Annotated in this window: 43 protein-coding genes and 3 pseudogenes (2 of these 46 cut by a window edge); 30 read left to right on the forward strand and 16 right to left on the reverse strand. The window is 58.0% G+C overall.

The genetic code is table 11. The annotated features are described in order from the left end of the window. From BWR19_07080 to BWR19_07105, 6 genes are all read right to left on the reverse strand, one after another. Positions 1-426, reverse strand: the 5' portion of a protein-coding gene (locus tag BWR19_07080) for a hypothetical protein (GenBank protein ID APX94934.1). The gene continues 33 nt to the left of window position 1, outside the view; 426 of the gene's 459 nt are visible here — the first part of the coding sequence; the start codon lies at positions 424-426; its stop codon lies beyond the left edge, outside the window. Positions 427-705: 279 nt separating this feature from the next. Further along, positions 706-2,052: a sodium:proton antiporter gene (locus BWR19_07085; GenBank protein ID APX92712.1), complete on the reverse strand. Its 1,347-nt coding sequence runs from the start codon at positions 2,050-2,052 to the stop codon at positions 706-708. A 76-nt stretch (positions 2,053-2,128) separates the two neighbouring features. Beyond that, entirely contained in the window at positions 2,129-3,676 is a 1,548-nt protein-coding gene (locus BWR19_07090; protein APX92713.1) for a histidine ammonia-lyase, read from the reverse strand. A 220-nt stretch (positions 3,677-3,896) separates the two neighbouring features. Continuing rightward, on the reverse strand, positions 3,897-5,585 hold the full coding sequence (locus tag BWR19_07095; GenBank protein ID APX92714.1) for a urocanate hydratase: 1,689 nt from the start codon (positions 5,583-5,585) through the stop codon (positions 3,897-3,899). A 17-nt stretch (positions 5,586-5,602) separates the two neighbouring features. Next, positions 5,603-6,547, reverse strand: a complete 945-nt coding sequence (locus BWR19_07100; protein ID APX92715.1) for a formimidoylglutamase — start codon at positions 6,545-6,547, stop codon at positions 5,603-5,605. Continuing rightward, positions 6,540-7,760 carry an imidazolonepropionase gene (locus BWR19_07105; protein ID APX92716.1) on the reverse strand — a complete coding sequence of 407 codons (1,221 nt, stop codon included), beginning with the start codon at positions 7,758-7,760 and terminating at the stop codon, positions 6,540-6,542. The genes BWR19_07100 and BWR19_07105 overlap by 8 nt, the downstream gene beginning before the upstream one ends. A 318-nt stretch (positions 7,761-8,078) precedes the next feature. Between BWR19_07105 and BWR19_07110 the strand changes: the two are divergent. Further along, a pseudogene (locus BWR19_07110) lies at positions 8,079-9,418 on the forward strand (histidine transporter). A gap of 60 nt (positions 9,419-9,478) precedes the next feature. Here the strand turns inward: BWR19_07110 and BWR19_07115 are convergent. Continuing rightward, a complete protein-coding gene (locus tag BWR19_07115; GenBank protein APX92717.1) occupies positions 9,479-10,195 on the reverse strand; it encodes a histidine utilization repressor in 717 nt (238 codons plus the stop codon). Positions 10,196-10,491: 296 nt separating this feature from the next. On the opposite strand from BWR19_07115, the gene BWR19_07120 reads away from it, so the two are divergent. From BWR19_07120 to BWR19_07150, 7 genes are all read left to right on the forward strand, one after another. After that, positions 10,492-11,028 carry a DUF1269 domain-containing protein gene (locus BWR19_07120; protein APX92718.1) on the forward strand — a complete coding sequence of 179 codons (537 nt, stop codon included), beginning with the start codon at positions 10,492-10,494 and terminating at the stop codon, positions 11,026-11,028. A gap of 157 nt (positions 11,029-11,185) precedes the next feature. Beyond that, positions 11,186-12,589: a cytochrome-c oxidase gene (locus tag BWR19_07125; protein ID APX92719.1), complete on the forward strand. Its 1,404-nt coding sequence runs from the start codon at positions 11,186-11,188 to the stop codon at positions 12,587-12,589. Between the two features lie 3 nt (positions 12,590-12,592). Beyond that, the gene (locus tag BWR19_07130; GenBank protein ID APX92720.1) at positions 12,593-14,380 is read left to right on the forward strand and encodes a cytochrome c oxidase subunit I; all 1,788 of its coding nucleotides are present in this window, start codon (positions 12,593-12,595) and stop codon (positions 14,378-14,380) included. A gap of 2 nt (positions 14,381-14,382) precedes the next feature. After that, a complete protein-coding gene (locus BWR19_07135; GenBank protein ID APX94935.1) occupies positions 14,383-15,066 on the forward strand; it encodes a cytochrome oxidase subunit III in 684 nt (227 codons plus the stop codon). Further along, on the forward strand, positions 15,063-15,776 hold the full coding sequence (locus tag BWR19_07140) for a bb3-type cytochrome oxidase subunit IV (GenBank protein APX92721.1): 714 nt from the start codon (positions 15,063-15,065) through the stop codon (positions 15,774-15,776). Before BWR19_07135 ends, BWR19_07140 begins: the two co-directional genes overlap by 4 nt. A 9-nt stretch (positions 15,777-15,785) precedes the next feature. After that, complete coding sequence (locus BWR19_07145) at positions 15,786-16,106, forward strand: cytochrome C oxidase subunit IV (protein APX92722.1); 321 nt, start codon at positions 15,786-15,788, stop codon at positions 16,104-16,106. Between the two features lie 67 nt (positions 16,107-16,173). Then, positions 16,174-16,773 carry a phosphohydrolase gene (locus tag BWR19_07150; GenBank protein ID APX92723.1) on the forward strand — a complete coding sequence of 200 codons (600 nt, stop codon included), beginning with the start codon at positions 16,174-16,176 and terminating at the stop codon, positions 16,771-16,773. A 17-nt stretch (positions 16,774-16,790) separates the two neighbouring features. On the opposite strand, the gene BWR19_07155 is transcribed toward BWR19_07150, so the two are convergent. The 6 genes from BWR19_07155 to BWR19_07180 all read right to left on the reverse strand — a co-directional run bounded on the left by BWR19_07155 (position 16,791) and on the right by BWR19_07180 (position 23,859). Next, positions 16,791-18,050, reverse strand: coding sequence for a C4-dicarboxylate ABC transporter permease (locus BWR19_07155; protein ID APX92724.1), 1,260 nt, complete (start codon positions 18,048-18,050; stop codon positions 16,791-16,793). Further along, positions 18,047-18,586 (reverse strand): C4-dicarboxylate ABC transporter permease, encoded by a 540-nt coding sequence (locus BWR19_07160; protein ID APX92725.1) that lies wholly within the window; start codon positions 18,584-18,586, stop codon positions 18,047-18,049. Before BWR19_07160 ends, BWR19_07155 begins: the two co-directional genes overlap by 4 nt. Next, positions 18,587-19,582 carry a C4-dicarboxylate ABC transporter substrate-binding protein gene (locus BWR19_07165; GenBank protein ID APX92726.1) on the reverse strand — a complete coding sequence of 332 codons (996 nt, stop codon included), beginning with the start codon at positions 19,580-19,582 and terminating at the stop codon, positions 18,587-18,589. A gap of 63 nt (positions 19,583-19,645) precedes the next feature. After that, positions 19,646-20,704 carry a DNA polymerase III subunit delta gene (locus tag BWR19_07170; protein APX92727.1) on the reverse strand — a complete coding sequence of 353 codons (1,059 nt, stop codon included), beginning with the start codon at positions 20,702-20,704 and terminating at the stop codon, positions 19,646-19,648. Between the two features lie 25 nt (positions 20,705-20,729). Beyond that, positions 20,730-21,230: a hypothetical protein gene (locus BWR19_07175; GenBank protein ID APX92728.1), complete on the reverse strand. Its 501-nt coding sequence runs from the start codon at positions 21,228-21,230 to the stop codon at positions 20,730-20,732. Between the two features lie 34 nt (positions 21,231-21,264). Then, the gene (locus BWR19_07180) at positions 21,265-23,859 is read right to left on the reverse strand and encodes a leucine--tRNA ligase (protein APX92729.1); all 2,595 of its coding nucleotides are present in this window, start codon (positions 23,857-23,859) and stop codon (positions 21,265-21,267) included. A gap of 774 nt (positions 23,860-24,633) precedes the next feature. On the opposite strand from BWR19_07180, the gene BWR19_07185 reads away from it, so the two are divergent. The 22 genes and pseudogenes from BWR19_07185 to BWR19_07290 all read left to right on the forward strand — a co-directional run bounded on the left by BWR19_07185 (position 24,634) and on the right by BWR19_07290 (position 55,111). Continuing rightward, a complete protein-coding gene (locus tag BWR19_07185; protein APX92730.1) occupies positions 24,634-26,706 on the forward strand; it encodes a nucleoside-diphosphate sugar epimerase in 2,073 nt (690 codons plus the stop codon). Positions 26,707-27,128: 422 nt separating this feature from the next. Beyond that, complete coding sequence (locus BWR19_07190) at positions 27,129-28,247, forward strand: polysaccharide export protein Wza (protein ID APX92731.1); 1,119 nt, start codon at positions 27,129-27,131, stop codon at positions 28,245-28,247. Between the two features lie 2 nt (positions 28,248-28,249). Then, the gene (locus BWR19_07195) at positions 28,250-28,687 is read left to right on the forward strand and encodes a phosphotyrosine protein phosphatase (protein ID APX92732.1); all 438 of its coding nucleotides are present in this window, start codon (positions 28,250-28,252) and stop codon (positions 28,685-28,687) included. 47 nt (positions 28,688-28,734) lie between these two features. Further along, complete coding sequence (locus BWR19_07200) at positions 28,735-30,933, forward strand: tyrosine-protein kinase (protein ID APX92733.1); 2,199 nt, start codon at positions 28,735-28,737, stop codon at positions 30,931-30,933. A gap of 22 nt (positions 30,934-30,955) precedes the next feature. Further along, complete coding sequence (locus BWR19_07205) at positions 30,956-31,978, forward strand: capsular biosynthesis protein CpsI (GenBank protein APX92734.1); 1,023 nt, start codon at positions 30,956-30,958, stop codon at positions 31,976-31,978. Positions 31,979-32,039: 61 nt separating this feature from the next. Further along, complete coding sequence (locus BWR19_07210; protein ID APX92735.1) at positions 32,040-33,311, forward strand: UDP-glucose 6-dehydrogenase; 1,272 nt, start codon at positions 32,040-32,042, stop codon at positions 33,309-33,311. Between the two features lie 299 nt (positions 33,312-33,610). Then, a pseudogene (locus tag BWR19_07215) lies at positions 33,611-34,132 on the forward strand (hypothetical protein). A gap of 22 nt (positions 34,133-34,154) precedes the next feature. Beyond that, positions 34,155-35,951 (forward strand): multidrug ABC transporter ATP-binding protein, encoded by a 1,797-nt coding sequence (locus BWR19_07220; GenBank protein APX92736.1) that lies wholly within the window; start codon positions 34,155-34,157, stop codon positions 35,949-35,951. Positions 35,952-39,693: 3,742 nt separating this feature from the next. Then, positions 39,694-39,933, forward strand: coding sequence for a hypothetical protein (locus BWR19_07225; GenBank protein APX92737.1), 240 nt, complete (start codon positions 39,694-39,696; stop codon positions 39,931-39,933). A 705-nt stretch (positions 39,934-40,638) separates the two neighbouring features. Further along, complete coding sequence (locus tag BWR19_07230) at positions 40,639-41,577, forward strand: hypothetical protein (protein APX92738.1); 939 nt, start codon at positions 40,639-40,641, stop codon at positions 41,575-41,577. Positions 41,578-41,912: 335 nt separating this feature from the next. Then, entirely contained in the window at positions 41,913-42,992 is a 1,080-nt protein-coding gene (locus BWR19_07235) for a hypothetical protein (protein APX92739.1), read from the forward strand. 48 nt (positions 42,993-43,040) lie between these two features. Next, on the forward strand, positions 43,041-43,352 hold the full coding sequence (locus BWR19_07240) for a transposase (protein ID APX92740.1): 312 nt from the start codon (positions 43,041-43,043) through the stop codon (positions 43,350-43,352). Continuing rightward, positions 43,349-44,167, forward strand: a complete 819-nt coding sequence (locus BWR19_07245; GenBank protein ID APX92741.1) for a transposase — start codon at positions 43,349-43,351, stop codon at positions 44,165-44,167. Before BWR19_07240 ends, BWR19_07245 begins: the two co-directional genes overlap by 4 nt. Positions 44,168-44,715: 548 nt before the next feature. Beyond that, positions 44,716-45,750, forward strand: a complete 1,035-nt coding sequence (locus tag BWR19_07250; protein APX92742.1) for a hypothetical protein — start codon at positions 44,716-44,718, stop codon at positions 45,748-45,750. A 1,176-nt stretch (positions 45,751-46,926) separates the two neighbouring features. Further along, a pseudogene (locus tag BWR19_07255) lies at positions 46,927-48,132 on the forward strand (glycosyltransferase family 1 protein). Beyond that, complete coding sequence (locus tag BWR19_07260) at positions 48,129-48,797, forward strand: sugar transferase (GenBank protein APX92743.1); 669 nt, start codon at positions 48,129-48,131, stop codon at positions 48,795-48,797. Before BWR19_07255 ends, BWR19_07260 begins: the two are co-directional and overlap by 4 nt. Beyond that, positions 48,794-49,627, forward strand: coding sequence for a hypothetical protein (locus BWR19_07265; GenBank protein ID APX92744.1), 834 nt, complete (start codon positions 48,794-48,796; stop codon positions 49,625-49,627). Before BWR19_07260 ends, BWR19_07265 begins: the two co-directional genes overlap by 4 nt. Further along, complete coding sequence (locus BWR19_07270) at positions 49,627-50,604, forward strand: hydroxyacid dehydrogenase (protein ID APX92745.1); 978 nt, start codon at positions 49,627-49,629, stop codon at positions 50,602-50,604. Before BWR19_07265 ends, BWR19_07270 begins: the two co-directional genes overlap by 1 nt. Beyond that, a complete protein-coding gene (locus BWR19_07275) occupies positions 50,591-51,664 on the forward strand; it encodes a UDP-glucose 4-epimerase GalE (protein APX92746.1) in 1,074 nt (357 codons plus the stop codon). Before BWR19_07270 ends, BWR19_07275 begins: the two co-directional genes overlap by 14 nt. Next, positions 51,661-52,935 (forward strand): Vi polysaccharide biosynthesis protein VipA/TviB, encoded by a 1,275-nt coding sequence (locus BWR19_07280; protein APX94936.1) that lies wholly within the window; start codon positions 51,661-51,663, stop codon positions 52,933-52,935. Before BWR19_07275 ends, BWR19_07280 begins: the two co-directional genes overlap by 4 nt. Positions 52,936-52,994: 59 nt before the next feature. Next, on the forward strand, positions 52,995-54,056 hold the full coding sequence (locus BWR19_07285; protein APX92747.1) for a hypothetical protein: 1,062 nt from the start codon (positions 52,995-52,997) through the stop codon (positions 54,054-54,056). Then, positions 54,056-55,111, forward strand: a complete 1,056-nt coding sequence (locus BWR19_07290; protein ID APX92748.1) for a hypothetical protein — start codon at positions 54,056-54,058, stop codon at positions 55,109-55,111. Before BWR19_07285 ends, BWR19_07290 begins: the two co-directional genes overlap by 1 nt. Positions 55,112-55,784: 673 nt before the next feature. Here BWR19_07290 and BWR19_07295 read toward each other — a convergent pair. The 3 genes from BWR19_07295 to BWR19_07305 form a co-directional block, all read right to left on the reverse strand. Beyond that, positions 55,785-56,276, reverse strand: a complete 492-nt coding sequence (locus BWR19_07295) for a hypothetical protein (protein ID APX94937.1) — start codon at positions 56,274-56,276, stop codon at positions 55,785-55,787. Positions 56,277-56,310: 34 nt separating this feature from the next. After that, positions 56,311-56,550: a hypothetical protein gene (locus BWR19_07300; protein APX92749.1), complete on the reverse strand. Its 240-nt coding sequence runs from the start codon at positions 56,548-56,550 to the stop codon at positions 56,311-56,313. A gap of 416 nt (positions 56,551-56,966) precedes the next feature. Continuing rightward, positions 56,967-57,671 carry the 3' portion of a hypothetical protein gene (locus BWR19_07305; GenBank protein APX92750.1) on the reverse strand. Its footprint extends 1,233 nt past the window's final position, so only the last 705 of its 1,938 coding nucleotides appear in the window; its start codon lies off the right edge, out of view; its stop codon occupies positions 56,967-56,969.

Genomic DNA, 57,671 nt, shown 5'->3' on the forward strand with positions numbered 1-57,671 from the left:
GGCGATGCGACGCTCCAGCACTGCCAGGTCGCGGACCGTCGTCGGCGTCAGGTGCAGCACATGCACCACCAGCCTATCGGCTGCCAGGCGGACTGTCAGGGTGCCCGGAATCAGGTTGATCAGGCTGGCCATGAACAGCCGCCCCGGCCCCTCGGGCAGGCACGACCAGCGGTGGTCGATCACGACGCTGTGGAGGGTCAGGCGGGGGCGACAGGCCAGCAGGGCAACCTGCACCCCGCCGCGCAGTGCCAGCCCGAGCGCCACTGGGCAGAGCGCCAGGCAGGCGCGCAGGTGCAGCCGCGACAGGCCGCTGATGGGCATGGCCAGGGCGGTGATCAGAATCACCGGGACGCCCCAGGCCCAGGCGCTGCCCTCGGTGAGCACCCACCACAGCAGGGCTAGCCCCGCTAGGCGCCGCAGAGACAGCCGGGCCGCGGCCCATGCGACGACGATTGACAGGTCTCCCGTCGTATTTCGTTGCAGTGTTTGCGTGTCTGAGCCGCTGCGACGGGGCGGTGGTGGCTGAGGGCTAGCGGGCGATGGTGGGGTCATCCCAATACTCCACGGGTGAGATGACCCCTAGGTGTAGCACAGTCCCTGCAGAGATGCCGTGACCTGGCTCAATCCTGGACGGTTGCGATGGCTGCGAAACGCAAGACGACAGATCGAGGCCTGCCGTAGGCGCCGGGATAACCGACGACCGCGTCAAAGGATCATGGCGGCGACCCAGCCGAAGGCGATCAGCGGGATATTGTAGTGCAGGAAGGTCGGCACCACGGTGTCCCAGATATGGTCGTGCTGGCCGTCGGCGTTGAGGCCGGCGGTGGGGCCCAGGGTCGAGTCCGAGGCCGGCGAGCCGGCATCACCCAGCGCCGCGGCGGTGCCGACCAGGGCGATGGTGGCCATCGGCGAGAAGCCGAAGCCCAGCGCCAAGGGAACGTAGAGCGAGGCGATGATGGGGATGGTCGAGAACGACGAGCCGATGCCCATGGTGATGAACAGCCCCACCAGCAGCATGACCAGTGCGGCCAGGCCCTTGTTGTCGCCGATCAGCTCGGCTGAGCCGGCGACCAGGCCCTCCACTTCGCCGCTGGCCTGCATCACGCTGGCAAAGCCCGCCGCCGAGATCATGATGAACCCCACCAGCGCCATCATGCGCATGCCTTCGGTGAAGATGCCGTCCTGCTCGTGCCAGCGGAACACGCCGCTCACCGACAGCAGCGCGAAGCCGAAGATCCCGCCCAGCACCATCGAGCCGGTCACCAACTGCACCGCCACCGTGCCCACCAGCGAGGCCGCCAGCACGGCTTTCTGCCAGGGCGCCAGATGGCGTGCCGCCTCGGCGGGCGTCTCGTCGCCGTGGGCCAGGTCACGGTCCTCGTAGCGGCGCCCCTTGCGATAGCTGAACAGCACCGCCACGGCCAGGCCCAGCGCCATGCCGCCGATCGGAATCAGCATCGCCACGGGCACCATGCCGCGGGTCACCTCGAGGCCCAGCGCGGCACCGCTCTCGTTGAGGTTGGCGAGCAGGATATCGTTGAGGAAGATCGCCCCGAAGCCCACCGGCAGCAGCATATAGGGGGCGGTAATACCGAAGGTGATCACGCAGGCCGCCACCCGGCGGTCGAGGTTGAGGTGATTCATCAGCTTGAGCAGCGGCGGCACCAGCACCGGAATGAAGGCGATATGCACCGGGATCAGGTTCTGGGAGCTGACCGCGGCGGCCAGCAGCGCGGCGAGCAGGGTGTAGGCCACCAGGCGCCGATTGCCGCCGTCGCTGTCGAGGTTGAGACCGGCGATGGCGCGGTTGGCCAGCAGCTCGGTGATGCCCGAGCGCGACAGCGCCACGGCGAAGGCACCCAGCACGGCGTAGGAGAGCGCGATGGTGGCGCCGTTGCCGAGCCCGTCGTTGAAGGCGTCGAGGATCTCGCCCAGCGGCATGCCGGCGACCAGGCCGCCGACCAGGGTGGCGACGATCAGCGCGAAGACCACGGAAACCCGGGCAAGACTCAGGGAGACCATCACCAGGATGGCCAGCACGATGGCATTCATGAAGCACTCTTGTGGTTGGATTGAGCAGGGATGACGAGCCCCGCGGCCAGGCGCCCCGGGGGTGAATCACGGCGGCTCAGCGAGCGCTGGGCAGCATACCGGCGGGCACTAGCGTGCTCAAGGTGCGCCCTGCCAGCAGCTCGCTGGCGGCTTCGATATCGGGGCCGAAGAAGCGGTCCTTGGCGTAGTAGCTGACGCGCTCGCGCAGTGCGCTGCGGGCCTGCTCCAGCGCCGCAGTGCTGGTCAGCCGCTCGCCGTCCTGAACCCGGAAGTCGAGGCCCTGGCAGGCCGCCAGCCACTCGATGGCGAGTATCCCGCGCACGTTGTCGGCCATCTCCCACAGCCGTTTGCCGGCGGCCGGCGCCATGGAGACGTGGTCCTCCTGGTTGGCCGAGGTGGGCAGGCTGTCAACGCTGTGCGGGTGCGCCAGCGCCTTGTTCTCGCTGGCCAGGGCCGCCGCTGTCACCTGGGCGATCATGAAGCCGGAGTTGACCCCGCCGTTCTCGACCAGGAAGGGCGGCAGCTGGGACATGTGCTTGTCCATCATCAGCGAGACGCGCCGCTCGGTGAGCGAGCCTATCTCGGCGATGGCCAGCGCCAGGTTGTCGGCGGCCATGGCCACCGGCTCGGCGTGGAAGTTGCCGCCGGAGATGATGTCACCCTGCTCGGCGAACACCAGCGGGTTGTCGGAGACCGCGTTTACCTCCACCGCCAGCACCTCGGCGGCCTGGCGCAGCTGGGTCAGGCAGGCACCCATCACCTGGGGCTGGCAGCGCAGCGAGTAGGGGTCCTGGACCTTGCCGCAGTCGACGTGGGAGTCGCTCAGTGCGCTGCGCTCGCCGAGCAGGTGGCGGTAGGCCGCGGCGGCGTCGATCTGGCCCTGCTGGCCGCGCACCTCGTGGATGCGCGGGTCGAAGGGCGAGCGTGAGCTGAGCGTGGCCTCGACGGTCAGCGCGCCGCAGACCGTGGCGGCGGCGTAGAGGTCTTCGGCGTCGAATAGTCCCTTAAGCGCATAGGCGCTGGAGACCTGGGTGCCGTTGAGCAGCGCCAGGCCCTCCTTGGGGGCCAGGGCGATGGGCTGCAGGCCGGCGATCTCCAGCGCCTGGCGGGCGGGCAGCCATTCGCCACGGTAGCGGGCCTTGCCTTCGCCGAGCAGTACCACGCTCATATGGGCGAGCGGCGCCAGGTCGCCGGAGGCGCCAACCGAGCCCTTGAGCGGGATATGCGGGTAGACCTCGGCGTTGACCAGGGCGATCAGCGCGTCGAGCACGTCGCGGCGAATGCCGGAGTAGCCCCGCGCCAGGCTGTTGACCTTGAGCACCATGATCAGCCGCACCAGGGCGTCGTCGATGGCCGGGCCGACGCCGGTGGCATGCGACAGCACCAGCGAGCGCTGCAGGTCTTCGAGGTGCTCGTGTTCGATGCGGGTCTGGGCCAGCAGGCCGAAGCCGGTGTTGATGCCGTAGACGGTGCGGTCTTCGGCGACGACCTGGTTGACGCAGTCGACGCCTTGCTGGATGGCGGCATTGGCGCTGTCGGGCAGGCTTACCTGGATGGGCGCCTCGAAGACCTGGCGAGCCTGGGCCAGGGTCATCTTGCCGGGGTGGATCTCGAGATGTGGCATGCGGTGAATCTCTCTTAAAGGTGCGTTCTTTGCTGACTGGTTAGGAGCTGTTCCGGCGCTCAGCGCGCTTGAAAGCTCATCGGCATAGGAGCTGTTCCGGCGGCAGGCCTGCGAGGAGGCGCTGTGACCCCATCCCTGGGCGCTACTTTTGCCATCCATGGCAAAAAACCCTCGCTTCGCCTTGTCCCCGGCGCTCATCGCGCCGCACGTCGAGGCGCGCTTACTTATCCAGCATCGGCAGGTCGAGGCCGTTGTCGCGGGCGGACTGCTTGGCGATATCGTAGCCGGCGTCGGCGTGGCGCATCACCCCGGTGCCCGGGTCGTTGCGCAGCACCCGGCCGAGGCGGGCGTGGGCGTCATCGCTGCCGTCGGCGACGATCACCACCCCGGCGTGCTGTGAATAGCCCATGCCGACGCCGCCGCCGTGGTGCAGCGAGACCCAGGTGGCGCCGCCGGCGGTGTTGAGCAGGGCGTTGAGCAGCGGCCAGTCGGAAACGGCGTCGCTACCGTCCATCATCGCCTCGGTCTCGCGGTTGGGGCTGGCCACCGAGCCGGAGTCGAGGTGGTCGCGGCCGATCACGATGGGCGCCTTGAGCTCGCCATTGGCGACCATCTCGTTGAAGGCCTGGCCCAGGCGGGCGCGATCCTTGAGGCCGACCCAGCAGATCCGCGCCGGCAGACCCTGGAAGGAGATTCTCTCACGGGCCATATCCAGCCAGTTGTGCAGGTGCGGGTCGTCGGGGATCAGCTCCTTGACCTTCTGGTCGGTCTTGTAGATGTCTTCCGGGTCGCCGGACAGCGCCACCCAGCGGAACGGTCCGATGCCCTGGCAGAACAGCGGGCGGATATAGGCCGGCACGAAGCCGGGGAAGTCGAAGGCGTTCTCCACACCCTCTTCCTGAGCCATCTGGCGGATATTGTTGCCGTAGTCGAAGGTCGGCACGCCCATCTGCTGGAAGTCGAGCATGGCCTGCACGTGCACCGCCATGGACTGCTTGGCAGCCTTGACCACGGCGGCGGGCTCGCGCTTGCCGCGGGCCACATACTCGTCCCAGCTCCAGCCGGCGGGCAGGTAGCCGTGCAGCGGGTCGTGGGCGCTGGTCTGGTCGGTGACCATATCGGGCTTCACGCCGCGCTTGACCAGCTCGGGCAGCACCTCGGCGGCGTTGGCGCACAGGCCGATGGAGACCGCCTTGCCCTCGGCGGTGTAGCGCTCGATGCGCGCCAGGGCGTCGTCGAGGTCGTCGGCCTGCTCGTCCAGGTAGCGGGTGCGCAGGCGGAAGTCGATGCTGGTCTGCTGGCACTCGATGTTCAGCGAACAAGCACCGGCCAGGGTCGCCGCCAGCGGCTGGGCGCCGCCCATGCCGCCGAGGCCGGCGGTGAGGATCCAGCGCCCGCTGAGCTTGCCGTCGTAGTGCTGGCGTCCGGCTTCGACAAAGGTCTCGTAGGTGCCCTGGACGATGCCCTGGGAGCCGATGTAGATCCACGAGCCGGCGGTCATCTGGCCATACATCATCAGGCCCTGCTTATCCAGCTCGTTGAAGTGCTCCCAGTTGGCCCAGGCCGGCACCAGGTTGGAGTTGGCGATGAGTACCCGCGGGGCGTCCCTGTGGGTCTCGAACACGCCCACCGGCTTGCCCGACTGGATCAGCAGCGACTGGTTGTCCTCGAGGCGCTTGAGGGTCTCGACGATGGTATCGAAGCACTGCCAGTCGCGGGCGGCGCGACCGATGCCGCCGTAGACCACCAGGTCCTCGGGGCGCTCGGCGACGTCCGGGTGAAGGTTGTTCATCAGCATGCGCATGGGGGCTTCGGTGAGCCAGCTCTTGCAGCTGAGTTCGCTGCCGGTGGGGGCGGCGATCCGGCGGCTGGCGTCGTGGCGCGGGTCAAAGGTCTGGTGGCTGTTCATGGCGGTCTCCTGTGAGGTCAATCCAGGGTCAGTTGATGGATCAGGCGCGCCGCCGAACGGGCGGTGCGCTGGTCGATGTCGTGGTCGGGGTTGAGCTCGGCGAGGTCGGCGAGGCGCAGCTTGCCGCTGTCGCGCACCGCCTCGATAAGCGGTTCGAGCTGCGCCAGCGTCACGCCGCGGGCCGCTGGCGCACTGACCCCGGGGGCCTCGGCGGCGGGCAGCACGTCGAGGTCGATGGTCAGGTAGAGGTGGTCGCAGCGCGCCATGAAGCGCTCCAGGTCGCGCTGGATGGCGTCGAGCCGGGGCGGCTGGAAGTCGCGATCCTCGCGCACCAGCACGCCCAGTTCCCGGGCGCGGTTGAACAGCGCCCGGGTATTGGCGGCACGGCTCACCCCCAGGCAGGCGTAGCGAAACGGCCAGCCGCGGGCCTCGCAGGCCTCGGCGATCTGCGCGAAGGGCGTGCCGGAGGAGCGCACATGCGCCGGGTCGCGCAGGTCGAGGTGGGCATCGAGATTGATGATGCCGACCCGCGGCTTGTCTGCGCCGCTGGCGTCGAGGTGGCGGGCCAGCCCGGACCAGCTGGCGAAGGCGATCTCATGGCCGCCGCCGAGGGCGATGGGGCGCTGGCCCGACGCGAGCAGGGCAGCCAGCCGCTCGGCGAGGCGCGCCTGGGCGGCTTCCATGTCGGTATCGCCGTGGCAGCTCACGTCGCCGGCGTCATAGGCCGGCGCCTGGCGGTGCCAGGCCAGCGGCGCCAGGGCGCGACGTAGCGCACGAGGCCCCTTGGCGGCGCCGATACGTCCCTTGTTGCGTGCCACGCCGGCATCGCAGGCGAACCCCAGCAGGGCAACGCCAGGTGGGCTGTCCGGCATCAGCGGCTGGATCGCTTGATGCCAGCGCAGGCTGTCGGCCTCGGGGTCCTCGCGGCCGGCCCAGGCCGACATGTCGATTGAGTTAGCCATGGGCCACCTCGCCGTTAAAGATTCGCTGGCGCAACCGGCCGGGCTGCACGGCATAGGCCAGCGCCGCCGGGGTGTCGGCGCTCCACAGGCAGAGGTCCGCCGGGGCGCCGGCTCGGATGCGGCCGAGGCCTTGTTCGGCGAGTCCGAGCGCCAATGCGCCGTGGGCGGTCATGCCGGCCAGGGCTTCCTGAGGCGTAAGTCGGAACAGGGTGCAGGCGAAGTTGAGCATCAGCGTCGGGTCGAAGATCGGTGAGCTGCCGGGGTTGGCGTCGGTGGCCACGGCCATCGGCACGCCTGCGCGGTGCAGGGCGTCGATGGGCGGCAGCTGGGTCTCGCGCAGGGTGTGGAAGGCACCGGGCAGCAGCACGGCGACGCTGCCTGCGTCGCGTAGGGCGGCTACGCCGGCCTCGTCGAGGTATTCGATATGGTCGGCGGAGAGGGCGCCGAAGCGCGCCGCGGCGGCGCTGCCGCCGAGGTTGGAGAGTTGCTCGGCGTGGGCCTTGATGGGCAGGCCTTGGGCCTTGGCGGCGGCGAAGACCCGCTCGCACTGGGCCACCGAGAAGGCGATCTTCTCGCAGAATACGTCGACGGCGTCGGCCAGGCCCTCGGCAATGGCGGCGGGGATCATCTCTTCGCAGACCAGGCGGATATAGCCGTCGCTATCGTTCTTGAACGCCGGCGGCAGGGCGTGGGCGCCGAGCAGGGTGGTGACCACTCGCACCGGCAGCGCCTCGCCCAGGCGACGCGCCACGCGCAGCATCTTGAGCTCGTCGCTGACCGTCAGGCCGTAGCCGGACTTGATCTCCACCGTGGTCACGCCCTCGGCCATCAGTGCTTCGAGGCGCGGCCGGGCGGCGGCGAAGAGTTCGTCCTCGCTGGCCGCGCGGGTGGCGTTGACGGTGCTGAGGATGCCGCCGCCGCGGCGGGCGATCTCCTCGTAGCCGACGCCTTCGAGGCGCTGCTCGAATTCATCGGCCCGCGAGCCGCCAAACACCAGATGGGTATGGCAGTCCACCAGGCCGGGGGTCATCACGCCGCCGCGGGCCATTTCGCGGCACGCGGCAAGCCGTGCATCGTCCGCCTGGGCCATTGGCATCACCTGGTCGATACGCTTGCCCTCGACGATCACCGCCATCGGCTCGGGGTGGCTGCGATGGCCGTCGAAGAGCGTGACGTCGCGCCATAGCATGGCGGTTGGCTGGGTGCCTGGCATGGGGCCTCCTGCTTGAGTGGCGTATTTGTATATACATTTAGACATACCCGCTGGCGACGTCAAGTGCGGTGTCGGCATGTCGTTGACGCGGCTTGCGCACATAATGGGCGATAAGGGATTATTATATTGATAATAAAGGATTTTATTTCTTTTCATTGCAATCCGGAAAGATGCTTTCGGGACTTGATAAGACCAAAGTATAGTCGCTGATGAGGCGTCGGGATTGGCGGCGGTGGTCGTCATATTGTATATACATATGGTCGGTATCCTTGCGATTCCCGCTACTGCCAATCAGACAACCAGAGGGAGGCACTCCCCATGTCAGACCATCACTCCGCGGCCGATGGGGGCCGTCCCAGGGCAACCGCCCGGCCCGCCACCGTGCTCAAGCTGTTTCTGCCTAGCGCGCTGGGCATCCTGATCTTCTTCGTGCCGGTCACTATCGCCGGCAATACCACCATCCTGCTCGACCATATGGTCACCGGGGGGCGTAACCTGCTAGGCGACCTGAGCGGTTTCTACGCCCTGGGCTGATCGTGGCCGGTGCCGCCTATCCGCTGGTCAAGGGCTACTGGAATCGCAGTCTTACCGAGCGCATTTTCAGCGTGTTGAAGATTGCCGGGGTAGCCGCGGCGCTGATGGCTATGACCGGCTGGGGCCCAGGCTTCCTGCACGAACCCGATATGCTGCCGTTCCTGTTCGAACGGCTGGTGATCCCGGTCGGGCTGATCGTGCCGATCGGCGCGGTGTTTCTGGCGCTGCTGATCAGCTACGGGCTGCTGGAGCTGATCGGCGTATTGCTGCAGCCGATCATGCGACCCATCTGGCGCACGCCTGGGCGCAGCGCCATCGATGCGGTGGCGTCCTTCGTCGGCAGCTATTCAATCGGGCTATTGATCACCAATCGGGTCTATCAGGCGGGTCAGTATTCGGCACGCGAGGCGGCGATCATCGCCACCGGCTTCTCCACGGTGTCGGCGACCTTCATGATCATCGTCGCCCGCACCCTCGACTTGATGAGCGTATGGAACCTCTACTTCTGGCTGACCCTGGCCATCACCTTCATCGTCACCGCGGTGACCGTGCGCCTGCCGCCACTGTCGCGGATGGACGATGGCAAGCCGGACGGCGAGCCCGAGGCGCTGCCCGGCAAGCGACTCTCCACCGCCTGGCACACCGGGCTAGGGGTTGCCGAGCAGGCGCCGGGCCTACACCGCAGCGTGGCGCTCAACGTACGTGAAGGACTGGTGATGGCGATCAGCATCCTGCCGTCGATCATGTCGGTGGGGCTGCTAGGCCTGCTGCTGGCCAAGTACACGCCGCTGTTCGAGTGGCTGGGCTGGCTGTTCTACCCGTTCGTGGCGATCTGGGGGCTCGATGACGGTGCGGCCCTGGCGCAGGCCTCGGCGGCGGGGCTCGCCGAGATGTTCCTGCCGGCCCTGTTGATGGCGGAGGCCGAGTTCGTGGCGCGCTTTGCCGCCGGGGTGGTGTCGGTATCCGGGGTGCTGTTCTTCTCGGCGTCGATCCCCTGCATCCTCTCCACCAGCATTCCACTGTCGGTGGCGCGCATCGTGGTGGTGTGGTTCATGCGCGTGGCGCTGAGCCTGCTGCTGGCGGTGCCGGCGGGGTATCTGGCCCTGGCGCTCTCCGGGGGGTGAGACGTCCCGCCCTTGTCGCCTCACTGCGGCCGGACCTGAGTTCGGTTGCAGTGCGGAGGATCAGCTGCCGTTGCGGTGCACCGAGGAGCGCAGCTTGTAGCGCTCGCCGGGGTGTATCAGCCGGGCATAGCTGATCAGATGCTCGCCGGACCAGGTGCGGCGGATCATGCTCAGGCAGGGGCGGCTGGTCTCGGTGTCGAGATGGCCGGCGGTGGTGGCATCCACCAGCACCGCTTCGACCACGTGCTCGATATCGCTGATCGGGCAGGCCGCCACCAGCACCTCGTTGGGGGTGTGACGCGAGAAGTCGGTGGCCAGGTAGTCGGGCACCCAGCGCGGGTTGACGTAGCGATCCTCGAGCTGGATCGGTATCGTGTTCTCGCAGTGCACGATCAGGGTGTGGAAGACCTGGGTGCCGAGGCGCACGCCGAGGCGCAGGGCCACCTCGTCGTCGGCGGCGATGGCTTCGCTGGCGAGTACCTGATTACTGTAGGCGTGGCCGCGGCTGCGCACCTCCTCGGCGATGTTATGCACGTCGACCAGCGATGACTCCGCCTTGCGGTCGGTGACGAAGGTGCCGAGCCCCGGTTGGCGGGTCAGGTAACCCTGCTGCACCAGGTCGCGTATCGCCTTGTTGGCGGTCATGCGACTGACGCCGAAGTCGCGGGCCAGCTGCTCCTCGGGGGGGATCTGATGGTGCGTCGGCCAGACGCCGCTGTGAATCTTCTCCAGCAGGTGTTGCTGAATCTGCAGGTAGAGCGGGGGAGAGCTGCCCATGGTCGGCGCGGGATCCTATGTCAGTGATCGGTCATCAGGCTGGGATAGTCTACCCGCCAGCGGCGGCGGTGGCACCCCGGGACATGAGCGATATGTATCCCGTTAGGCTTAATTGACATAAAAGAAACTTGCTCGAACGCCATATATAGACAACCTTGATAAAGACAAACCCCACTAAGCGGGTCGTATATGACGCCGTGATAGTTTAGGGACGAATTATCAAGTAAGCGACTGCACTAGTTCACGGTGCATCCTGTCGCGTTGCGTCGCCCGCACCCGATTGAGGAGGGCATGTCATGCAGCGCCTCTACTTCCTTACCCCCGACCTGGATACCACGGTCAATATCGCCCATGAGTTGGAGGATCTGGGTTTGTCCCAGAGTGAAGTGCACGTCACCGGGCGCGACTGGGTGCACCTCAAGGAGCGCGGCGTCAACAATGCTACCCTGCGTCAGACCTCCGACGTGGGGCATGCCGCCGTGCGCGGTTTGTTGTTCGGCATCCCGCTGGGCTGCGCCCTCGGCGTGCTGGTCTACTTCGTGCTGGGCGAGGGCCTAGGCGACGTTGGCATCAGTATGGTGATCGCCGGGATGGGCATTTTCGGCGGGCTGTTCGGCGTCTGGACCAGCACCATGATCGGCGTCTCGGTCCACGACGTGAAAGTCGACAAGTACGAAGACGAGATCGAACGCGGTGCCTTCCTGATGATGGTCGACGTCGCCAAGGAACAGGAATCGAAAGTCTATTCGGCGATTCACCGCCATCACCCTGAAGTGATCATCGATAAAGTAACAGCGGAAGAGCGACGTCATCACTGTGGCACTGGTGTTTAAGCCTCATATCGCCATTATTACTTTCCGCGAGTTGCTAGTAGCGAATTGGTATATTGTCCGGATGGATGTGCTTAAAAGGTAACTAATAGCCAGCTGTTACATAAATAAGTCTGATGGCTGGCTGACAATATAGTCAGGCGTAGGCAAGGGGGCGACGGTGGCAATTGCGATTGCGGTCATCGTGTTGGCGGTGGGCTCGGTGCTGTTCTTCTTTTTCAGCCCCTGGTACCTCACCCCACTGGCGTCCAATTGGGGGGCGATCGACGACACCATCCAGATCACCCTGTGGGTGACCGGGGCGGTGTTCCTGGCAGTGAACCTGTTCCTGGCCTACGTGGTCGTTCGCTACCGTTTCAATCAGCGCCGGCGCTCCCAGTACGACCCGGAGAACAAGTCGCTGGAGATATGGTTGACCGGTCTCACCACGCTGGGCATTGCCGGCCTGCTGGCACCGGGCCTGGTGGTCTGGGCGTCCTTCGTGTCGCCACCGGAGGATGCGCATCAGGTTGAGGTCGTGGGCCAGCAGTGGCACTGGAGTTTCCGCTTCCCGGGGGAAGATGGCCGTTTCGGCTCGGCCCACAATCGTTTCATCGATGAGCACAACCCCTTCGGTCTGATCGATGATCCGGCGGGTCAGGACGATATCCTGATTACCGCGCCACACCTGCTGCTGCCGGTGGATCGACCGGTGAAGATGGTGCTGCGATCCAAGGACGTGCTGCACAACGTCAAAGTGGCCAACTTCCGCGCCAAGATGGACATGGTGCCGGGGCAGACCTCCTACTTCTGGTTCACGCCCACCGTGCTTGGCGAGTACGAGATCGTCTGTGCCCAACTTTGCGGCATCGCCCATTTTGCCATGCGCGGGCGCATCGAGGTGGTCGAGCAGCAGGTCTTCGACGCCTGGCTCGCCGAGCAGCCCACCTATGCCGAACTCGCCGCTCGCCAGCCTGGCGACCCGCAAGCGGGGGAGTCCCGCTATACCAGCTGTGCCGCCTGCCATGGCGCCGAAGGGCAGGGCAATCAGGACCTCAACGCACCCAAGCTGGCGGGGCTCGACGCCTGGTACCTGGAGCGTCAGCTCGAGCTGTTCCGCAGCGGGGCGCGTGGTACTCACGAAGACGACATCTACGGCATCCAGATGCGTCCCTTCGCCAGCATGCTGCCCGACCGCCAGGCGATAGCCGACGTGGCGGCCTATATCGAAACCCTACCCGAGCGGCCGCTTCAGGCCAGCCTGGACGCCGGCGACCCCGAGCGCGGCGCGCGCCGCTATCGCACATGCGCCAACTGCCATGGCCAGCAGGGGCAGGGCATCCGCGCCACCAACGGCCCGCGGCTGGCGGGCATGCCGGACTGGTACCTGGAGCGCCAGCTGCAGAATTTCCGGCAAGGGATTCGCGGGCGGCATCGCGAGGATCCCTACGGCAACCAGATGATCGAGATGGCCCAGGTGCTGGTCGACGAGCAGGCGGTCAGCGACGTGGTGGCCTACATCATGACCCTGCCGCAGCCCGGTGGCGAGATGGCGGCGGTGACGTCAGCGGCCAGGGAGGAGTGAGCGATGGCAGACCACGGACAGCACAGCGTGCCCCACGCCCCGGCGGGCGAGTTCGACGACATGGAGCTGGTGCATCCCAAGACGTTCCTCGGCAAGTACGTGTGGAGCCAGGATGCCAAGGTGATCGCCATTCAGTACGGCGTGACCGCCATCGCCATCGGGCTGGTGGCGCTGGTGCTATCGATCCTGATGCGACTGCAGCTGGGGTTTCCCAACACCTTCTCGTTGATCGACCCGGCCAGCTACCTGCAGTACGTCACCATGCACGGCATGATCATGGTGGTCTATCTGCTTACCGCACTGTTCCTCGGCGCCTTCGGCAACTACCTGATTCCGCTGATGTGTGGCGCCAGGGACATGGCCTTTCCCTACCTCAACATGCTCAGCTACTGGTTCTACCTGGCCGCGGTGCTGATCCTGATGGCCAGCTTCTTCGTGCCGGGGGGCGCCACCGGTGCCGGCTGGACGCTCTATCCGCCCCAGGCGATCAGCCCCGGGACGCCGGGCATCGACGGCGGCATCCTGCTGATGTTCGCGTCGCTGTCGGTGTTCATTGCCGGCTTCACCATGGGCGGCCTCAACTACGTGGTCACGGTGCTCCAGGCGCGCACCCGGGGCATGACGCTGATGCGCCTGCCGCTGACCATCTGGGGGATCTTCATGGCCACGGTGATGGCGCTGCTGGCCTTTCCGGCGCTGCTGGTGGCGATCCTGATGATGCTCTGCGACATGCTGCTGGGCACCAGCTTCTTCATGCCCGAGATGCTCAACCTCGGCGAGCAGTCCGGCCATGAGGGCGGCAGTCCCTTGCTCTACCAGCATCTGTTCTGGTTCTTCGGCCATCCCGAGGTGTATATCGTCGCGCTGCCGGCGTTCGGCATCGTCTCCGACATTCTCGCCACCCATGCGCGCAAGAACATCTTCGGCTACCGCATGATGGTGTGGGCGATCATCATCATCGGCGTGCTCAGCTTCGTGGTCTGGGCTCACCACATGTTCGTCAGCGGCATGAATCCCTACTTCGGCTTCCTGTTCGCCACCACCACCCTGATCATCGCCGTGCCCACCGCGATCAAGGTCTACAATTGGGTGCTGACGCTGTGGCGCGGCAACATCCGCATGACGGTGCCGATGCTGTTTGCCATCGGCTTCATCTTCACCTTCGTCAACGGTGGGCTCAGCGGGCTGTTCCTGGGCAACGTCACCGTCGACGTGCCACTGGCAGATACCTACTTCGTGGTCGGCCACTTCCATATGGTGATGGCGGTGGCACCGGTGCTGGTGGTGTTCGGTGCGATCTACCACTGGTACCCCAAGATCACCGGTCGGATGATGGATGACACCCTGGGCAAGGTGCACTTCTGGGTCACCTTCCTGGGCACCTACGCGATCTTCTACCCAATGCACTTCATGGGCTTCGCCGGCGTGCCGCGCCGCTACTACGGCTACGGCGAGACCGCCTATATCCCCGATTCGATCCAGACCCTCAACGCCTTCATGAGCGTGGCGGCGATCATCGTCGCGCTGGTGCAGCTGGTGTTCTTCTACAACCTGGTGCGTAGCTACTTCCACGGCCGCCAGGCGGGGCCCAATCCCTGGCAGGCCACCACCCTGGAGTGGCAGACCGAACACACCCCGCCGCGCCACGGCAACTTCGGCGCCGAGCTGCCGGTGGTCTACCGCTGGGCCTACGACTACAGCGTGCCCGGCGCCAAGCAGGATTTCCTGCCCCAGAACATGCCACCCGAGGCGGTCGAGGCCGATGACGCGGCGCCAAGGAGGTCGTCATGAGCATGACCGTCTCGCTGGTGTTCCTGGCGGTGCTGATGGCCGTGTTCGGTGGCTGGCTGTTCAGCTATTCGTTCAGGGTACGCCCCTGGGAGGCCCAGGCCGCGGGGAGCCGCCAGGTCCAGGGGCTGGGCGGCGGCCAGGTGCCGCCTGCTGCGACCGCACCGCGGGTGGGATTGGCGGTATTTCTGGCGGTGGTCACCTCGCTGTTCGCGCTGACCATCAGCGCCTACCTGATGCGCCAGGAGATGGCCCATGACTGGCATCCACTGGCGGTGCCGGGCCTGCTGTGGTGGAACACGGCCTGTCTGGTGCTGGGCAGCGTGGCGCTGCAGCTGGCCTGGCGGGCCGCCCGGCACGAGCAGCCGGCATGGCTGCTGCGCGGGCTGCTGGCCGGAGGTGGCTTGACCATCGCCTTCATTCTCGGCCAGGCGCTGGCCTGGTGGCAGCTGCAGGCCGCTGGCCACTACTTGGCGGCCAATCCGGCCAATGCGTTCTTCTTCCTGCTCACGGCGCTGCACGCTGCGCACCTGCTCGGCGGTCTGTTCGTCTGGTCGCGCTGCCTGTTCCGCCTGCAGCAGGGCGCCACACCCGGCGCCATGCGCCAGAGCGTCGAGCTGTGCGCGCTGTACTGGCACTTCCTGCTGCTGGTGTGGGCCATTCTGTTCGTTCTGCTGCTGAGGACATGAGCATGGCGAATCCCGATTCCAACGCCTCGCCGCCTTCCCAGGGCTCGTCCGGCCTGATCCGCGACTGGTCGGCGGAGCGGCGCGTGTTCGACGTGCCGTGGGGCAAGGCGATGATGTGGCTGTTCATCCTCAGCGACGTGTTCATCTTCGCCTGCTTCCTGGTCGGCTACATGGTGCTGCGCATGTCCACCGTGGAGCCCTGGCCGGATGCCAGCGAGGTGTTCGCGCTGACCGTCGCCGGGCAGTCGATCCCGCTGCTGCTGATCGCCATCATGACCTTCATCCTGATCTCGAGCAGCGGCACCATGGCCCTGGCGGTGAAGTATGGCTATGCCAACGACCGTCGCAAGACGGCCGCGCTGCTGCTGGTCACGGCGCTGCTGGGGGCCAGCTTCGTTGGCATGCAGGCCTTCGAGTGGGCGATCTTGATCGGCGAGGGCGTACGCCCTTGGGAGAACCCCTGGGGAGCGGCTCAGTTCGGCGCGGTGTTCTTCCTGATCACCGGTTTTCACGGCACCCATGTCACCATCGGCGTGATCTTCATCGTGATCATGGCGGTCAAGGTGATGCGCGGTTCGCTGGACGGCGGGCGGCCGGGGTTTCTGACCGGGCGCCGGGGCAACTACGGCATGGTCGAGAGCCTGGGACTCTACTGGCACTTCGTCGATCTGGTGTGGGTGTTTATCTTCGCATTCTTCTATTTATGGTAGGAGGCCGTCATGGCGCATGACAGCGATCAACACCAGCCCGAGCTACGCGTCTATCTGCGCGTATGGATCTGGCTGTTCGTGCTCAGCGTACTCTCTTACCTGGTGGATATCTCGGGGCTCGAAGGGTATCCCAAGTGGGGCCTGATCACCCTGTTCATGCTGCTCAAGGCCGGCCTGATCGTGGCGTTCTTCATGCACATGGCGTGGGAGCGCCTGTCGCTCATCTACACCGTGCTGCTGCCGCCGGCGGTGCTGCTGTTCCTGGTCGCGCTGATGGCCATGGAAGCCAACTATACGCTGCTCTCGCGGCTCGCCAATCTGGCCGGTTGACAGCAACACGACGCCGTCATCGCGGCGTGCGACACTGGCCATCGGTCAACCATCCAGAGAGATAGCGATGATCCGCTCCATCGAGGAACTGCGTGCGCTCTACCCGCCTGCCAAGCCGCGCGCCCTGCAGAAGCAGCTCAGCCACCTGGATCAGCACTGCCGACGCTTCATCGCGCTGTCGCCGTTCGTGGTCCTGGCCAGCGGCGATGGCGCCCAGCAGGATGCCTCGCCACGTGGTGGCGCGCCCGGCTTCGTCAAGGTAGTCGATGACACCACGTTGTTGATTCCCGATTCACCGGGCAACAACCGCCTCGACTCGCTGAGCAATATCATCGCCAGCGGGCGTCTCGGGCTGCTGTTTCTGATCCCCGGCGTCGATGAGAGCCTGCGCATCAACGGCGCGGCCGAGGTGTCGGTGGACGAGGCGCTGCTGGCACAGCTGACAGACGAGCGCCGCACGCCTCGGGTGGTGATTCGGGTAACGGTAGAGGAGGCCTACCTGCACTGCGCCAAGGCACTGATGCGCTCGCGGCTGTGGGCCGACGACAGTCGCCGCGAACGTGCGGTGCTGCCGAGCATGGGCAAGATGATCCAGGACCAGACCGGCGGCAGCGGCGAACCCGAGAGCCAGGCGGCGATGCTGGCGCGCTATCGGGACGAGCTATGAGGTAGTGCGGCGGACACTCATCCCGACCAGCCCAGCATGATGGGTACGTAGACCACCAGCAGCAGCACGCAGATCAAGCCCAGCAGGTAGGGCAGGATGGCGCGGGTGATGCGCTCCAACGGCAGCTGGGTGACCGAGGAGGCGACATAGAGGTTGATCGCCACCGGCGGGGTGATCATGCCGATCGCCAGCCCCATGACGATGATGATGCCGAAGTGGATCGGATCGATGCCGAGCTGGGTGACCAGCGGCAGCAGCACCGGGGTGAGAATGATCAGCGCGCTGGCGGTCTCGATGAATACCCCGGTGAGCAGGATGATCGCCACGATCAGCAGCATGATCACATAGGGATCGGTGGACAGCGACAGCACCGCCTGGGCGATGGCGCCGGGCACCTGCCAGCTGGACAGCGTCCAGCTCAGCACCGCGGAGGTGGCGATCACCAGCATGATTACCGAGGTGGTGATCGCAGAGCGGATCAGGATGCGGTAGACGTCGGCCAGGCGCAGGTCGCGGTACACGAACAGCGACACCAGTAGGGCATAGTTGACCGCCACGACGGCGGCCTCGCTAGGGGTGAAGATCCCCGAAAAGATACCGCCGAGGATGATCACCGGCGTCATCAGGCCCCAGCTGGCGCTCTTCAGGGTGCGCCAGATGGTCGCCATCGACAGCGGCGTGCCGCGCGGGTAGTTGCGGCGATAGGCCTGGGTGATGGCAATCGCGGCAAGCCCCAGGCCCATGATCAGGCCGGGTATGAAGCCGTTGAGAAACAGCTTGGAGACCGACTGCTGGGCGATCACGGCATAGATGATCATGGGGACCGACGGGGGAATCACCACGCCAATGGTGCCGCTGGCGGCGATCAGGCTGGCGGCGGAGGCCGGGTCATAGCCCTTGCGCTTGAGTTCCGGCACCAGGCTCGACCCTACCGCTGCGGTGGTGGCAGCGCCGGAGCCGGAGATGGCGGCGAAGAACATGCCCGCGCCCACCGAGACCAGCGAGAGCCCGCCCTTGAGAAAGCCGAACAGGGCGTCGGCGAAGTCCACCAGCTTTTCGCTGACCTTGCCCTGGGCCATCAGGTCGCCGGCGAGGATGAACATGGGTATTGCCACCAGGGCAAAGGAGTTGATGCCCTGAAACATCTGCTGGGTGACCACCATCAGGGGAACGCCCTGGGCATGGATGGCGACCAGGGTGCTGGCGCCGATGGCCAGGGCGATGGGTACCCCGAGCAGCATGAAGATGAAGAACAGCGCGAACAGCAGGCCGGTCATGCGGGCGGTTCCTCGGCGTTGGGGCTACCCGAGTCGATGGCGTCGGGCGGTGCCACCAGTGCCTCGACCAGATCGACCAGGGCATACCAGCTCATCAGTGCGGAGGCGAGCGGTATCACAGCGTAGATATAGGTCATCGACAGGCGCAGCGAGGCCGAGCGCTGAAAGCTCTGGGCATGCATGTACTGATAGCCGATCACCACCAGCGCGATCATGAAACCCAGCGCAACCAGCAGGGCGGCGATACGTGCCAGCCGCTGCAGGCGCCTGGGCAGGGCCTCGACGACGAACGTCACGGCGATGTGCCGGCCGCGCTGGAAGGCCAGGGTGGCACCCAGGAAGGTGATCCAGATCAGCAGAAAGCGCGACACTTCTTCGGTCCAGCCGACGGCACTGAACAGTACGCGAGAGACGATCTGCAGTGTGATGGTGGCGATCAACGCCGCCATGCCAGCGAATACCAGGGGCTGGATGACGGCGTCAACGGCTCGCTCGAAACGCTGCAGCCGCGGAAGCAGGGCGAGCAGCAATCGCATTTACTCGAGCGCCGCCCGAATGCGTTCCAGGTAGTCGCCGAACTGCTCGCCATACTTGTCGTAGACAGGCGCCACGGCGGCCTGGAAGGCTTCGAGATCGGGGGTATCGTTGATCTCCATGCCGGCAGCGCGCAATTCGGCGAGCTGCTCGGTCTCCATCTCGGCGTTCATGCGCCGCTCATGCTCGGCGGCCTCTTGGGCGGCATCGCGCAGGACGTCGTGAGCGGCCTCGGGCAGCTGGTTCCACACCGGCATGCCCATCACGAAGATCGCTGGGGCATAGGTATGCCGCGACAGCGTCATGTAGGTCTGGGTCTCGTCGAGGTTGAAGGAGTGAATGACGTTGACCGGGTTTTCCTGACCGTCGATGGTGCCCTGCTGCATGGCGGTCAGGGCTTCGGTCCAGGCCATGGGGATGGCATTGGCGCCGAGTTCGCGGAAGGTATCGGTGTAGACCGGATTCTCCATCACGCGGATGCGCAGGCCGTCGAGATCGTCGGGGGCGTTGACCGGGTGCTGACTGTTGGTCAGGTTGCGGAAACCGCGCTCGGCGTAGGCCAGCCCCTTGAGGTTGACGTCGGCGAGCTTGTCGAGCAGCTCCTGGCCGATGGGGCCGTCGAGGACCTCGTAGGCAGCCTCCGGCGAGGGGAACAGGAACGGCAGCTCGAAGACCGCCATCTCTTCGACGAAGTTGGCCACCGGGCCGTTGGTTATCACGCCCATGTCGATGCTGCCGATCTGCATGCCTTCGAGCAGGGTGCGTTCGTCGCCCAGTGAGGCGTTGGGGTAGATGTCGATGCTGACGGCGCCCTGCGTGCGTTCCTCGACCAGCTCCTGGAACTTCACTGCGGCGATATGAAAGCCGTCCTGCTCGTTTACCACGTGGGCTAGGCGCAGCGTAACGGGATCCATGTCGGCGAACTCGGAGGCTTGGGCGGTAGTCAGCATGGCCAGTGAAACACCGGCGGCCAGCGTGCAGCGTACGAAGCGATTCATTATGATTTTCCTTTTTGTGGTCAAACCCTTGAAGCATGCCCGAGGCCTGATGCCAGGGTCAATTCAGCCCACCTTGTACGATAGTGGCGACTCCGCCAGCAGGCCGCGGCCGCCGGCCAGGGTCAGGGCCAGGTCGTGGATGCCGTCCCACAGTGGCAGCGGAGCGGCGCCCTTGATCGCCAGGTCGAGACGCTGGGCGAACAGCAGCAGCTTGTGCAGGCGCTTGAGGGGAAGACGATTGAGCGCCTGCTGGTAGGCGGGGCGGCGCTTGTCGAAGATCGGCGGCTTCTGCGCCTTGCAGGCGTGCTCGAAGCTCTGGCCTTGGTCGAGGTGCTGGTAGAGCGACAGCAGGATGCGCAGCTCGCGGGTCAGCGCCCACAGCATGATCGGCGCCTCGACGCCCTCCAGGCGCAGGCCGCGCACGATCCGCGAGACCCGCTCGCGCTCGCCGCGCAGGCACGCCTCGGCCAGGGTGAAGACATCGTAGCGCGCGCTGTCGTCGACGCCACTGGCGATCGCTTCGGCGTTGAGGCGCGCGCCGGGGGGCATCAGCAGCGCCAGTTTCTGCAGCTCCTGGTCGGCGGCCAGCAGGTTGCCCTCGGTGCGCTCGCCGAGCAGCTTGGCCGCCTCCATGTCGAGCTGCAGGCCGTGGCGGCTGGCGCGGTCGCGCATCCAGTAGCCGAGTCGCTGATGGTCCACCGGCCACACCGGTACGAACAGCCCGATCTTGTCCAGCGCCTTGAACCACTTGCTCTGCTGCTGCTTGCGGTCGAGCTTGCCGGCGCTGAGCAGCAGCACGTTGTCGCTGCCCTTGGCCTGCTCGGCGTAGGCCTCCAGCGCCCGGCCGCCCTCCTGGCCGGCGGCCTGGCTGCCGAGGCGCAGCTCGATCAACTTGCGGGTGGCGAACAGCGACATGCTGGCGGCGGACTCGGTGAGTCGCCCCCATTGAAAGCCGCTCTCGACGTGCAGCACCTCGCGCTCCTCGATGCCCTGCTGGCGGGCCGCGGCGCGTACCGCATCGCAGGCCTCGATATGAATCAGCGGCTCATCGCCGGTGATCATCACCACCGGCGGCAGCTTGTTGGCGATGGCGTCGGGCAGCTTGTCGGGGAATATCTTCACGCGGGGAACCTATGAACGCGTTGCATCACGACGTTGGCTGGTTGTCGAGGGCGCGCAGGCGGTCGAGCAGGCGACGTGCGGCTTCTTCTCGCAGTTCCTGGCGGGCTTCCTCGCGCAGATCGTCCTGGGCCAGCAGGTTGTCGTCGCTGATGCTGAAGTTGGTGCTCACCTCGAGCTGCTGCTGATCGAGCAGGTAGGCGTTGTCGCGCTGGCGCTGCACCGAGAAGGGCGCGCGCAGGGTCATCTCGATCTCGCGGCTGGCGGCGCTGCCGAAGGTGCGGCGGCTCTCGCTGAACGCCTCGCTGCCGAGGTTGAGGCGCAGCGGGGCGTCGTCGCGAATCACGGTATCGGCACGTTCCAGCGCCGCCTGCACCGCCGGGGTCAGGTCACTGTCGGCGGCGACCAGAGCGATGCTGTCGAGTGACAGCACCGGGGTCTCCAGCCCGCGCAGGCGGAAGCCGCAGCCGGCCAATGCCAGGCCGGCGCCGGCGGCCAGGGTCAGATGAAGAAAGCGGCGACGCTGCATGGGACGCTCCTTGTGAGGTTGACGACCGTGGGGCTCAGCCGACCACGATATTGACCAGCTTGCCCGGCACCACGATCACCTTTCGCACGCTCTTGCCCTCGGTATGGCGCTGAACGTTCTCGGCAGCCAGCGCCTGGGCTTCGATGCTGGCCTTGTCGGCATCGGCCGGCACCTCGAGGCGCGCGCGCAGCTTACCATTGACCTGCACCACCAGCTCGATAGTGTCGCGAGCCAGGGCGGATTCATCCAGCACCGGCCAGGCGGCGTCGATCACCGGCTCGGCATGGCCCAGCGCTTCCCACAGCGCATGGCAGACGTGCGGGGTGATCGGCGCCAGCAGCAGCACGCCGGCTTCTACCGCTTCGCGCGCCACGGCCAGATCCTCGGGGCTTGCTGCCTCACCCTCGTGGTGGAACCGGCCCAGCGCATTGGTCAGTTCCATTACCGCGGCGATGGCGGTATTGAAGGTGGTGCGCCGGCCGATGTCGTCGCTGGCCTTCTTGATCGTCTCGTGGGTCTTGCGGCGCAGGTCGCGCTGGGCGTCACTCAGCGCCGAGGTGTCCAGCTGGCCTGGCGTACCGGCGGCAAGATGTTCGTTGGCCAGGCGCCAGAGCCGCTTGAGGAAGCGGTGAGCACCCTCGACACCGGAGTCGGACCACTCCAGCGACTGCTCCGGCGGGGCGGCGAACATCATGAACAGGCGCACGGTGTCGGCGCCGAAGCGGTCGATCATCGACTGCGGGTCGACGCCGTTGTTCTTCGACTTGGACATCTTTTCGATGCCGCCCATCTCCACCGGCTGGCCGTCCTCGATCAGCACCGCGCTGATCGGGCGCCCCTTATCGTCGCGCTTGACCTCGACATCGGCGGGGTTGAACCAGCTCTTGGCACCGTTGGCCTCGAGGCGGTAGTAGGTCTCGGCGATCACCATGCCCTGGGTCAGCAGCTGCTGGAAGGGCTCGTCGCTGTCGACCAGGCCGAAGTCGCGCATCAGCTTGTGGAAGAAACGCGCATAGAGCAGGTGCAGGATGGCGTGCTCGATGCCACCAATATAGAGGTCGACGGGCAGCCAGTAGTTGGCGCGCTCGTCGAGCATCGCGTCATGATTGTCGGCGCAGCAGAAGCGCGCGTAGTACCACGACGACTCCATGAAGGTATCGAAGGTGTCGGTCTCGCGCACCCAGCCGTCGCCAAGATCGGAGAACGCCGGCATCTTCTTGAGCGGCGAGCCCGAGGCATCGACGGTAACTTCCATCGGCAGTGCCACCGGCAGCTCGTCGTCGGTGAGCGGCACGGTCTGGCCTTCGGGGCCGTACTTGACCGGGATCGGTGCGCCCCAGTAGCGCTGGCGGGCCACGCCCCAGTCGCGCAGGCGGAAGTTGGTCTTGACCTCGCCACGGCCGAGGGACTCGAGCCTGGTGGCGATGGCATCGAAGGCTGCCTCGAAGTCGAGGCCGTCGAATTCGCCGGAGTTGATCACTCGGCCATATTCCACATAGGCACCCTCGGAGAGGTCCGGCGCCTGGCCATGCTGGTCGGCGATCACCGCCTCGATGGGCAGCGCGTACTTGGTGGCGAACTCCCAGTCGCGCTGGTCGTGGCCGGGCACCGCCATCACCGCCCCGGTGCCGAACTCCATGAGCACGAAGTTGGCCACATAGACCGGCACTTCGCGGCCGCTCAGCGGGTGCACGGCGACATGCCCGGTGGGCATGCCTTTCTTGTCCTTGGTGGCCAGCGCGGCCTCCGAGGTGCCGCCCTGGGCGCACTCCTCGCAGAACGCCGCCAGCTCGGCATTGTCCGCCGAGGCGGCCTTGGCCAGCGGGTGGCCGGCGGCCACGGCCAGGTAGGTCACGCCCATCAGGGTGTCGGGGCGGGTGGTGTAGACGCTGACCGGTTCGTCCGGGCTGCCATCGGCCCGTTTGATGTCGAAGGACATCTCGACGCCGCGCGACTTGCCGATCCAGTTGCGCTGCATGGTCTTGACCTGCTCGGGCCACTCGACCTTGTCGAGGTCGGCGAGCAGCTCATCGGCGTAGTCGGTGATCTTGAGGAACCACAGCGGGATCTCCTTGCGCTCGACCGGCGCGCCGGAGCGCCAGCCGCAGCCGTCGATCACCTGCTCGTTGGCCAGCACGGTCTGGTCGACCGGATCCCAGTTGACCGTCGACATCTTCTTATAGACCAGCCCCTTGTCGAGCAGCTTGGTGAAGAACCACTGCTCCCAGCGGTAGTAGTCGCTGTCGCAGGTGGCGAACTCTCGGTTCCAGTCGTAGGCGAAGCCCAGCGCCTTGAGCTGGTTACGCATGTAGTCGATGTTGGCGTAGGTCCACTCGGCGGGCGGCACCTGATTCTTGATCGCGGCGTTCTCCGCCGGCATGCCGAAGGCGTCCCAGCCCATCGGCTGCATGACGTTCTTGCCCTGCATGCGCTGGAAGCGCGAGACCACGTCGCCGATGGTGTAGTTGCGCACATGCCCCATGTGCAGCTTGCCGCTGGGGTAGGGGAACATCGACAGGCAGTAGAATTTCTCGCGGTTGGCATCTTCTACCGCCTTGAAGCACTGGTTCTTGTCCCAGTACTGCTGGGCGTCGCGTTCGATCTCAAAGGGCGTGTACTGTGCGTCCATCGGTCTCAACAGGTACCTTGTGTCTAGTGTAACAGAATGTATCCGCCGCCGGGTCGGTTGGCCTAGAGCGCGCTATACCTTGGTCTACGTTGGCGTTAACTGTTCATGGCTTGGCATGCAACGACGCCGGCTAGCATACCGCACTAGGCTGTCTGCGGCCACGCTGCGCCCGGTGCTTACCTGCCCAGGAGTCGCCGATGGTCAGGCGCCGCCTGAGTCGAACGTGGTAAGCGGTTTTCTAAGGGGGCCGACAGTAAAGTATTAAGGTTGCGCTTACTCACGGCCGAGACTCAATGTGGCACTTCGCTTGTCATTCAAAACCCGAAAGTGTCCAGGGGGTTGGCTGGGTCATAGTATGGCCGCTTAGTTTTCTAAGTAAATGTACTTACCTTGTATATCAAGCTCGCGCGCCCTGGGATTAATGGAGGTTAGTGGCCGTTGACCAGCGTCGCGAATCGACTAGTGAATCGCTTAGGCGTAGTAGGATGATTAGTTTTCTAAGCCAGTAAGATTATTTTATTAAGGCTTTACTAACCCTGCCTTGTTACGTAATGTAACGTTCAAGTGTTCAGTCATGATTAGTCGTCATCTGAATTTTCTCTCGTGATGAGTTTGTTAAGAGACTCGGCATTACTTTATTAAGGTTGTGCTCGGCTGGCAGTCTTCGATACTTAATGTTACTTATGGTTGTCAATTGTTACGTTGATGGGGCCGGCGCCTCAAGCGGCTCAGGGATGAGCCTGGTGCTGGTTTGGTTCAGCAAAGGGACACAAAATGGCACAACTACTAAAAAAGCTGTTCAGCCTACCTCGGCGTAGTAAGCAGGCTATCCAGCTTCTGGCCGATTCTTTTCTAATCGTGGCCAGCTTCTTTACTGCAATGCTGTTACGGCTGGACTCCATACGCTTTCTTTCTGATCCGGCGGTGTGGATGGCGTTGCCTGTGGTGGTGCCTGTTAGCTTAGTCATATTTATGAGGTTAGGTTTTTACCGTGCCATTATTCGTTATATGGGGCTCAAGGCCTTCCAAGCGGTAATGGCCGGCGTTATGGGGTCTGCCTTGACGCTGGGTGTTGTGAGTAGTGTCTTCAACCTGCCGGTGCCGCGCTCTGTGCCCTTTATTTATATTATGCTGGCACTAATGACCATCGGCGGGGTGCGCCTTGCGCTGCGCTTGCTCTACCAGCGCGGACAGCTGCGTCTCAAGACGCGTGTACTTATCTATGGGGCCGGTGCCGCTGGTCGTCAGTTGGCGATGTCGCTGCGCCATGGTCGAAACTATGAGCCGGTGGGTTTCGTCGACTTTGCGCCTAAACTGCAAGGCACTCATGTCGAAGGACTGCGGGTGTATTCTCCGGATGACACCACCCGCATCATCGATAATTACGGTGTCGAGAAACTCCTGCTCGCCGTACCCGAAGCCACGCGTACCCGCCGCCAGCAAATCATCGAGTCGATTGAGCCGCTCTCGATTCCTGTTCAGACCATCCCTGACATGGCAGATGTCGTTTCCGGCAAGGCCAAATTCAATGAACTGCGCGACGTCGCGGTAGAAGACCTGCTGGGTCGTGATCCGGTGCCACCCGTGCCGTCGCTGATGGGGGCCAATATCACCGACAAAGTCGTGATGGTGACCGGGGCGGGTGGCTCGATTGGCAGTGAGTTATGCCGTCAGATCTTGCGCCAACATCCTAGCAAGCTGCTGCTGGTGGATGTGTCCGAGTACTCCCTCTACCGCATAGAGCTGGATCTCAAGCGTATCTCGCAGGCGGAATCGCTGAGGTCCAGTGTCGTCCCGATCCTCGCCTCAGTGCGCGATGGAGAGCATATCGAGCAGCTCTTGGTGACGTTTGGCGTACGCACTATCTATCACGCCGCTGCGTACAAGCACGTGCCAATGGTCGAGTACAACCCATGTGAAGGCGTGCTAAACAACGTCTTTGGGACGCTGGCAGTGGCCAAGGCAGCGCGTGCGGCGGAGGTCGACGACATGGTGCTGGTGTCTACCGACAAGGCAGTCCGGCCGACCAATGTGATGGGGGCCAGTAAGCGCATGGCAGAACTGGTATGCCAGGCGATGGCTGCGTCAAGGCAGACGACGCGCTTCACGATGGTGCGGTTTGGCAACGTGCTTGGCTCTTCCGGCTCTGTGGTGCCGCTGTTTCGCAAGCAAATCGAAACTGGCGGACCGATTACCGTCACTCATCCTGAGATTACCCGTTATTTCATGACCATCCCTGAAGCAGCACAGTTGGTGATACAAGCGGGTGGGATGGCCAAGGGTGGGGATGTTTTTGTTCTGGACATGGGAAAACCGGTACGCATTGCCGAATTGGCGATTCGCATGGTGCGCTTGACTGGCCTTGAGCCTTTTTTCCCACAGTCGAGCGGACCTCCGTGTTCCAAGTCTTCTAGAACGAAACCTGATCAATACGACGGGTTGGCAGAGAGTAGTCATAAGGGGGATATCTCAATCATTTTTACCGGACTGCGGCCTGGTGAAAAGCTCTATGAAGAGTTGCTGGTTACAGAGGCCGTGGGCAAGACCAGTCACCCGCGCATCATGACCGCCAATGAGGCGTTACTTGGTTGGGAGGAGTTAGAGCCGATTCTACTCTCGCTACATGACGCTTGCATTTGTCTAGATGGCGATGGCGTGCGCCAGGTATTAATGGAGGCACCCACGGAGTACCACCCCCAGAGCGACATCATCGATCACGCTGCAAAAACACCCAGCGATGCATCAAAAGCAAGCGCAGCGCTAACTCGCAATTACATGCCTGGTTATAACACGGTTGGATCAATGGCCGATATTCCCACTGGCTGGCAAACCCTGAGAGCTAGATGAGCCTATGGCAAACGTAGCGTCAACAAAAAAGCAGTGTCGCCAGAGTGCTGCGTGTCATTCTCCAGAAGACCGCTAATACCGGTGTAATGGTCATGAAGCATCGATGTTGGCGCCACAAGGTACCTTCAGGAAGTAATTAGAAATATACAGATTATTCGGTGGCTGTCAGGACGATAGACGATCGTCGCCATATTGGCTTCGAGAAATGACAGGCTCCGGATACATATTGAATAGACAGTCGATGTTGCCACAGGGCTCTTCGTGAGTCGGCTGTTGGCAATTCAGACAACCAGTATGTGCAAGCGTACCAACGCTGCTGGCCTCGGAGATGCGCCGTACACTCCGGGGCGGTAGCGTGCCTGGACGAAGTCGCCAGGGATCGGGCTCAAAATGACAATGCAAATGCATCGGGGGAACGGCCAATGCGTACTCTAATCGCTCCACGCTATATCATGACGTTATTCGCGCTACTTACACTAGGGGGCTGCGCCATCGCTCCCGGTGGGCATATGAACTATGACACGGGGGATGCGCCAGAGCTCTCTCACCTCGTCGACGTTCAACCGATAACACCACAGTTGATCGGTGCACTTGAGCAAGCGGAGCGGCGTGTCAGCCCTGTGCCAGACGAACTGCGCGGCCAATTATCCGACTACGAGTACAAGGTTGGCCCTGGCGATGTACTCAGCATCGTGGTGTATGACCATCCCGAGTTGACGATACCCGCGGGGGCCGAGCGCAGCGCGGCAGAGGCCGGTAATCAGGTGCGTGGTGATGGCACCATCTTTTACCCTTTCCTGGGGCGGATCAATGTGGCAGGCAAAACCTCCGATGAGATTCGCCTGCAGTTGACTCGCGGGCTCTCCCAGTTCCTCACCGAGCCGCAGATCGATGTCTTCGTGGCGGCCTTCAACTCGCAGAAAGTCTATGTCACGGGGGCGGTAGGTGGCCCCGGTGTCGTGCCGATCACCAACGTACCCATGACCATCATCGATGCCATCAGCGAGGTTGGTGGGCCTACGGCAGATGCCTTCTGGCACGACCTCACCTTCATCCGCGATGGCCAGGAAGAGCGGCTGTCGCTTTATGCTCTACTCAGCGAGGGAGATCAGCGCCAGAATCGGCTGTTGAGAGATGGCGATATCATTCATGTACCCACTGCGGAGAATCAGGGCATTGCCATGATGGGGCAATTACGCTCGCCGGGTAACTTGCCAATGAACCGCGAGCGACTGTCGCTTTCAGACGCGATCTCACGCGCGGGTGGCATCAACGAAGACACTGCCGATGCGTCGGGTATTTTCGTGCTGCGCCGCCAGCCCGAGGCCAGTGAAAAACTGGCCACGGTCTATCAGCTCGATATAAACGACGCCACTGCCTTCGCGTTAGCCGGAGGCTTCCCGCTCGAGCCCCGCGATATCGTCTACGTTACCACGGCGCCGCTAGCGCGCTGGAACCGCGTGATCAGTCTGCTGCTGCCCTCCATCGGGTTGCCGGGGGATATCGGTAGCTCCAGTCGAAACCTGGGAGACGTGCTCTAAGCATGTTTAGCCACGTACTGGTGGTGTGCACCGGCAACATCTGTCGCAGCCCGGTGGCTGCGGCAATGCTGCGCCGACAGCGTCCCGAGCTTCAAGTGGAATCCGCGGGGCTAGGGGCGATGGTAGGTCAAGGAGTGGAGTCCACTGCCTTGCAGCTAGCACAGGCCGATGGACTTGACCTTAAAACCCATCGAGCACGCCAGCTAGAGGGCCGGATGCTGACTGACGCAGATCTGATCCTGGTCATGAGCGATGGCCAACGGCGTGAACTTGGCAGCCGCTGGCCAGAGATGCTGGGAAAGACCATGCGCCTTGGGCAGTGGCTCGACGATGGTAAAGGGCGAGATATTTCCGACCCCTACCGCAAGAGCCGGGACGTCTTCGTACATGTTCACCAACTTTTGGCTAATGCAACAGAGGGATGGGCATCAAGGTTATGAATAGCGACGCCCAATATTCTCCTTTTCACTCTTCGAAGTAGACCCCAATGGCTGATAAATCTGTGACCCAAGCCCCACCCGAGGAAACTATCGACCTAGGCCGTATGATCGGTGTCCTATTCGATCATAAGTGGTTGATCATTTTCATCACCGGCTTGTTTGCTGCAGTCGGTATCATTCATGGCATGCTAGCAACGCCGATTTACCAATCGGATGCACTGGTTCAGGTCGAGCGGCGTTCGAGCGTGAGTCCGTTAGGTGACGTGGCCAACATCATTGGTATGGAAGGGCTGAACACGCCGGCCGAGCTGGAAATATTGCAGTCGCGCATGGTGCTCGGGCAAGTCGTGGACCGGCTTGGCCAGGATGTTATTATTCGTCCAGTCGAAGTGCCGGTCATCGGCAATTTTGTGTTGCGTCGCAATGTTCCACGCCCACCTTTCATGGAAGGACAGCCACACATATGGGGTAACGAAAGTATTGATGTGCCGCGCTTCGAGTTGGCCGAACGGCGCCGGGGGCAGCAGATTCTGGTCGAGCGGATCATCGACGACCGCTATCGGGTGCTGGTCAACGGGGAGGCAGTCGGCAATGGTGACATTGGCGAGCCAACGGTCTTCCTGGATGGCGATCTGGAATTGACCATCGACGCTTTCGATGCCGCCGTCGGTGCACGCTTTCAACTGCTGAGGCAGCATCGCAACTCTGCCATCGGCTCCATCGGCGGCCGTCTGCAGGTCATCGAGGCAGGAGGGCGGGGCACGCCGACTGGCATGCTACGCATGACCATGGTCGGCCCGGATACTCAAGAGATCACTCGCACACTCGATGCCGTCGCAGAAACCTTCCTGACCCAGAACGTCGAGCGCCAGTCTGCACAGGCCCAGCAGAGCTTGGAATTTCTTGAGCAGCAGGCCCCGGAACTGCGCGAGCAACTGGTAGGCGCCGAGCAGAGCCTCAACGAGTACCGGGCGAACCTGGATAGCGTAGACCTGAGTAGCGAAGCCCAAGCGGCGATTCAGCGCTACATCGAGCTCGATACGCGTCTCAACGAGCTCGAGTTTCAGGAAGCCGAGCTGGCGCAGCGTTACACCCCTAGTCACCCTAGCTACCAGGCGCTTTTGCGGCAGAAGAGTCAGATCGAACGGGATCGCGTCGAGCTCAATGCTCGCGTCAATGAGCTACCGGCCGCCCAGCAGGAAGTCGTGCGACGCACTCGCGATGTTGAGGTGACTCAAGCGATTTACGTCAATGTGCTCAACAAGATGCAGGAGCTGCAGGTCGCTAGGGCCGGCACGATCGGTAATATTCGCATCATCGACCGTGCCGCTATTTCCGGGCAGGTGTCGCCGAACAAGACCCAAACCACCGTATTGGCGACGCTGCTTGGCCTGATTCTGGTGGTAGGCGGTGTCCTGCTGCGCGAGCTGCTGCGCCGTGGCGTGGACTCTCCTGAGCAGATCGAGTCTGCCGGCCTGCCGGTATATGCCACCATTCCGCTCTCGACGGCGCAGAACAAGCTGGCCCGTCGGGTCAAGCGTAACCGCCGCAAGCCCGCTCAGGATATCGTGGTGGGGGTGCTGGCGGATCGTGAGCCCTCCGACCTGGCATTGGAAGCACTACGCGGCCTGCGAACCAGTCTGCACTTTGCCATGCTCGAAGGGCGTAATAATCGCCTGATGATCACCGGCCCAAGCCCCGGGGTTGGCAAGAGCTTCGTCAGTATCAACCTGGGGGCCGTTACCGCTCAGGCGGGCAAGCGGGTGCTGATCATCGATGCCGACCTGCGCAAAGGCCACATTCACCACGCCTTCGGCAAGAAAAGTGAGAACGGCCTGGCGGACTTCCTGGCCGGGCAGATACCGCTGGATGACATCATCCAGCCTACCGGCATGGATAACTACAGGGTGGTAACGCGGGGCACTGCGCCGCCCAATCCTTCGGAACTGCTCATGCAGCCGCGCTTCGCCGAGGCAATGCAAACCCTCAGCCAGCAGTTCGACTTGATCATCGTTGATACCCCACCGGTACTTGCCGTAACCGATGCCAGCGTGGTCGGCAAGCAGTGCGATACCACACTGCTGGTGGCCCGCTTCGAGACTAACCCGGTGCGCGAGATCATGGCGGCCAAGCGGCGTCTGGAAGGGACTGGAGTGATAGTACAGGGAGCCATCTTGAATGCCATGGAGCGCAAGGCATCGACGGCCTCGGGGCATTATGGCTATTACTTCTATAATTATCGTTAACTAATATTCAGGCAGTGAACTCATGAAAGTACTCGTAACGGGTAGTGCCGGTTTCATCGGTTTCCATACCGTCAAGCGCCTGCTCGAGCGTGGCGATAGCGTAGTGGGGTTCGATAGCGTCAATGACTACTATGACCCAAATATCAAGGAGGCGCGGCTAGCGATACTCGAGGAAACTGCCGCACGCACCGCAAGCGACTATCATTTCGTGCGCGATAACCTTGCCAACCAGCAAGCGGTTGACGCCTGCTTCAAGGATCACGCAATCGATCGCGTGATCCACCTGGCCGCACAGGCGGGAGTGCGCTACTCCTTGGAAAATCCCCACAGCTATGTAGAGAGTAACGTGGTGGCCTTCACCAATATTCTGGAGGCTTGCCGCTATGCCAAGGTGGAACACCTCACCTATGCCAGCACCAGCAGTGTCTACGGCGCCAACACCAGGATGCCGTTTTCCGAGCATGACGGTGCCAACCACCCCCTGCAGTTCTATGCTGCGACCAAGAAAGCCAACGAGATGATGGCGCACAGCTATAGTCATCTGTTCGGTTTGCCTACCACCGGGCTGCGCTTCTTCACGGTATATGGACCCTGGGGCCGGCCGGACATGGCGCTGTTCAAGTTCACCAAGAACATCCTGGCCGACGAGCCGATCCCGGTGTTCAACCATGGCAACCACACCCGCGACTTTACTTACGTGGACGACATCGTCGAGGGAGTGATTCGCGCCAGCGACCAGATCGCCGAGCCCAACCCCGACTGGGACAGCAGCCAGCCGGACCCCGCGACCAGCAATGCGCCGTATCGGTTATTCAACATCGGCAACAACGATCCAGTGAAGCTGAGTGCATATATCGAGGCGATCGAAGCGGCACTGGACAAGCCGGCCAAGCGCGACTTGCTGCCCCTGCAACTGGGGGATGTGCCCGATACCTACGCCGACAGCAGCGAACTCGAGATGGCGGTCGATTACAAGCCTGCAACGCCCGTGGCGGAAGGGGTGGCGAACTTCGTGGCCTGGTATCGCGACTTCTATCAGGTGTGAGCTTCAGCTCGGCAGACCACTGGATCTTCGCTTTAGTGAGAGACACAAGGAATCAACGAGCATGAACGTTACGGTGTTTGGAACGGGGTATGTCGGCCTTGTACAGGGAGTCATCCTGGCCGATGTGGGCCACCATGTGGTGTGCGTCGATGTGGATGCCGAGAAGGTCGAGCGGCTGATCCAAGGCCAGATCCCGATCTATGAGCCGGGGCTGGAACCGCTGGTGCGCGAGAACTATGCCGCGGGCCGGCTAGAGTTGACCACAGATGCCGAGGCGGGGGTCAAGCACGGCCAGGTGCAGTTCATTGCCGTCGGTACGCCTCCTGACGAAGATGGCGCTGCCGATCTCCAGTACGTACTCGCAGTAGCAGCAACCATTGCCGAACACATGCAGCGCGACCTGATCATTATCGACAAGTCGACGGTGCCCGTGGGTACCGCCGACAAGGTGAAAGCCAAGGTCGCGGAGGTGCTCGCCAAGCGTGATCGAAGTGACCTCGGATTCGAAGTCGTCTCCAACCCGGGGTTTCTCAAAGAGGGCAGCGCCGTCGCCGACTGTCAGAAACCCGACCGAATCATCATCGGCACCGAGGACGCATCCACCATCGACGTGATGCGCGAGCTTTATGCGCCGTTCAATCGCAACCACGACAAGATCATCGTCATGGATGTGCGCAGCGCGGAGCTTACCAAGTATGCCGCCAACTGCATGCTCGCCACCAAGATCAGCTTCATGAATGAGATGGCCAACCTGGCTGAGCGGCTTGGGGCCGATATCGAGATGGTTCGCCGGGGTATTGGCTCCGACCCGCGCATCGGTTATCACTTCATCTACCCCGGGGTGAGCTATGGAGGCTCATGCTTCCCCAAGGACGTACAGGCACTGATTCGTACTGCCGGAGACATCGACTTCGATGCCAAGGTGCTCAAAGCCGTAGAGGCCCGTAATCAGGATCAGAAGACTACGCTCTTCGCGAAGATCGACCGACACTTCAACGGCGAGCTCGGCGACAAGACCTTTGCCGTGTGGGGCCTGTCTTTCAAGCCGAACACCGATGATATGCGCGAGGCACCAAGCCGCGTGCTGATGGAAGCCCTATGGAAGGCCGGTGCCAAGGTCCAGGCATACGATCCTGAAGCCATGGAAGAGACGCAGCGTCTCTTTGGGCCGCGCGACGACCTGACGCTGTGTGGCACCAAGGAAGCGGCTCTGAAGGGCGCCGATGCGCTGGCCATTGTCACCGAGTGGCAGAGCTTTCGCGCACCTGACTTGGAGCTCATCAAATTTCAGCCCAGTGAGCCAATGGTGTTTGATGGGCGCAACATGTTCTAGCCAGCACACATGAACAAAAAAGGATTTACTTACTAGTCAGTGGTTCTTTAAAGGTTGTGAACTTTCTGACTATTAATTCATTTGGAAAAACTTTTCTTTAAACTGTAACTGTGGTGTCACGGATTATCATATCGCCTATAGCAGTTATACTCTGCTAGCCGCAAGGGAGCTTCTTAGCAACTCATCCGGGAGCAGGTTCATGGACTTCAAGCTGCGTAAGCAGGCCACAACAACACCGAAGAACCGTGCCGGACTACGAGCCGGGCTATGTGCGCATCAATATCAAACACCTGCCCGAAATGCCCGATGAGCAGCAGATGCACTACCTGTTCGTTGCCATCGACCGTGCGACACGCTGGGGTCACTTGGAGGTCCGGAACAGCTAGTCTGCGAAGGATGCTCGGTCGTTTATGAAGCAGGTGGCGAAGAAGACTTCCTTCAAGATCCATACGTTGCTTACTTACAATGTAAAGTCGTTTATAGATCGCTTCACTCAAGCAGGTGAGCGCAAGCCCACTGGGCGCAATCCCTTCGATCAGGAGTACCTGGCCCTCGGCATCGAGCACCGCCTTATCAAGCTCGAAAGCCCACAAACAAACGGCATAGTTGAAAGCCTCAATGGCCGAATCAGCGATGTCATGGCAACTCGACGCTATACTTCTGGTGAAGACCTGGAGCAGACGCTCAAGCAGTGCTGCTGGCTGTATAATCACCATATTCCGCAGAAGGCGCTACAACGTCAATCGCCGATCACGGCGATAAAAGAGTGGCAGGCTAAGCGGCCAGAGCTATTTACCAAACGGGTGGTCAATTACTCGTGACCCGACCATAATAGGATTTCGTATGTTTAGACGTGTCCGTCAACTTTGGAAGTTACTGAACAAAGAGCAGCGCAAGAGGCTCCTTAGGCTTCAAGTGCTTGTTGTGATCATGGCCTTCGCCGAAGTGGCGGGCGTTGTGGCGATTGGTCCATTCATGGCTGTAGTTGGAGATATGGGCAGGCTGGAAGGTGAGGGTACACTCGCGCAGCTTTACCATATAAGTGGCTTGGAAACACCACAAAAATTTCTCTTCTGGCTGGGGGTGGCTGTTCTGATCGCTCTCGCGGGTGCCGCCGCGATATCTATCTATGTAACATGGCAGCTAGCACTCTACGCGCAGCAGGTTGGAGCAGAGTTGTCTGTTCGTCTTTTCGAACATTATATGCAGCAGCCGTGGCTATTTCACGCAAGCGGCAGTAGCAGCCAGCTGATCAACAAGATTGCTCAGGAGACCACGAGGGTAACAGACAATATTATTCAGCCGTTAATGAAGATGAATGCTAAGGGAGTGCTTGTGTTGGTCATGGCCACGACTATTTTCATTTTCAATCCAGTAGTGGCTTTGATTGGCCTTGTGCTTTTCGCTACAGCATATTGGGGGCTTTTCCGCACAGTACGTAGGAGATTAACGAACAATGGTAAAACTGTTTCTTCAACTAACCGCATGCGATTCAAGCTTATGAATGAAGGGTTTGGTGGCATAAAAGACACCTTGTTACTGGGTCGACAGGCGGATTTTAACCGACGTTTTGAAGTGGCCAGCAAAAAAATGGGACTGGCGAAAGGGATGACAAGCGGGCTCTCTCAGGTACCAAGGTATGCTATGGAATTATTAGCTTTCGGTGCAGTGATTTCTCTAGTGTTATACTTATTAGCAGCACATGAGGGGGATTTAGGTAACATTCTTCCGGTTCTTTCTATTTATGCTTTGGCAGGTTTCAAGTTACTACCCGCTTTTCAGCAGGTTTACGCTAGTCTTGCGAAAATAAAAGGTAATATTTCTTCATTTGATGTGATGGAGGATGACTTAGTGGCCAGTCAGAATGCTGTCCGTGGCCAGTCTGCGATGGAATTAGGCAAGCTTTCGCCAAAGCAAGCTATCACCCTGGATGACATTCACTTCAGCTATCCTGACAAGGATGTCAAAGCGTTGGACGGTTTAACAATGGAGATACCATGCGATGAACTAATTGGCTTAGTGGGCGCTTCTGGTTCTGGTAAGTCTACAGCCATTGACGTGCTCCTAGGGTTGATAGTACCTCAGAAGGGCAGACTTATGATCGACGGCGAAACGTTGACAGACGAGAACATGCGGGCTTGGCAGAACAGTGTTGGGTTTGTATCACAAGCAATCTTTCTCTCCGATGCCAGTATTCGTGAAAATATTGCCTTTGGCATACCTCCTGATGAAATCGATGATGAACGTGTCATGCACGCAGCACATATGGCCCGCTTGGATGAACTGATTGAGCGGCTTTCTGACGGATTGGCGACTCGCGTAGGAGAACGCGGTATTCAGCTTTCAGGTGGGCAGCGTCAGCGGATAGGAATTGCTCGTGCGCTCTATGACGATGCGGCAGTACTGGTGCTTGATGAAGCTACCAGTGCATTAGATGGTATTACTGAAAAGCTTGTAATGGACGCCATTCACGACTTCTCGGGAAAAAAGACAATTATCATGATTGCCCATCGATTAGCCACAGTAAAAAAATGTGACTGCATATACCTTATCAGCGAAGGAAAGCTAGTTGATAAAGGTACTTTCTTCGAACTTGAAGGGAGAAATAGCATATTCAAACGCATGGCAGATCATTCCTAAATCAAATTCTAAATGTGTTAAATTGTTCGTTCGTAGTATAACAGTGGTCTCAAAGACGAAGTTCAATACCTGCCACATCAGTTACGGTATTACCATAACTCATTTCTATCGCCACCTCACCGCTGAAGACAGTGCCGGCATCATGCTGATGTAGGCTCACAACTCGATTCGAACCATTGCACGGCAACTGGGACGTGCTCTCAGCACTATCTCAAGGATCTGGCACGCCACACGATCAGGTCTGATAAGGCCTACGATGCCAGTCTCGCCAGGTACCGAGCCCGGCTGGCCCACTGTAGGACTTGGCGTCGCCCCCAATTGCATCATGATAGCGAGCTGATAGGACGGGTGGTCTACTTGCTGCGCAATATAGCCCGCACACATGAAACGCATGTTTCCTATTAATTCTGAGCACCGCGTTTCACACGAAGTTATTTATAGCGTGCTATACGTCATGCCCGTGGCTCGCTCAATAAGGAGTTAATAACCTGTCTGCGATAAGGCAAAGGTAAGCGGCGACGCCGCAGCCGTGTTATGGATCGGCGGCAATAGATCCCGGACTAGGTGTGCATCTACCTACGGTCTCCTGCGATCGCCGGCTCACTGAATACACGGCCGCGAAAGACGCTGGACAGACGAACACCGCTGGAAGTCTATGCTTAGGTACTCAAGAAAGCCATCGCTGGTCCGAGTGCTATTTAATAAGGTTACGCTTAAACTTGAGGTCGCCCATATTCTTATGACAACTTTATTTAACATAGTACTCTGAGGGCAAAATGGATTTTATATGGTGCAGTGATAAATCAAAAATTGCTTCCCTTGAAAAAGGCTTCCTAAGCGTAGGATATATCCCTGAAAGTATAGTTTTTTCTAGCCATGGTGAGTGGGGGGCGATAATTGCAGTTAAAAGCTGTTACACGGGTCTTGATCCTTACGAAGATGAAGAGTTTATATGTGTTGTCGTAGGTGACCCTCTGATTGATAAAGGGGAAACAAAAAAACTTGGCTCCTCCGTCCAGAGCAGCTGCCGTAGTAAACGCATAGCTGATATATGGGGTGAGGGCGGTAAAAATAAGAATATTATGGTTCCTGAACATCCCGCTGCAATTGTTTGTATTAATAAAAAGATAAAAAAATCAGAAGTATATACAGATATACTAGGAGCTGTGCCAGTCTACTCAGCAATAAGCGAGGGTGCTGTTTTTCTGTCATCTAGTCCTGATATTATTGCAGCAATATTAGGGCCGCCTATTGATAAGATTTCGGGTGTAGAGTTAGTAGTAAATGGGCGTATAAATTACCCTTACACCCTTTATGATGGGATTGTTCAGCTAGCTCCGGGGGCATTGTATACTCTTCCTGATTTGGCTTTTGAAAAGCTTTGGGTACCGCCAAGCTGTGTCGAGGATACCAGTGCCGAAGAGTGGGGAGCTTTGATAAAAGAAGAGCTGCAATTATTCTTTAGAGGTATGGCTGTATTGTTGGGAGAAAGTGGCGCTACTACACTCTCTGCTGGAAAAGATACACGAATGATTTCTCAGCTAGCTTCAAGCTGCATGAGATTGGATGCTGTGACATTGTATCCTGTCAAGAACATTGATTATTATATAACCTCCCTGGTTGCTAAAAAGATTGGGATAAAATTAAATGGAGTATTGCGAAGTCCCTCACATTATTCTGAATTATACAGATCACGTCCCGTCGGCATTACTACTCAAAATTTGTGGGGAGATGCACACTTCCACAACCGAGTGCTTGGTGAGCATCTAAATACACCTTTTATTTTAGGGGGATATTTGGGTGATGCATTCTTACGTGGAAATAGTATATATAATAAGAGAAGGTTGCAAGCAATTAAAAGAAAAGAAATAAATAGTACTTCTTATGATTGGGTTATTAATGAGATGGGTGCAACATTAAGTGGAGAAATAGCAAATGCTATCAATACCCGATATTATCAAGCGAGTACAATGCTTGGCTTAGGTATTGAGCATAGGAATGATATGGTAAACAATTACCCATTTACAAGCATCTTAAGTGCCGCACATTTTCACGCTGCTCGTAGGTATGGTCCTCATTATGAACCTTTCATGTCTAGAAAGCTTGTAGAAATTGCTTTTAAAATACCCTTGCATCTCAAGAAAGATGAGCTACAAAATAGTTTGTATTCTTCTGTTGGAGTTGGTTTTTCAAGGAAGATATTCTGTGTTTCTTTGCTTAATAAGTTTGCGAATAGGCTAGGTGTTATTGTACCAGGAAAATACCAGCCGAAATGGTTGAAATATCAAGGGTCGTGGTCTTATCTTGTATCTCCTTATAATGAAAGTGATTTGCATAAAGACTTTATGGAATCACTGTCCTTTACAGAAAGTTTGTTAGGTGTTGACTTGCATTCAATTAAAATAGGAAGCAGGAACAAGGTTGCATGTTTACAAATCATGACAGCACACTCTTTATCTAGAGCCCGTTGAGAATTGTAATTATCAGGCTAAGCAAGTACTATAAGGTATGAGCCTTGTTTTTATTCAATACAACGGAAATTAAGCTAAGCAGACGACTTTTTGCATTGTCTTAAACGAGAAATAAATGGCTAAAATATCCACTCTCTCCACTTTACGTAGCTTTATTACATTCCTTACTAGAAAGTTGTTCTTAAAAGTGACAAATAAAATCCTCCATGTCTGTAATACTGAGTATATTGCTGACTTTTCTAGCTTACCTGTTAGCCCTCTGGATGCTGCAACTAGGGCGCCTTCATGTATGGTTAAAGTCTCTGTTGACGTTGATAAAATAAGATCTTTAAATCTAATGGCTTTTTCCTGCGGAGTCGATACGGCACACCCTTTCGCTATTACTGCAAGGGAAATCATGGCAGGTCATTGTAAAAGCTATAAGACTTCACCACTCAGAGACTACTACAATAATTTTCAGCCCTCTTCAGCTAAAGATTTACTTGGTCTAAAAATCGTTAACAATGATCGTCTCTGTGCATTAGATGCATCTTGTGTTACTTTTCCGTGGGATAAAAGTTTTGGTAATAAGATAAGAAGAAAGCGCGATAAAATATCTTTACTCGAGAGTAAGCATAGTCACTTTAACGTACCTGCAAATAGTGGGTGGTTAGCGATAGGTCCTGTGTCTCTTGAAAAAGGTTTGTTTGAATTTAATAGGATTTTTAAATTGATTATTTCATTGAAAAGTAAAGGCTATAAAGAGTCAGTATGTGCTTCTGACCCAATGACTGGGTGTTTGTTGATTGATGGTGATGATTATGCGGTTGTGATTTCTAGTGGCGAGCATAGAGCTGCATGTTTAAGTGCTTTTGGTGTTAAGTATGTAACAGTTCTTATTAGGAAAGTCGTTAATAGAAAATCTGTAGCAACTTGGCCTGCTGTAGTCAAAAAAGATCTTACTGTTGGTGAGTCACTAAAGATATTCGATAGGGTGTTAAATGGTAATCAGCCATTCTCGTTTTATAAATACCAACTTTAGGTGAGTAAAGGAGATGATAAATAAATGGCGCTGAATGGTTATTTCAGTCACTACAATGTGCAGTTATTAATAATATAATAAATTTTTTCATGCTACATTAAATCGGCTCATTTAGGGGCACTGATGATCAGATGAGCTATATGGGTATGATCTTGCCCAACTGAAGTGACCCCCTCCAAAGATGCACAGGCTATAGTCTATAGTGCAGCCATTAGGGGGACAGGATGAGTGATGATAATCCCATCAAGGGATGCTGGTCTCAATGACCAAGCGCAAGTCCGCAGTAGTCATGGATACCTTCAAGAGCAAGACTACGATCGCTGAGGTGACTCACCAGTGCGGCCTCACTGTATCCGAGGTCAAGGGCTGGATCTACGAGGTCCAGGGCAGCATGGTGAATGGGGCCAAGGCTATCCCAAAGGACATCTGCGAACAGTACAAATCCGAGTTGTGGGCAACCAAGGTGGCACTAGGTGAGGCCCACTTGTAGATCTACGCTATTAAAATGTGGCGTCGCCTGCTAGATGAGAACTTTTAAGGTCGCTGTAGGCGGAAACGGTCGAGGAGGGACACGTGGTATCACTGCTCAAGCTTTGTTGGTTGCTGGGGCTTTGCCGGTAGTCGTCGTATTACCGACCCAAGCTGCGATGTCGCGTGATCAATACCGACCTAGGCAGCAGGGTAAAGATACTCTGGAGCGCTTGCCCAACTACGGTTATCATCTCGTGGCGTCGGTGCTGGGTGGGAATTGCAAGCCGATACAGCGCACCTTGCACTTGAATGTCTGGCAAGTGCACAAACAGCCCCAATGCTTCCGGGCCCGCGCCAGGAACTTACCCTAGTAGATTTACGACCTGATGAGTGCAGGGCCACAGGCCTGACACAAGTCTGGTGGGGTAAGGATCAGCGGGCTAGCCTTGCGGTAATCATTGATTCGCCACATTGGGTTGAATTTATCTGCTTTTATTGCTGAGATCAGATAATGGGCTTGTCTTCATCAGCCGGCATTTTACGGTAATGGTGAAGCCCTACGGGCTTATTAAGGAGTTCACGACACGGTACACACCAGAGCAGATTGCAGCGATAAATTTGCGGGCCAAACGGCCTGGCTATCTGGCTATCTGGCTAAGTGCTAGTCAATTACCCAGTACCTGGCATCTAGAGATTAACATTTAAATCTTATAAAAGTTGACTTATGAATAATCTTAGAATATACGTCTTCTCCTACAACAGATATGAGTTCCTTAAGAATTGCGTCGATTCGCTATTAAGAAACTCCTGTGATTCTGAAATCGTAATAGTTGACGATTGTAGTGAAGATCCAGATACTTTGCGGTATTTGAAATTTGTTTCAAATAAATGCCGTATCTTGAAGTCGGATAAATATGATAGCTTTGATATCAATGGCGGGCTTCATGAAAATATGATGGCAGCTTTTAATGATGCGAGAAATGATAGAATAGAATATGTGATTTTTATACAAGATGATATGCAGTTAGTCCGTAAGTTCACTCAATTTGATTTCGCTAACTTTGAAAGGTTTTTTCTTAAAAATGAGAATAGCATGCAACTATCTTTATCATTTTTAAAATCCCATAAGAGGCGAGATTTATTAAGAAATATTTGCGTAGATAAATCCAATATTGCTTATTTAAAAATGGATAATTGCCCTGGTACTAAGTTCTTTTCAGATACTGGTCTATTTAGCGTCGATAGATTTTTTTCATTGTCTGGTGTGATTCTTGATGGAGAGGAAAATAATGAAAGGCATGCTGAAAGTTTGGGTATTAAAATGGGTATCTATATTTATCCTTTAATTATGTGGCTTCCACTTCCGGTTGCGTATAGGTTGAAGAAAAAAAATTACATATTGGTTTTTTTTGAAAAAATTGGCAGAGCTGGCTTTTATCCATATACTGATATCGAAAGCCAAAAGCTAGAGGTTTTATTTAGTAGGAATTTAAATTCCTTGCCTTTTGCAGAAGATTACTTAGAGTGCCCTAAGTTACCCTTATTGGATGTTTGGACTTACGGTGGGGGAGAGTCTTTATTATATGCTCATGGTGGTTGGCGAAAAACGCTGGCTAGGATTTATTCGTTTTGTCAAAAAATGAAAAAAAAGCTTTTCAGTTAATACTTACATATTGTCTGAAGAATTTACTGCCTTACATATAGCGTAGTGTGATTTTTGTTGTGATTATCAGCCTTTTGTGCTTATGCCATTATAGCTTAACATTTTTATAAGTTTTGATTTATAATTAGTTTGCTAGCATTTTATTTCGACGTCCAGAATGTCTATTTGTAACGTAAAAAATAGCCAGTGTAGTGTTAGGCTTGGTATTAATTTAATTCTTCGTTTATGTATTCATGATTGAAATAATCAGGCCGGGTTTTGTCTGACATTAACATATATTCCATATAGGCTTTAGCTCTATGCAAGAAATGAATTGCAAGACTATTAAAATACTAATGCCATTTACACGCTCGATAGTGGGAGGGTCTTTTGTTTCCTCCTCATTACTAGCGAATGCTTTGCAAGTGAACGGGCATAGAGTGATTGCTTTATTTCCTGAGGATGGACCCGCTTCAGAGTTGTTTAAGAACCAGGGTGTCGAAGTTGTTATTGTCGACTTTCCAGGTATTCAGCCATCAACTGGAAAAAAGAGTGTTGTTCAGAATATATTCAAATCCTTCTTACTCTCGGTAAAGGCAGCTGCATATTTAAAATATAATAAATTTGACATCGTACACTGCAATGACGATTCAAGCATTTTGCCTTGGGGGGCAGCCTGTAAGTATAGTAATTTACCATGTGTCTGGCATGTTAGAAGATCAAGAAAGAGCAAGGCTGATTTTTTACGGTCTTTATTAGCGCAAAAAAAAATATTTATATCACACTTCGTTGCTTGCCGTTTTGAAAAAAGTAATGGGAAGGTTGTTTATAACCCTGTTGTTGTGCATTCAGATCCTTTTAAAGAGGCGAGAACAAGAATAAGAAATGAATTAAGTATTTTACCTGAAGATTTTGTGTTAATTCAGGTTGGCCGAGATGATCCCTGCAAACGTCCTGAATGGTCAGTAAAATCACTTGAAGAGTTGTCGCATAAGTTTAGCAACATAAAATTAATAATGCTTGGCGATTTCAGCGAAGATAGAGTAAAAGAGTTGCTTTCTGTTGTTTCTTTCCCCAATCGCGGTAAAGTGTATTTCCCTGGTTGGGTAAAAAATGTCGAAGATTATCTATCTGCCTCGGATGTTTTAATTCATCCGGCTAAAAACGAGCCGTTTGGACGTATATTTATAGAGTCTTTTGCATCCGGCAAGCCAGTAATTGTAACTAACTCTGGAGCTGCTCCTGAAATTGTGACTAACGGTGTTCATGGCTATATTTCTGATGATGATGACTTTTCTAGCTTTGTAGGGAGAATTAATTTGTTAATTGAAAATAACTACTTTGAGTCTTCAGATTTGATTAATTATGCAAGAAGCTTTTCGTTACAAGGGCATGCTTCGGCTATACTTTCTGTGTATAATGAACTTTTGAAGTGACCCCCTTCTGAGCTGCACAGGCTATAGTGCAGCCATCAGGAGGATAGGATGAGTGACGATAACCCCATCAAGCGATGGACCGCCAAGCGCAAGGCCGCCATGGTCATGGACATTTTCAAGGGCAAGACCACGGTCGCTGAGGTAGCTCGCCAGTACGATCTCACTGTCTCCGAGGTCGAGGGCTGGATCGATGAGGCCCAGCGCAACATGGAGAAGGGGTTCAAAGCCCGCCCCAAGGATATCCGTGAGCAGTACGAGTCCGAGCTCCGGGAGACCAAGGAGGCACTGGGCGAGGCCCACCTGCAGATCTACACACTAAAAAAATTCAAGCGCCTGCTCGACGAGGACGAGAACTCGTGAGGTCGCTGCAGGCGCAACTGGCCGAGGAAGGTCACGTGGTATCGCTCGTCAAGCTTTGCCGATGGCTGGGGCTTCCCCGGCGGACCTTGTATTACCGCCCCAAAGCGCGGCGCCGTGTGATCAATACCGAGCTGACCATTAGGGTTAAGCTGGCCCTGGAACGGTTCCCTACCTATGGCTATCGCCGACTGGCGTGCATCCTGGGCGAGAACCGCAAGCCAATCCAGCGCATCCTGCAACTAAAAGGCTGGCAGGTGCGCAAACGGCCTCAGGGTTTCCGACCTCGTGCCAAGAGCTTGCCCTCCATCGCCTCACGGCCTGATGAGCGCTGGGCCACCGATCTGACGCATGTGTGGTGCGGCAAGGATCGGAGGGCCAGCCTGGCGGTGATCATCGACTGCTGCACGCGGGAGATCCTTGGCTGGCGATTATCGGACAACGGCAGCAGCAAGACCGCTGAAGCGGCGCTGGAAGAGGCTCTGGTGCATCGATTCGTCGCACTGGGCCGTATTCATCAGCCGTTGGCCCTTCGCTCCGATAATGGCCTCGTCTTCAGCAGCCGACACTATACGGGGACGGTGAAGGCCTACGGATTCACCCAAGAGTTCACGACGCCCTACACGCCTGAGCAGAACGGGCTCGTTGACCGCTTTTTCCGGTCCTTGAAAGAAGAGTACATTTGGCAACATCGGTTCGACTCGCAGGGCCAGGCCCGAGCGGTCATCAGCCGCTGGATCCGATACTACAACGAAGAGCGGCCACATCAGTCGTTGGGCTATGTGGCACCCCGGGCACACTCGGCATTAGCTGCGTAGGGTGTGCAGAAACCAGGGGGTCATTACAGGGGGTCATTACAATCGCCGGCTCACTGAATATATAGCCGCGAAAGGCGCTGGACTGACGAACACTGCTGGAAAACTATACCGAGGTACTCAACTAATCTGTCTCTAGCCCGAGTTCTATTCAATAATATTGCGGTGGCAAAGCAATCTATCACTGACTATATGATCGGTTAATACAGCAGCCTTAGGTCAAATAAATATAACGATCGATCTTCACCAATTTCAGTAGAAAAAACTACTGGAATGCTCAAAATACCGTTGGAATAACACTTGGCCACTGTGCTTGGATGTCCTAATGTCTTGTTTGGTGGATTAATTGTTCCACGTTCTTATTTACATCTTCAAGTGTTCGGTTGTGCATAAGGTTTTATTATAACTGACTTGTATTTTTTTAGGAGCATTGGGATATAATTTATTCTTGAAAAGTGGGCTTGAAATCATTGTACAGGGTCTTGGTTGTCTATATGGAAAAAATTAAAGTTATGCACATAATATCCTCAGCCGCTTCGGGAGGAGCTGAGGTGTATGTAAAAGATCTTTCTATTGAAATGGTTAAATCTGGCCATAAGGTATTTATTCTTTTTCTCGATAGAGCGTCAGAAACAGGAAGAGATGCCAGTTTTGAAAGAATATTTTTAAAAGAAATTGAAAGCTATGGCATCGAATATGACTTTATAGGCATGGAAGCTCGGAAAAAACCGTGGCGCGGTGTAAGGAAAATCAATCAGGTAGCTGCTAGATTTTCCCCGGATATTGTGCACTGCCATTTGTATTATGCTACCATTTTTTCGCTCTTTGTGAAGAATGCAAAAGTTATTTATACTCATCACAATATTCGTCTTGGTGCTAAATCAGTAATTTATAAGCTGCTGGATATTAAGGTTTCCAGGTATATAGGTATCTGTCTAGCTTGCAAAAATCTTTTAGAAAGTGTTTCCCGTAAGAAGGTTGAGAGAATTGATAACGGCGTGGCACCGGAACGTATAAAAAGACGGATACGAGGCGGTGAAAAGTCGTCTGATGATATGGTGAAATTAATCAGTATCGGAAGGTTGTCTGATCAGAAAAACCTGTCGCTAATGATAACTTCACTAGCCAGATTCGGCGACGGCCATTATCACTTGAAAATAGCCGGTGAAGGCGAATTGCGCGAGAATCTTGAGCAATTGGTACGAGAAAAAGGAATATCAGATCATGTGCAGTTCCTGGGTAATGTTAGCAATGTAGACGAGCTGCTTTACGAAGCCGATGTTTTTGTTATGTCGTCTGCGTGGGAGGGGCTGCCGATTGCGCAGATAGAAGCTACCCTTAGTGGGCTTCCGGTTGTTGTGACCAATGTCGGGGGGTGTGCTGAAATCGTGCACAAGGCATGTAATGGCATTGTTGTCGATGAACTGGATGAAGAGGGTTATGCTGCAGCATTACAGAAAATGTTGACGAATAGTGAGTTGCGTCATTTATTTTCCCAAAACGCGCTTGATTATTCGGGTGATTACTTTATTAAAACTTCTGTCGATAAGCACATTGCCTTATACGAAGAAGCTATAACAGTCTAACGCTGTCCCTTTAGTGAGACATATATGATAACGTCGCTTTTTGTTGTTGTAATGCTTCTACTATCATTTGTATTTTGTTTGATGGTTTCAATTAAGCATCGTTGGCTACTATGGCCGATAATGATTGGTTTTGCGTTTCGTTTGCTTTTAATGGTGCTTAATTACTATGAAATATTCGTGCCGCCGGGTGCAGATGGTGATGCTGTCGTATTTACAAGGAGAGCATATGAATGGTCGCTGCTGAATTGGAATGAACTGTTAGATACTTTTAATTACAGCGCATCGTATGTTTACAGTACCGTTGGTGCAATCTTCTTCAAGGCTTTTGGATATAATAGTTTCGTACTGCCCGTGCTTAATTTTCTCGCAGGCATGATAGGTATCTTCCTTACTGGAATCATGGCGTACCGGCTGTGGGGAAGGAAGCCTGCGGTAATCAGCTCGTATATAATGGCAGTGTTCCCGTTTGCGGCATTTAATTCAATTATCGCGCTGCGTGAGGAGTTTTCAATTGTCGCATTTTTGCTAGGTGTTTATTTTTTCTTGAACTGGGTGTCTGGCAAGGGAGTAATTTGGATCTTTGCAGCGTTTTCCTTATTTGCAGTAGCGCTGATGATTCACCCGGGCTGGATTGGGGCAATGGTCGGCATCGCCTTGTATCTCGCCTATTTCGCATTTAGAACGCTTCTGCATTCGATTAAAGGCGGAGCTACGACACGCCAAGCGGCTAGTAAGTTTTTTTCATCTATTGCGCTTTTTGCGGTAGCCATGACTATTGTCGTGGGTGGCGGTGGCATTAATCTTGCGAAAGGGATTACCATCGGCGGAGAAAATGAGGGGGAAGGGGTAGAAGAGCTGATTGAATCCCGCTTTCAACGTGAAGCGAGAGGTGGCTCCGCTTATCCTGGGTTCGTGGCGCAGGGTAACCCCTACACTCAGCCTTGGTTAATCCCGATGCGCATCGCGTATTTTACTTTTTCGCCGTTTCCTTGGGACTTGCGCAGCCCACGTCAGTTGATGGGGGTCTTGGCATCGGCCATGTATATGTTTCTTGCCTGGCGCTTTTATAAAGGATGGCACCGGATTAAACGCAAGGAAGAGTGTCTTGCGCTGATGTTCATGGCGGGGGCGCTGATATTCGTTTTTGCTATTGGGGTAACCAATGTCGGCACGGCAATACGGCACCGTACGAAGTTTCTCGCAATATGTACGCTGCTTGCCGCTTCGTCTTTCGATAAATTGACAATCCGCTTGAGAAGGCATTGATTCGTGGATCTACTTATCATCGCAGGCAATGCGCGTTCCCTGATCGCCAACCGTGGGGACTTGGTAAAAGAGATGCAGGCGCGAGGGCTTGTTGTGGCAGCTGCAGTGCCCACTGCCGACTATCTCCCGGAGGTCGAAGGGTTAGGCATCGAGATCCATCCGATCGAGATGGGACGTACCGGTATCAACCCGGTGCATGATATCAAGACGCTGTGGTCGCTATATCGCCTGATACGCCAGCTGAGGCCCAAGGCGGTATTTGGCTACACCATTAAGCCGGTGGTGTATGGCAGCCTTGCTGCCAAGGCGGCAGGGGTGCCACGCATCTATTCGATGATTACCGGCCTGGGCCATGTGTTCACTACGCAAAGTGCCAAGAATCGGCGCCTGCAGAAGGTGGTGTCGCTGCTCTACCGGGCCGGACTTGCCTGCAATGATCGGGTTTTCTTCCAGAATCCAGACGACCTCAAAGAGTTCACCGAGCGCGGAATTCTGCGCGATAACGGCAAGGCCGTACGCACCTACGGGTCGGGCGTGGATATGCAGCGCTTTGCGCCTACGCCATTGCCAGAGGGTGCTTTGACGTTTCTCTTCATCGGGCGGCTGTTGACCGAGAAAGGTGTCGCAGAGTTCTGCGCGGCCGCAGGCCAACTGCATGCCGAGCACCCCTCGACCCGATTTATCGCGGTAGGCCCGCATGATCCCAACCTGCCCCATTCATGCGCTGCAAAGGATTTGCAGCGCTGGAAGGCTGAAGGCTGTGTGGAGTTCGTGGGAGGCGTTGCCGATGTGCGCCCATGGATAGCGCAGTGCTCAGTGTTCGTGCTGCCGTCGTATCGCGAAGGAACGCCACGCTCGGTTCTCGAGGCGATGAGCATGCGCCGGCCGATCATCACCAGCGATGCGCCGGGCTGTCGTGAAACGGTGGAGGACGGCGTGAATGGCTTTTTGGTGGCGCCGCGCGCCAGTGGGCCGCTATTCAAGGCGATGCGGCGTTTTGTCGAGGAGCCGCGGCTAGTGCCGCAGATGGCCGAGGCGTCGCGCACGTTGGTTGAGCGTCATTATGACGTTCGCAAGGTAAATAGCGTCATTCTCAAGGCTATGGAGTTGGCATGAGAGAGGGTATCAAGCGATTTATCGATATCATCGTCAGTGGCGCCGGCTTGATCGTATCAACACCACTGCTGGTATTAGTAGCGGCGTTGATCAAGTTGGACAGTCCGGGGCCGGTGTTTTTCATGCAGCCGCGTGCCGGGCGTAATGAACAGCCCTTCAGTATCTTCAAGTTCCGTACCATGCGGCATCGCGCACCTGACACCATCGACCAGCAACAGGAACAGGTGGTTAGCGCTGGCCACGATCCACGTATTACCCGGGTAGGCCGCTTCATACGTGCCACTAGCCTCGATGAATTGCCCCAGCTGATCAATATCCTCAAAGGCGACATGAGTGTCGTCGGCCCACGTCCGGTGCTGATGGAACAGACCGAAGTGGTGCCACCGGGCTACAAGATACGCTTCAGTGTTCGCCCAGGCTTGACCGGGCTTGCCCAGGTCAAAGGCCGGCGCAGCCTCGGCTGGCTGCAGCAACTGGCCTACGACGCCGAATACGTCCAGAAACGGGGGCTGGCGCTGGATCTCAAGATCCTGCTGATGACGGTGAGGGTAGTGGTGCTCGGCAGTGGGATCTACGGTGAGCCGGGGCTCAACTGGCGGACGTACCGTGACCGACTGAACGGCGAGCCTCCGCGCGACAGTGATGTCGAGGAGGCGATGCGATGAGCCGACTCAATTTCATGATGATAACCGCCAGCCCCGATGTGGCGTCGTTCATCGAGCAGCACGGCGTGGCCCGCATTTTCATGGATCAGGAGGTGCTCGGCAAGGCCGAGCGTCAAGGGCATCTTGATACCCACAAGGCGGCTCACTCACTCGAGGAGATCGCCGCGGTAGCCTCCGTTATCAAGCGCGCAGAGCTGATGGTGCGGCTCAACCCCTTGTATGCCTCGACCCGCCAGGAGGTCGACGATGCCATCGCGCATGGCGCCCAACGCTTGATGCTTCCGATGTTCTATTCGCGTGCCGAAGTGGAGCGCTTCCTGGTTATCGTCAACGGGCGTGTCCCGGTCACGTTTCTTGCGGAGACGGCCGCATCGCTGGTGAGGCTGCCCGACTGGCTAGGCTTGCTTACGCCGGGGTTCGACGAAGTACACGTCGGCCTTAATGATCTCTCCTTGAGCATGGGGCTGGGCTTCCTCTTCGAGCCGATGGCAGCACGCTTGTTGGACCCCATCGCAGCGGTGCTCAACCACGCCGGTGTAGCGTGGGGGGTTGGCGGCGTCGCACGCATCGGACAGGGCGAGCTGCCTGCCGAAGTCGTGCTCGGTGAGCACGTTCGCCTCGGCTCGCAGTGGATCATCCTGTCGCGGGCATTCCACGCCGGGGCCGCCACATCCGCTGGCCTGCTCGAGACACTCGACTTCCCGGGCGAGATTGGCAAGCTGCGCCAGGCCGAGGCGCAGTGGCGCAGCGCTAACGAGTCTGCGCTGCTCGACAATCAGCGCCAACTAGCCGACTGCGCCTACCGCTTGGGCAACCCGGGAGGTGCATGATGCCGCCTCGCCCCATCCGTCGCGTGCTTTATCTCCAGAAAGCCGAGGTGATTGGCCAACAGCGAACGCTGGTCACCAGCGCCTTGCGTGCAGCGCTGCCGGAGGTGGAGGTCGTCTTTGCCGATAGTGCCGAAGCGGTGCCACGGCACGCCAACATCGATGTGGTGATTACCCCGACGCTGCCGTGGCTGCCCGACGCACTGGCACGCCTGGACAGCTACCGCTGGATCCACTTTCTTTCCGCCGGTGTGGAGAAAATCTGGTCGATGGATTTCGACAAGTCCTCGATCTGGATGACCAAGAGCAGCGGCGTGCACGGTGCGCCGATGAGCGAGTACGCCATCGGGGCCATGCTCTACTTCACCAAGCAGTTTGGTCGCTTTCATGATCAGGCTCGGCAGGCGCTGTGGCAGCGCAGCTGGTTGGGTGAACTGACTGGCAGCCAACTGACGGTGCTCGGACTGGGTCACATTGGCCAATGCCTTGCTCGGCGCGCCAAGGCGTTTGATATGCAGGTGGTGGGCACGCAGCGAACACCTCGCGCGGTAGCCGGCGTTGACCGCAGCGTGGCGCTCGACGACATCGGGCCCGAGCTGGCGTGCAGCGATTTTTTGGTGGTCTGCCTGCCGCTGACTCAGGCCACCCGTGGGGTGGTGAATGATCAACTGTTGGCCCAGCTCAAGCCCGGCGCCGTGCTGGTTGATATCTCGCGTGGCGGAGTGGTGAACGGCGAGGCACTGCTGCGGGCCTTGGACAGCGGCACGCTGAGTGGCGCCGCCTTGGATGTCTTCGAGCAGCAGCCGTTACCCGTCGACTCGCCGCTATGGAAACGCAGTGATCTGCTGATCACGCCGCATGTCTCGGGTACCACACCGCTTTATCTCGACAGAGCACTGGCTGTGTTCATCGAGAACCTACGTGCCTATCAGCAAGGCAACCCCCTCCCCACAGCGGTGAACATCGATGCCGGATACTGACACGCCGCAAGGCAAGATACTGGTCACAGGGGGCGCGGGATACATTGGCTCCCACACCTCACTGGTTCTTCTGCAGGCGGGGTATGAGGTCCTCGTGCTGGATAATCTCATCAACGCCTCGCAGGAGGCACTGCACCGCGTTGAGCAGATTGGCGAGCGGGCCTTGACCTTCATCGAGGGCGATGTTCGTGACCGCGCTTGCCTGGACGAGCTCTTCAGCGAGCACGCTATCCATGCAGTGATCCATTTCGCGGGCTTGAAGGCGGTGGGCGAGAGCGTCGACCAGCCCTTGGCCTATTACGAGACCAACGTGGCAGGCACGATCGCGCTCTGCCAGGCCATGCAGCAGGCCGGGGTTTTCCGCTTGGTGTTCAGCTCGTCGGCCACGGTCTATGGGCCCGACGCGCCGGTGCCGTACCACGAGAGCATGCCGCGTGGCCGCACGTCCAACCCCTATGGCACTTCCAAGGCGATGGTAGAGCAAGTGCTTGAGGATATGGCTCGCAGTGATCGGCGCTGGTCGGTGGCGTTGCTGCGTTATTTCAACCCGATCGGAGCACATCCTTCTGGCCGACTGGGCGAGGATCCGCAAGGCATTCCCAATAACCTGTTGCCCTTCATTGCCCAGGTGGCGGTGGGACGAAGACCGTCGTTGACGGTCTTCGGCAATGACTACGCCACCGCGGATGGCACCTGCGTCAGAGATTACCTGCACGTCATGGATCTTGCGGAGGGCCATGTCAGTGCGCTGAATCGCCTGAACGAGCCCGGCACGCATGCCTACAACCTGGGTACCGGCCAGGGGCTATCGGTGCTGGAGGTGGTGGCAGCATTCGAGCGTATCAGCGAGCGAGCGATTCCTTACCAGTTTGCGCCACGCCGTGAAGGCGATCTGGCGGCGTTCTGGGCTGACCCTCACAAGGCCCGGGAGGAGTTGGGCTGGCAGGCCCGACGAGGCCTGGATGACATGCTGGCCGACACCTGGCGCTGGCAGCGTCAGAACCCCCAAGGGTATCGCAGCGAGATCAACATCACGTCAAAAAGGACATCGCAATGCTGAGCATGGATAACGTTCGTTTGGGAGTCATCGGTCTAGGCTACGTGGGCTTGCCGCTCGCCGTGGAGTTCGGCAAGGTCATGCCCACGGTGGGCTTCGATATCAACGCCAAGCGCATCGGTGAGCTGCGCGATGGGATCGATCAGACCCTCGAGGTGGAGCCCGAGCTGCTCGCGCAGTCGACGCAGCTGAGCTTCGCCAGCGAGCTCGAAGCACTGCGCCACTGCAACATCTATATCGTTACCGTGCCAACGCCGATCGATAGCAGTCGCCGCCCCGACCTGACCCCGCTGATCAAGGCCAGTGAAAGCCTGGGCCAGGTGGTGGCCAAGGGGGATATCGTAATCTTTGAGTCGACGGTCTATCCGGGGGCGACCGAAGAGGATTGCATACCGGTGATCGAGCGAGTTTCGGGACTTGTCTATAACCGTGATTTTTTCGCCGGCTATAGCCCCGAGCGCATCAACCCAGGCGACAAAGAGCACCGGGTGACCACCATCAAGAAAGTGACGGCGGGTTCTACGCCGGAGGTGGCCGACTTCGTCGATGCGCTGTATCAGCGTGTGATCACGGCCGGCACCCATAAGGCGAGCTCGATTGCGGTGGCCGAGGCGGCCAAGGTCATCGAAAATACCCAGCGAGACGTCAACATCGCCCTGATCAATGAACTCTCGATGATCTTCAACCGATTGGGGCTGGATACCGAGGAAGTGCTCGAGGCGGCAGGGACTAAATGGAATTTCCTGCCGTTCCGTCCCGGTCTGGTGGGCGGGCACTGCATCGGTGTGGACCCCTACTACCTCACCCATAAGGCGCAGCAGGTGGGTTACCACCCTGAAGTGATTCTCTCCGGAAGGCGCATCAATGACGGCATGGGCGCCTACGTGGCAGCGCAGTTGATCAAGCAGATGATCAAGAGCCGAATCCACGTCGAGAAAGCCCGCGTGCTGGTGATGGGGCTGACTTTCAAGGAGAACTGCCCCGATCTTCGCAACACCCGGGTCATCGATATCTTCAAGGAGCTGGATGACTTTCATATCCAGGTCGACGTCTATGACCCGCATGTCAGCAAGGATGAAGCCGAGCGTGAGTACGCCATCCGGCCTATCGAGGCACCGGAGCATGGAGCCTACGACGCCATGATCCTCGCCGTGGCGCACCGTGAGTTCCGTGAGCTGGGAGTGACGGCCATTCGTGCCTGGGGTAAGCCGCAACACGTGCTCTACGACCTCAAGTATCTGCTTCCCAAGGGGCAGGCCGACCTGCGTCTGTGAGGCATTGCGGCGAGTTAGCATTTAACACATTGAGCGAGGGGGTGTGCAGCGTGGCTAGTATGGAAAAAGAGTTTGCGTACAACAGCACTATGTCGATCAAAGACGAGAGGCGCGGCAAGATAGGCGTCAGTGATCAGCGTTTTTACTACCGTACCTATGGCTTGAACATCGAGTCTCACTTGGAATTGCCCGAGCTGCCCGCGATACCGCCATGCTCTGCGCCTGACGTCGTGGTGCTGACCCGAGACGTAGCGGAACAGCTCGAGGATGCCACCTTCCGCAGGGGCTGGTTGGAAATGGGCGATGGTCGCTGCCAGATCACCATCGAGGGAATTGCACGCTATCGCGTTGAGCAGGGCCAGCGCATTCTGCTTGACCGCCGAGTGCCGCGGGGCGTCGACACGCTTGCCGACCCGGGCGACATCAGACTATTCCTGCTGGGCAGTGCCCTAGGTGCCTTGTTGCATCAACGCCATTGGTTGCCGCTGCACGTCAGTGCATTGAAGACGCCAGGTGGCGTCTGGGCGTTCACCGGGCATTCCGGAGCGGGTAAGTCGACCATTGGTGCCTGGCTGCATTACACCCAGAACTGGCCGCTCTTGACCGACGACGTCGCGGTGATCAAACCCCATGAAGATGCTCCCTACCTTCATCCTGGCCCCCCCAGGGTCAAGCTGTGGAAGGATGCCTTGGCGGCGCTGGGTATTCAGGCCGAAGGGCTAGTTCGCGATCTGACGCGCGAAGATAAATATCATTTGATGCTCAACAAAGGCTTCAAGGATACCCCATATCCGCTCAAGGCATTGGTGATGCTGGAACGCGCGGAGGAGGGCGAGCCGGCGAGCCTTGAGCCTATCATGGGGGTCGAGGCATTCACGTCGGTGATGGCCACGCTTTACCGGCCCGAGATGGGCACCGAGTTCAATACGCCGCAAGGGCTAATGCGCGAATGTACCAAACTGGCGGGCAAGATCGATGTCTATCGCTTCCGCCGACCTTGGTCACTGGCTGATATGAATACCAGCATCGAGCCTTTGCTGGAGCGGATCATGCAGGGGCAAGATGCCGAGGAGGAGGCTGAGGGCGCCGATGCCAGCGCCGCGAGCAACGTGGCAAGATAATGGCAGTTGCTGCGCTCAAGCGAGTGCTGAAACAGGCCGCACTGCGCTTGCAGCGCGAGCGCTGTCACGCCCAGCACGCGCGAATGGCGCAGTCGTTGCTGGGGATGATTGAGCGGCGCAGCGGCGTGCTTGACTCCGCGGTGAAGCGCCAGGCGCGCGATTATGCCAATGAGGTGCTGGGCAGCCCTAAATACGCTCCCTGGTTGCAGGTATACGCTGCCGTTCAAGGGGAGTTCGTAGAGGGCTGGATACCTGGCGATTACTACCAGCTGGTGGTCCTGCCGTGCAAGAACGGCCAGATTGGCCAGGCGACCAATACCAAGACACTGACCAACCGCTTGTTGAACTCCTCGGCGCTGCCTGATCTCGCCTATCTGATCGATGGCATCGGCTATGCTGCTGACTATACCGTGATGCAGCCAGAAGCGCTGATCGACCTGCTCGTTACCGGCCAGGAACGGGTCTTCTACAAGCCAGATCATGCTTTTCAAGGGCAAGGCATTCGTGTTCTTGAAAAGCGCGATATCTGCGTCGAGAACCTGTCAACACTACCCGATGGTGTCTTCCAGCGTCCGATCGTTCAGCATCAGGTATTCGATGCGCTTACCCCTGAGTCCACGGCGACACTCCGGCTTACCACGGCCAAGACGCCAGGCGGCGTCGTTGAGCTACGCGCAGCCGACCTCAGGTTGGGTAGGTCGTGGGATCGCTTTGTCAGGGCGGTGAGTGAGATCCGGGTGCCGGTCGATAGGATGACGGGGCGGCTTCACTCACACGGTTTCATGCCCGACTGGGCGCAAGTGGCGTCACACCCAGACTCAGGGCAGTCCTTCGGCAGCATCCAGATTCCCAGCTTTCACCGCGCTGCGGAGACGTGTTGTCGTCTGCATCAGGGGTTCCCGCATCTGGGCTGCATCGGGTGGGATGTCAGCATTGATCGAGATCGGCAGGTCAAGATAATAGAGTGGAACGCGCGGCATAATAGCATCGTCTTTTCCGAGGCGACGACGGGGCCGAGCTTTTTGAATCTTGGCTGGGAAACACTCTGGAAATAGTCAACAGCATGCGGCCATGCTTGATGAACAGACGATTTGGCGTGGTGGTCGAATGGCTTAAGTGCGTACTACATAATGATCATTAGCATGCTGTCGCCATGACCTGCCATCCTTGGCAAAATATTATGCAGTACGCAATGCTCTAGAGGGCTATATCAAGAACCTGGCTTAAATGCCGTTCCATCTATCCCCCTGAATTCATCAGCATTGGGCACATTCCCTGCCTGGGTAATATCCGCGGGGGAGCCTAATGAGATTACTTCAGGTGCTTTGTAGGACTCTTTATCGCGATTGTCCATATGTTTCTCCTTAAGTTTATTGTTGCAGCCCCAACACTGATGTCGTTGGCGACTTTCCATATGCGGTTGCCAATTGATGCCTGCGCTTCTTGTCGACACGTCACGCTACATTCCGCAACATTATAGTAGCCGCAATGGAAGCGCTCAACAAGCATGATAGCTGTTTTTTTGTTGGCTTCAAGTTGGATGAGGCTTTTATTCTGAAACGCTCCTTAAAGTATTAGGTGACGTGGTGTATTAGTGTGGCATGGCTAGTGGTAAGTCATGCTATTATTGTTTGTTTCGTAATAACGGTTGGGTGAATATATGGTGTTTGAGTATTGGAGAATCGAAAAATAGCCGATGGCCGAGGAAGGGCTGCGGTGGATAGATTGCTATTGCCTTTTCAGGTGCGGTGATAGGTAGCAGCCGACCACGGTGAATTGATGGAACCCAAAGCCGCCGGTAACCGCGACCCGCCCAGCGGAAACCCAGGCATGTGCCCTGTAATCATGCCTCTCGAGGTCACGCATCACACCGAAGTAGAGCGAATAAGGAATGCGGTAAATGCCCAGTATCAGCCTTGCGGTGACCGCCTGCGGAAAGCAGTTCGAGGTCCAGGGCGTGTAACGTGCCGCCAGCCTGATCGCCTGACCGACCTGAGCTGCTCGTCTTTCCTGGGGCGGCGTAAGCAGAGGGGTGTAAGACGCTATTCCTACGGGTATCCCGAGATGGGGAGCTATGCGGCGAAACGAGAAGACGAGGATTGCCAGGCGGCTCAAGCCTAGCAGGACCCATAGCACCGGGAACCATCGCTTGGCAAAGCGGGGCTGCCGCACGAAGCTGGATGCCTTGCGCTTGAGCTTGTTCAGCAAGCCCGATGAAATACTTGGAGTATGAGCCGACAAGGGGATGACGCCTCTATTCGATAACTTCTATCAAGTCGATCTTCAGAAGATCGTTGACGAAAGTCGACATATCGTCCTGGCAGGTTGAAGGGTCGGTTTCGTACTCGCGGCAGATGATGTCGGTGATGCCGTCAATGGATATCGGCTCCTCGAGCAGTTCCCAAACGCGGGAGCCAACGCCAGTGATACCGTAGTACTGCCCCTGGTCCACGCCCATCATCACGACATCACCATCAATATTTGCTGCGACCATATCCGGGTTTCGCTTGAGAAGTGTGGTATGGGAAATGGTAGTTGAAGGCATGTGGTGGTACTCGGCAGCTGAAAAATAATTGTGCTATTTGGACATAATAGCCACATGCCACCGGTAACTTGGCAGCATGCGGCTAATGGCGCTATATACTAATAAACGCCAAACGCTAGGAGCCTGGCTGGAAGGCACTTCCGTCTTGGCCTCCTTCTTGCTCAGCACTCGGTACGCCGCCCGCTGCGGTGATGTCTTTCAAGGCGCCTAGTTGCTGAAGGGATGGGCTCGCATAAGGTTTGCGGTCTGTCTGTTGCATATTATCGCTCCTCATTTATTTTAGCGTCGTTACCGGGGAGTTGATGGCAACCTTTTTAAGTATAGCGGCATGTTGAATGTCCATCTATCCATCATTTTACGGTTTTTCATTCATTACTTTCGTCAGCATATCGAATGAAGGTGCCTACTGATAAACCTCTGAGAAGTTTGAAGCGAAAGCGTCTTTCTACCTCTGGGTTTGCCCATCCATCGTCAGGCCATTCATCTAATGCTTTTTCCAGCGCCTCCAGATCGAGAAAGTCGCCGGCGCTATGGTGGGCCTTCAGGCGTTGCAGCTCGGCGCGCAGTTCTGGCAAGGCCTGTTCGGTCTGCTCATACCAGTCCGCGGCCTGTAGTCCCCGCGTCTTGGCGTTGAGGATCTCGGCAGGTAGCACATCGGCCATCAAGCGCTTGAGCAGCCATTGCAGCTGGCCATCTCCCAGGTACTGTGAGTCGGGCACCGCCAGGCAGAACTCCATCAGGCGAACATCGGCTGCCGGGTCACGATATTCCACGCCGTCGATGTTGGCAGCGGCGTTGTACTCTCCGGTATCGGTGAGAAACAGCGTATTGATACGAAACTGCCGGCTGTTCGAGCTGGGCTGGTAGGTTAGGTCGAACTGGATGTGCTTGGCCCGCTTGCGCGTATTCATGCGACGCGACAGTTCCGGGCTGATGGCGGAGTGCCCACTCAGCATCCAGGCCCTGCCACGCGATTTTTCGAAGGCGTGCCACAGGCTTCGGGGTATGAGTGGCGCCGCGCATACTCTGACCATTTGGCGCCATGTCATGCTGGGATGGCGTTGCTTCAG

Source organism: Halomonas sp. 1513 (genome assembly GCA_001971685.1).
Classification (GTDB): Bacteria; Pseudomonadota; Gammaproteobacteria; order Pseudomonadales; family Halomonadaceae; genus Franzmannia.

Coding starts and splice junctions, on each gene's coding strand:
- BWR19_07225 (APX92737.1), top strand. CDS start 39,694: ATGCTGGTCTCAATGACCAAGCGCAAGTCCGCAGTAGTCATGGATACC.
- BWR19_07235 (APX92739.1), top strand. CDS start 41,913: ATGCCATTTACACGCTCGATAGTGGGAGGGTCTTTTGTTTCCTCCTCA.
- BWR19_07115 (APX92717.1), bottom strand. CDS start 10,195: ATGGGCAGCTCTCCCCCGCTCTACCTGCAGATTCAGCAACACCTGCTG.
- BWR19_07220 (APX92736.1), top strand. CDS start 34,155: ATGTTTAGACGTGTCCGTCAACTTTGGAAGTTACTGAACAAAGAGCAG.
- BWR19_07145 (APX92722.1), top strand. CDS start 15,786: ATGGCGCATGACAGCGATCAACACCAGCCCGAGCTACGCGTCTATCTG.
- BWR19_07275 (APX92746.1), top strand. CDS start 50,591: ATGCCGGATACTGACACGCCGCAAGGCAAGATACTGGTCACAGGGGGC.
- BWR19_07265 (APX92744.1), top strand. CDS start 48,794: ATGAGCCGACTCAATTTCATGATGATAACCGCCAGCCCCGATGTGGCG.
- BWR19_07290 (APX92748.1), top strand. CDS start 54,056: ATGGCAGTTGCTGCGCTCAAGCGAGTGCTGAAACAGGCCGCACTGCGC.
- BWR19_07150 (APX92723.1), top strand. CDS start 16,174: ATGATCCGCTCCATCGAGGAACTGCGTGCGCTCTACCCGCCTGCCAAG.
- BWR19_07210 (APX92735.1), top strand. CDS start 32,040: ATGAACGTTACGGTGTTTGGAACGGGGTATGTCGGCCTTGTACAGGGA.
- BWR19_07190 (APX92731.1), top strand. CDS start 27,129: ATGCGTACTCTAATCGCTCCACGCTATATCATGACGTTATTCGCGCTA.
- BWR19_07205 (APX92734.1), top strand. CDS start 30,956: ATGAAAGTACTCGTAACGGGTAGTGCCGGTTTCATCGGTTTCCATACC.
- BWR19_07185 (APX92730.1), top strand. CDS start 24,634: ATGGCACAACTACTAAAAAAGCTGTTCAGCCTACCTCGGCGTAGTAAG.
- BWR19_07090 (APX92713.1), bottom strand. CDS start 3,676: ATGCCACATCTCGAGATCCACCCCGGCAAGATGACCCTGGCCCAGGCT.
- BWR19_07260 (APX92743.1), top strand. CDS start 48,129: ATGAGAGAGGGTATCAAGCGATTTATCGATATCATCGTCAGTGGCGCC.
- BWR19_07140 (APX92721.1), top strand. CDS start 15,063: ATGAGCATGGCGAATCCCGATTCCAACGCCTCGCCGCCTTCCCAGGGC.
- BWR19_07105 (APX92716.1), bottom strand. CDS start 7,760: ATGCCAGGCACCCAGCCAACCGCCATGCTATGGCGCGACGTCACGCTC.
- BWR19_07135 (APX94935.1), top strand. CDS start 14,383: ATGACCGTCTCGCTGGTGTTCCTGGCGGTGCTGATGGCCGTGTTCGGT.
- BWR19_07165 (APX92726.1), bottom strand. CDS start 19,582: ATGAATCGCTTCGTACGCTGCACGCTGGCCGCCGGTGTTTCACTGGCC.
- BWR19_07120 (APX92718.1), top strand. CDS start 10,492: ATGCAGCGCCTCTACTTCCTTACCCCCGACCTGGATACCACGGTCAAT.
- BWR19_07230 (APX92738.1), top strand. CDS start 40,639: ATGAATAATCTTAGAATATACGTCTTCTCCTACAACAGATATGAGTTC.
- BWR19_07270 (APX92745.1), top strand. CDS start 49,627: ATGCCGCCTCGCCCCATCCGTCGCGTGCTTTATCTCCAGAAAGCCGAG.
- BWR19_07085 (APX92712.1), bottom strand. CDS start 2,052: ATGAATGCCATCGTGCTGGCCATCCTGGTGATGGTCTCCCTGAGTCTT.
- BWR19_07300 (APX92749.1), bottom strand. CDS start 56,550: ATGGTCGCAGCAAATATTGATGGTGATGTCGTGATGATGGGCGTGGAC.
- BWR19_07155 (APX92724.1), bottom strand. CDS start 18,050: ATGACCGGCCTGCTGTTCGCGCTGTTCTTCATCTTCATGCTGCTCGGG.
- BWR19_07095 (APX92714.1), bottom strand. CDS start 5,585: ATGAACAGCCACCAGACCTTTGACCCGCGCCACGACGCCAGCCGCCGG.
- BWR19_07100 (APX92715.1), bottom strand. CDS start 6,547: ATGGCTAACTCAATCGACATGTCGGCCTGGGCCGGCCGCGAGGACCCC.
- BWR19_07130 (APX92720.1), top strand. CDS start 12,593: ATGGCAGACCACGGACAGCACAGCGTGCCCCACGCCCCGGCGGGCGAG.
- BWR19_07285 (APX92747.1), top strand. CDS start 52,995: ATGGAAAAAGAGTTTGCGTACAACAGCACTATGTCGATCAAAGACGAG.
- BWR19_07240 (APX92740.1), top strand. CDS start 43,041: ATGAGTGACGATAACCCCATCAAGCGATGGACCGCCAAGCGCAAGGCC.
- BWR19_07180 (APX92729.1), bottom strand. CDS start 23,859: ATGGACGCACAGTACACGCCCTTTGAGATCGAACGCGACGCCCAGCAG.
- BWR19_07175 (APX92728.1), bottom strand. CDS start 21,230: ATGCAGCGTCGCCGCTTTCTTCATCTGACCCTGGCCGCCGGCGCCGGC.
- BWR19_07195 (APX92732.1), top strand. CDS start 28,250: ATGTTTAGCCACGTACTGGTGGTGTGCACCGGCAACATCTGTCGCAGC.
- BWR19_07200 (APX92733.1), top strand. CDS start 28,735: ATGGCTGATAAATCTGTGACCCAAGCCCCACCCGAGGAAACTATCGAC.
- BWR19_07160 (APX92725.1), bottom strand. CDS start 18,586: ATGCGATTGCTGCTCGCCCTGCTTCCGCGGCTGCAGCGTTTCGAGCGA.